The organism is Pseudomonas sp. ASL7 (genome assembly GCF_056680375.1).
On record NZ_CM155279.1, the window covers coordinates 6,202,718 to 6,260,388 of the forward strand.

Genomic DNA, 57,671 nt, shown 5'->3' on the forward strand with positions numbered 1-57,671 from the left:
ATGCGCTCAATCCTGCCACGCAACCATTCATATTGCCGACTATCTCCCACAATCCACTTGAGGAGGTCATCCCGCACCATAAGCCGGTCTGTATCCTGATTGATTCTCTCAAATAGGTTGGGATTTCTTTTCAGGTAGCGAGCAATGACATCCGTCATGGTAATGCCATTGCAAGTGGCGGGATCCAGTTCGGCATTTTCGTAACGGTCCAGGCAAAGCCAAAGCCAAATGTCATGGCGGTGGCTGTGCTTGGGCTCCCTCGCTGCTCGGCCAGATTGTCGGCCAGCCGTCAAGACAAAATCCTCATTTCTATTCATAGTCAACATCTATCGATTAGTTATCGGACTAATATTTGCGCTATTTTATGAGAGCTAATCTAGCACTACTCTATGTTTTGTCTATATGGATTCTATGGCTACTCAAGGCGATTTCTATGCTCATTCTAGGAATGATCTATGATTATTATTTTTGTATTCATCCCGTAGATAAAGGCCGAAACGCCTTTGTTATCGGTGTTTTAGCGGTTTGCATCGGATTCTCAGCATGAATCGCTAGTGCTTATAGATGGGGCGTGCGAAAGGAATATTTTGCCACGCCCTAGCTGACCATTGAGGCCCTTCGGCAACTGCCGCCAATTTGCGGCCACACCTTCAACGCGATCTCTGCCGCTGAGGGTGTTAGCTATCCGCGAGCCCTCGGGCTTCTTACGCCGTGGCGGGCGTGGGCGTATTTTTCTACAAGCCCCCCCAATCCTCTGAACGGAATACAGAGGAGCCAGTTCATGAGGTTAATTCGCCTGAAAGACGTCATGCATTCCACCGGCCTGGGTCGGTCCACGATCTACAAGTACATCGAAGAGGGGATCTTTCCGAAGCCAGTGTCATTGGGCGGCAGGGCTGTTGGCTGGGTTGAAAGCGAAGTGATCGGCTGGGTCATGGCCAGGATCGAGGCGCGAGATTTGGCCGATGGGGTCGCTGCGTGATTCACTGATGTCTGGGGTGGGCAGCATGCCTGCTCCCGGCAATTTCAATACGCCATGACTGGGGCTTCCCCGGTCATGGCGCGTTATGCCGCATCAACTGGCTGGGGTGGTAATCTCAGACAACTCTTTCAATGCAGTCATGGCAAAAAGCTCCGATAGGCTGGGCCATGTCGCTTTCCATTGTGCCGTTTCCCTGGGCAGTGCCTTCCTGGGCGAAGCTGGTTTTATTGATATAGCCATAGGTACTCATAGCCAAGACCCATACCCACAATCATCTATAGCCATATCTAATCTACCTTTACCTTCCGATAGCCTCAGGCGCGGAACGTCTCCGCAGTAAAAAAATACTCAGTGGGTATCTGGTGTGCATCCAACCAACCAGGTACTCAACCATGCACACGTTCAGCAATACCACCTACACCGGCGTCTCCCAGTCTGAAGCCTCGATTCTGATCGAACGATTCGTTCAATCCATTGAGCGTACTGACAAGCCAGCGTTCGAGATCATCCAAGGTCACTCCGGATACGAACGGACACGACGGACCAGGCTCTCCAAATACATCGACGCCATGCAGCAGATGTTCGATCTCTTCGATGATCGTCACCCTTACGCGTATAGCGAGCACCTGCAAGCCTTCTGGGAAGCTTGTCAGGACATTGGCCTAGGGCGTGGTCCGGCTGGTCTGATCTGCCTGAATAAGCAGGGGACGGCCTTTCTAGATTTCCATCATTCCATGAACGTACTGGTCGCTCGGATTCGTCAGCTGATCAGCAGCAAGAAGTACAAGCGCAAGGCGGATGATCGTCGCTACGAAGCCAGTCGCAAGCAAGCTGCACTCAGCGAGTACGTCAGCCAGGTGCTTGATCGTTACGCCCGCACGGTGGTCATTCGTGTGGATCTGCATTATCGAGCGGTGGCCCGTCCACGCTTGCGTATTGAGGATGTGTTCAATGACCTGGAAAAGCTCATTCGTGCGCGGGAACGTAGTCCCATCTTCGAGCATGAGACCGGCTATGTCTGCTCAGTCGAGCACGGAGAGGATAAAGGCTTCCATATCCATACAGCCTTCTTCTTCAACGGTGCTGAGGTACGCAGCGATTTCGCTAAGGCGAGAAAGGTCGGCGAGTTGTGGGAGCAGATCACTCGTGGTCGGGGTTATTTCTTCAGCTGTAACGATGATAAGGACAGCTATGGTGATGAGCTCGGAATCGGGGTGATCAAGCGCGCTGACAGCGTGGCATGCCGAAAGTCCATCAAGGCCGTGAGTTACCTGACCAAGGACAACCAATATCTGCGCATGAAGCCAGCTGGGGCGAGAACCTACCGCACGGGTCGGGCTCTGATTTGCCTAAGCCGTTATCTGCCATCTAAATAAAGCGGCGTAATCAGTCATCTCTCGATTCGTCGATTCCTTGACCGAAAGGATTCAATCCGCACGGGAGCGCTCCAGGCGCCTGAATGGCATTGCTCATCAGACAGAGGTGCGCTGGTGCTGGATCAGGGAGATTGGGCAGGAGGGTCGACCGCATTACCACTTCGTCTTACTACTCAACCGGGATGCGTACCACACCGTGGGGCGCTATGACTCAGAAAGGGAGAATCTATACAGCCGCCTTCATGCGGCATGGGCCAGCGCACTGATCTGCCACCGTAAAAAGTTACACAGCTCCCTGAGGTTATGAACCTACTCAGCGGATCATTCCCATGGCACACCAGCCCAAGCGTCACCCCGACAACAGCAATCTCCACCTGCATTACGAGGACACCTATCACGGTCTATCCGTGATGGCGTCCCACGCTCCCTTCATTACCGAATACCTGAAGAGTCTGCTTGAAACGACTCAGTTGGCACTGAGCGCCCACCGTCGGGTGTTTGCGGTACGTTTCGATCTGCGCTTCCCAGATGACTATTTGCCACCTGCATCCAGCAACGCCGTCATCTCCAGGTTTGTCGCTTCCTTGTCCACAAAGATTGAAATTGCACGTGAGCGTGCCAAGCGTCTGAGTGGCTCTGCGCATCAGACAAGCGTTCGATGTTGCTGGGTGAGGGAGGTAGGACGAGAGGGGCGCCCGCACTTTCACTTCGTCCTGCTGCTCAACAGGGATGCGTTCCACACGGTGGGACGCTTTCAATCTGAGCGGCAGAACCTGTACAGCCGCATCCAGGCCGCTTGGGCCAGCGCGCTGAAAATATGCGTCGATGATACCGAGGGCTTGGTGCATATCCCGGCAAACGCCACATTCAACCTCTCTCAGGACGATCCAGCGCAGATGGATCGGTACTTCCATCGAGTGAGCTACATCTGTAAGGCCGCGACCAAGAATTACGGCAGTCGATGTCGGGCATTTGGTTGCAGTAGAGGCTGAGTGACGGCATCGCCGCTACAGCCAGAACATCCCTTCCAGCAGCGACGTCATCTTTGATACCGATCCAGATCGGCTGGGTGCTCACCCGGCTCGTCATCGTGCGGGTATTCACCCTCGACTACCGAACGCCAACCTCACGTTCCGTGTGGGGGCTGGCCATGCATGAGCAATGGCGTTGTATAGCCACGGCCATGCTCGTGGGCATGAGCTATTTCGCTAATTCCATTCTCAGTCCATCAATTATTTAGCAGGAGCGATAATGAATTTTCCCATCAGTGATTCACGCATTGATCTATCCCATTCAAGCGCTTCATTCCTAATCAACCGGATGGTTGAGGCTGTCACTTACACGGACGAGCCGGCCTACCATGTCACCTTGGATGCTGAGGGCGATGAGCAGATAGTAATGACATCGCTGTCCGAGCTATTCGACTGCGTGCCGCAAATAAGCAAGGCATGCGCGGACCGGTGCTACGACGAACATCAAGATCTGTTTTGGGCGGCGTACGGAGAGATTGGGCTCGAAGACAGTCTGTGTGGGCTGACCTGCATGAACAGTGCGGAAACAGGCTATCTAAGCACCGCGCAAGCAATGAATGCGCTGGTCGATAGAATCCGACTGCTGATCAGCTATTGGGAGATGGACCTGACTACTGCATGAGGAGATGAGCCCCAGTCCGAAGACCAAGGCGTCGAAGGCTGGGCTTGCAGCATGGCACCGGTACCAATTGGCAGCCTGTTCAACTGATGTCGCGGCTCTATAAGACCAGCATGACTACCTATCGAGCTCAGGGAGCCGCACACTGGAGAGTGTTCTCAATACATGGCGGATCGCGTTGGAGCGGTAAGCGCGCCAGTGCCGCTCCGTCAGTTTAGGACGGGTCTTATAGGACACAGATGGCAATGTCATTAACCTACAGATAACCATCGGCTTGAAGCTGCTAGGACCCAAGAGGCAATAATCGTGCGCGCACTTAATGTTCTGATCCTTGAGGATAACGCTTTTCAATTGCTGATGTTGCATCAGATGCTCAACAGCATTCAGGTCTTCAATGTTCGGACCGCCAGCAGTGTAGAGGCTGCTCAACAAGCGCTGGCCAATCGAGGTAGCGTCGATATTGCCATCTGTGATTTGCAGATGGAAGGTCCTGACGGCCTCGATATGATTCGTTTTTTGGCCGTGAACCGACTGGCTCGTGCGTTGATCATCCTCAGCTGTAATGACCAAAGTGTACTCGATGGCGCGGCCCATTTCGCCCGATCGCAGGGTATCCAGGTGCTCGGCAGCTTGCAGAAACCTGCGTCGACCGAGGTACTGCTTGAGTTGCTTGAGGCTTATCGGGATCGTAGTCAGGACGCTGTTGAGCCATTGCCACTGGCGCAGGTATCGGAGCTGTTCTCGCTGGAGGAGCTGCACCAACTGGCTCCTGGTCAGTGTATCGGTGACACTTCGGAGTTTGAGCAATGGATCGCTTACTACCAGCCCAAAGTCAGTCTTGAGGGCGAATTGCTGGGCGTAGAGGCGTTAGTCCGCTGGCAGCATCCTCGCCATGGTTTGATGTCGCCTGGTAGTTTCATCGACGCGGTGGAATATGCCGGACTCATTGAACCGTTGACCTGGCGCATGCTGGAGCTGGCGTTGACGTTGTCCGCTCGTGTGCAGCGCGAGCGCGGTGAGTTTCTGCCTGTCTCGGTCAATATTCCTCCTTCGATGATAGAGCAGGATGATTTTGCACCTCAGGTAATGGCGCTGTTGGCGCGCTTTGGGCTACCCGCCAAAGTGCTGACCCTAGAGGTCGTCGAAAGCCCGGCATTGCACGCCACAACGATGCCGCTGGAAGGTCTGTTGCGCTTGCGTATGCAGGGCTGCCATTTGTCGATCGATGACTTTGGCACCGGTGCATCGAATATTGAGCGTCTGCTGCAATTGCCGTTTTCCGAGTTGAAAATTCCTGCCGAGTTCGTGCGTGGTATGGCAGGCGATGGGCGTAAGGCGGCAGTGGTTGCCGGGGCCATGATCATGGCGCAAAAAATGTCATTGAGCGTGGTGGTCGAAGGGGTGGAAGAGGTGTCTGACTATCAAGTCTTGCAGGCGCTGGGCAGACTGAGTGTACAGGGTTACCTCATTGCTCGGCCGATGAGCGAGACCGACCTGATACGCTGGATCGACGAGCGTGGAGGTTTCGATCTCAGGTCAGGCCATGTTCTTGCAGATAGATAAACAAGGTGGATTCGTGGGCCAGATCCAACTGGCCCATGGTGCCGTCACCCAATAGTAAAAGAGCTCGGCGTGAGTCTTTCCAGCGTTGTCTGCACCAGGTGTTCGAAGCCAGTGAGCGCCTGGTGCAAGGCCGTCTGATCATTCGCCTTAGCCATCGTTTCCAGTACGACGCAGCTTGCCGCGACATCGGGCTCTCGTACCATCATGAAAGCGCCTTTCATCGAGTGCAGTTGCGCCAGAATCGGCCTCATTTCGCCACATGAAAGTGCATTGCGAATGATTGACAGAGACTGCGTGGAGGTTGTCATCATCGCCTCATACAGGTCAGCCGGTAGAGGGTTCTTTGCTGGAGTGTCGCGCCCGGTGGTGATATTCGAGCTTGGGGCGGCTTTCGATTTGTTACCCAGATGCTTGCGTAGCGCGGCATCCAGCTTAGTCAAAGATAAGGGCTTCAGTATGACGTCGTCGATACCTGCCAGCGCACAGCGATGATGATCATCGGCTGTCGTACTGGCTGTGATTGCCAGGATAGGTACGCTCTCGCCTCGTCTGCGAAGATGGGTTGCGAAGTCGTATCCATCGAGTTCCGGCATTGACAGGTCAGTCAGTACAATATCGAAATGTTGTTCGCTAAATCTTTTGAGGGCGACCATGCCGTTCTCGGCGAAGTCCGCTTCGTAGCCCAGCAGCTCTAGCTGATCGCGGATCAGTATTCGGTTTGCCGGATGATCTTCGGCTACGAGCACGCGGATGCGTTGTTTGTCAGTGCTATGTTCAGGAGTTATCGCCAGGGCAGGTGACAGTCTATCGGTCAGACCGCCCATCGTATCGGCAATGGCTGATCTGATTCCGGCGAGTGAATAGCAGGACACCAAGATTTGATTGTCCGTTGCAATGGGGGTGCGCGGACCCTCGCTGGCCGCGTGGATCACCCAAGGTGCATGCGTGGCCGCTGCCGCCTCGTCTTCCGTATTCCACGGGGTCGGTGCGCCAAGAATCAACATCGGAATTCGGGTCACAGCCAATTCTTCCGGTGATGCTGTCGTCAATACGTCGAGTCCCCATTTGACCAAGTGAGGCTCGATAGACGAGCGCCATCCCGGCGACGCGACAAGTGCTATACGTGTTCCGCGCGTAAAGGATGGGTGTTCAACGCTTTCGTCGTTGATCATCGGTATTGGCAAACTCACTGAGAACGTACTTCCCAGACCTGGGGTGCTTTCAAGCGACATGACGCCGCCCATCAACTCTGTCAGTCGCTTGCACAAAGCAAGGCCGAGACCTGTGCCGCCGAAACGCCGTGTGATCGACGAGTCTGCCTGAGCGAACGCCTGAAACACTTCGTGCTGAAGGGCGGCGGGTATGCCAATCCCGGTATCGCTTACGCTAATGACGAGGGGCGATCCATGCACGGCACCTTGCGCAAGCCGCAGGACGATGGTCACCCTGCCCACTTTGGTGAATTTGATCGCATTACTGACAAGGTTCACGGCGATCTGTCGAATGCGCGTCGGGTCACCCCTGTAAAGGCGTTTGATCTCTGGGTCGACAGATACGCAGAGCTCGAGCCCTTTCGTGTTCGCGAGCGGGGCGAACATCGCTGCCACCTGTTCGGTCGTCTCGACGACATCGAGCGTGATGTCCTCCAGGTTCAACTGACCCGACTCCACCTTGGAAAGATCCAGAATGTCGTTAATGATGTCGAGCAGCGAACACGACGATGCCGTGATGGTGTGCAGTCGATCGCGCTGTAGATCAGACAGGCTGGAGCGCTCGAGTAATTCGAGGTTGCCCAGTATGGCGTTTAGTGGGGTGCGGATTTCGTGACTCATTGTGGCGAGGAAGCTGGATTTCATTTGTGTGGCTTCCTCGGCGACTTCCTTGGCTGCCCGGATCGCCTCCTCAGCACGTTTACGCAGGGTAATGTCGTCGAGGCTGCCCAACAGCAGTTGCTCACCGCTATGATTGAAGGTCGTCAAATGGACCGTGGCGTCCCAGATCTCGCCGTTCGGGCGCTGGAAGCGCCACTCGAACACATTGGAACCCTTCTCAAGGGCGATGGCCTGCTGGCTTGTCGCCGCGGTCCATGTATCAGCTCCGTCATACTGAAACGGTGTCGAGACATCAAGTGTCGACTTGCCAATGACCTCGTCCTTGTTACTGTATCCATAGACTTTGACAGCGGCTCTGTTGCAGTCGAGGGTGCGACCGTCTTTCGGTGCCAGTACCACTATCGGGACATGGGACTCCTGAAACAGCACCTTATTGTAGGCCTCACTTTCTCGCAGGGCATTTTCCATGGCGCGGCGCTGGGTGATGTCACTCGCAATCGCGCATAAGGCATAGGGTCTTCCATCGTCATCAAGCAGTGGGAATTTGCTGGTCAGGGACACGAAATATCCGTCCGGCCCCGGAATATCCTCCTCAAACTGCCGGCCAGTGACATTCGTGAGCACGTCGACATCCATGGCCCTTATTTGTCTCGCCACGTCATCTGGAAAAAAATCGAAATCTGTCTTGCCCACCGCATCACCGGCTGCCAGTTTGAATAATTGATCAAAGGCTCGATTGGTCAGCAGGTGTCGACCGTGCAGATCCTTGATCAAAACGACGGCGGGATATTCGTCGACCACATCCTGCAGCAGTTTTTGTGCCTGGTGCTGCTCGGTGATGTCCTGATAGTAACCGTTCATGATCACGGAACCATCGGGCGACACAGCCTCTGCAGAGGCGGTCGACAGCACCCAGCGCGTCTCGCCTTCGAGCAACACTCGGCTAACTATCTCGACGCAAGCCCCTGCCTCGCCTGATAGCCCCCTCTGCAGCAGGTCTGTCAGAGCGCTTTGTGCCTGCGCCACATCCTCTGAATGCACATGGCGCCAGCGTGCGTCAGAATCGGCCATCAACTCGTCCGCCGACACACCTAAAACCTGCAGGGCGCGGTTGGCTATGAAGTTGTAAATGAACTGTCCGTCGGTGGATACGCGTATCTGGAAGACAGCCAGTGGCAACGCGTTCGACATCGCTTCCAGTTGTGTCACCTGGGCTCTGATCTCCTCCGCCATATTGCGCAGACTAGACTGCATTCGAGCAAGGGCCTGCAGTAACTGGGCAGCTTCGTCTTTGCCGCTAGTGGGCAACTCGCCCGCCAGGTTCCCGTCTGCAATACGGTTGGCGACGGCAATCGCAATATGCAGTGGGCGGGTAATCGAGCGAACCAACAACAAGGACGCCAGAGCCCCAAGCAGGAGACCACCCAGGATAGCGCCGACGGCAAGCGCGTGAAGCAGTGCGTACTCTCGCTGCGCTTCGTCGTATTTCTCGCGGGCGATGCGAGCCTGCAGGTCGATCAGCAGGTTCATGTCGGCGTGAAAGGTGTCGAATAGGATATCTAGGTGGGTGTTCTGTACCGCAGGCATACCTGCTGCCCGGCCGCCGCTGCGGTAATCGGCGATGACCTGGTTACGAGCGATTGCAAGCGCATTTTTGTCGGTGTCAGTCCGATTCGCCAAAGCCCTTTCTTCATCGGTCATGTAGGTGCGAAGATACTGTTGCCAGTTTTTTTCGCGCGAACCGTCGAGTTCGACAACCGTATCGAGCAAGCCGGCGATACCAGCCGGCGAGTCGTGTTCCGTTGCCTGGTCGAACAGGCGGCGTATTGCCAGAGTGTCATACATGACTCTGCTTAGCTGTACCAGTGCAACAGTCCGATCCTCATAGACCGTTTGTAGTCGCGCCTTCCCGTCGGCCATGCCAATGAGCCCTACCAGCCCAACCGCCGTTATAGTGGTGGACAGTAGCCCCGCCAGCATGAACAGCTTGGTGCCAATCTTGATCCTGTTCAAACACGCTCCCCCTCTTTTGTCGCTGGCATGATCTAACCGAAAGATGTGTGACGCGTTTTCTAAACGAAATGGCCCAAACGGATCGAACTCTCGCAGCAGGCTCTTGTGTCGGCGTTAAGTACGGATCAGTCCGATCTCCATCGCATACTTGATCAAATCAGGTTCGCGTACGACCCCAAGCTTTTCCATGGCTCGTTGCTTTTGTGTGCTGATGGTTTTTTTGCTGCGATTTAACTGCTCTGCGATTTGGTTGACTGTGAGCCCTGAGACGTATAGCCGTATCACTTCCGATTCGCGCTTTGTCAGCTCCTGCAAGCGGCCAATTTCATTTGGGTCAATCTCCAATCGCTGGACGATTTCATTGGCCGTCGGCGAAAAGTAACTCTTGTCAGCATAGGCCGCCTGGATAGCTTGCACGATATGTTGCGTGGGGTCCGCCTTGCTGAGGATGCAACGGATGCCATGCCGTAGAAGGTCTCGGATGATCGCCGGATTATCAAGCATCGTGAACACCACAATTTGAAGCTTCGGATACCGGCGCCGAATGAAGGCGAGGAGGGTGGTACCGTCGCCGAACTGCCCCCCTGGCATTACATAGTCTGTGACTAACACGTCGCAAGGGTACTGATCGAGAATCGAGATCAGCTGGGTCGAGTTTGACGCAGAACCGACCAGTTCAAGCATTGGGCTCGTGGCGAGTTCAAGCTTAATCCCAATGAGCAGTGCTGGATGATCATCCGCTATTGCCACTCGAATGGTGGAGTTGGACGTCTGGATTTTTCCGACGTTGTCAGTAGGGCTGGACATTCTCTGTCTTTGTTCTCCGCCTGGGATGGAATTAACAGCGATTTCCGGTTTGTGATTACTCTGCCTTTTTTGTCGTGAATTCACAAAAAAAGCAAATTTTTGAGGCTTGTGCTTTTTTTTCGATCAGCGAGCGGTGGGGCTGATAGCCAGTTCGGCAAATAATGGGAGATGAGCGTTGGCATTGGAAACGAGAGAAGCTCGCCACTATTCAGAGGCGCTCCTTGCAAGGAGGCCTCCAGTGGACAGGTAGCCAATCTAGCAGGCATCACCCTAGTCGATCAGTTGCTTCGCAGTGACGAGCGTTACGTCACTGAAAATTCTGATTATAGGACCAGTCCGATGGTGTGGGGGCGCCGACTCGATGAAAATATGTCCTGCAAACTCAACTCTACGTCAGGGTATTGACCGAGAAACTGCAAGTCCACCCGCACTTCGCCAGCGTGCTCATCGCGCAAAAATATGTAGTAACTGTACAAGTCCGTATCGCTGCAGCACATCGGCAGGCGATTCAGAGTCCTCGGCGGGGTTACATGGCTTGCGTAACAGCTTTTCAGTGTTTTTCATTGACTTGGTCAGAGTGAGTCAGGTGTTTTCACAGCGCCGGCGAAGGTGGGCGGTTTATTACTCACACAAGCTTCCGGCGCGGGGCGGGCCTGTTCCCGCTGGAGAGCACATGCGCCTGGAACGTTTGAGCAAACTTATTTAGGTAGGGCCCGGTATGTCGTCGGTTGTCCGCCCGCTGACCTTGGCGCTGGATAAGTACTACGGGCCGCTATTGACGGCGTCCGGAGTTTTGCCAGGGCGTGAATGACTCAAACAAGCTGCTGATAACGCCAAAATCAAAGAATAAGCCCAATCAGGGTAGGAAAATTTCCAGTATGAAGAAGCCACTCAATCATCGTCCTAAACTGAACGCGCTGACGCTCGCCCTGGCGGCGGTCATGGCTGGCAGGGCGCAGGCGGTAATGGCCCAGGTGAGCGTCAACGGCGGCATCAGCGGCACCGACTACACCCTGGATGGCAGCACGCCTCCTAACCTGAATGTCATGGGAACTCTGGGTTACATCAGCGGTGATGCAATCGTGCTCTCCGGGACTGATGCCATCGGCACGCTGACCAACAGCGGCACTATCAACAGCAGCAAAAGTCATAACGGCATAACGAATCAAGGCGGAATCGGCACATTGAGCAACTCCGGCGCCATCACCTCCGGCAACGGAGCTAGTAGTGCGATCTACAACTTCGGCACTATCGGTATGCTTGTTAACAACGCCGGTGGGACCATCGGGACCATCAACAACGGTCTGGCCGGCAGTATCATCACGAGCCCCGCGATCGGTACGATCCACTCGCTGACCAACAACGGCACCATCGACGGCGGGGCAGCAGGCAATGGCATCTACAACCGCGGTACCATCGATGCGCTGACCAACAACGATGTCATCACTGGCCAATACGGCATCCTCAGCGTTGTCGGCAGCATCACTACGCTGACCAACAACCAGACCGTTAGCGGCACGGGTTTCGGCATTGTCAACTCTGGCGACATTACTGCGCTGACCAACAACAGCAATGGCATCATCAGCGGTGGCCACACCGGTCTCGTCAACGTCTCTAACAGCGGCCGCATCGGCAGCATCGGCACGCTGACCAACAGCGGCACCATCAGCGGTGATACGGGCGTCTGGAACACTTCCAAAATTGGCACGCTGACCAACAGCGGCACCATCAGCGGTGGCAAAAACGGTCTCGTCAACGTCATTAACGTGGTCACCGACCGCGTCACTCAAATCCCCACCACCACCACTGTGGGTAACATCGACACGCTGACCAACAGCGGTACCATCAATGGTAGCGTTACCGGCATTTACAACAACGGCGGCAGCATCAACACGCTGACCAACAGCGGCACGGGTACCATCAGCGGGGGCAGCACTGGCCTCGCCAACGTCACTAAGGCCGGCAGCATCGGCAGCATCGGCGCGCTGACCAATAGCGGTACCATCACGGGTAATCAATACGCCCTTTATAACTCTTCAAATGCGGCCCTGGGCACTGTTACCAACTCCGGAACCATCGCTGGCACGATCCAGAATGACTCTGCGCAGGACCTGACAATCAATGGCGGTACCGGATCCGTGTTCGGCACCTTGACCGGCGCAGGCGCTGATGGCGTTAGCGCCAGCAACATCGGTCTGATCACCAATACCAATTCGAACGTGGTCTTCGGGCCCGGCAACCAGTTGCTCAATGACCACATCAACGTCGGCACTCATACCGTCACCAATGACTCGACCGGCACGCTGTTGGTCAACAATACGATCAATATCACTGGCAATTACCACCAGGGCAGCTACGCCAGCCTGATCCTCGGCGTGGGCAATAACCCCGTAGCCAACGGTAATAGCAACACCGACAGCGGCTATGGGCGTCTGGTGGTGTCCGGTAGCGCGAACATCGCTGCGGGTTCCACCGTAGGCCTGCAACAAAATGGCAACTATGGCTTTGCCCCAGGCCAGCGCTACCTCGTGGTTCAAGCCAACTCCACGGGGACGAACTACAACGCCGAGAGCCTTCACTATACGGCTGCGGGTTATAACGTGGCAGGCGCCACTGTCGTCAATGGCGCCAATACCGGCTTACTGCTGACCTTGGGGGGGGGGGCGCCTGTCACAGCACCGGAGACTCCACCGGAAACCACACCGGAAACTCCACCCGCCACCCTGCCGGAGCCTCCTGCTCCTTCATTCGCCCCCATCAATCAAGCCAGCACTCCCGGCGGGACTGCGGTGCTGGCCGGACTGTTCAATTACACCGGTTACGATGCCGGCATGATGAACCTGTTCAACGCCGCCGCCGCACTTCCTTCTCCGGCCGCGGCGAATCATGCAGCCGCACAATTGAGTCCAGCCTCCACCGCTGCGGCGGCTACTCAGGCTTCGACCGGTTCCACCGGGCAAGTACTCAATGTGGTGTCGGCGCACATCGATGGGCAGCGCACGGCACAGATCGACAATAGCGGGAGCGGTATCGCCACCGGTGAGAGCGCCAGCAGCACAGGCCTGTGGGGCCAGGCCTTTGGCGGCACTTCGCAGATGGGTGAACGTGATGGTCTCTCCGGTTACCACTCCCGTTACAGCGGCTTGCTGCTCGGTGCGGACGGCCAGGTTAACGACAGCTGGCGCGCGGGTGGTCTATTCAGCTATGCCAATACCACGGTGAACGACGACGGCGACAACCAGGGCAGCTCCACCGATGTGAAGTCTTATGGTCTGTTTGGCTACGCCAGCTACCTCAACGACGTCGGCACGCCGTGGTACGTGGACCTGTCGGCCGGTGCTGTTCAGCAGCAGTACAACACCCTGCGGTCCATTGACTTCAGCGGTTTCAGCGGTGGGGCCACCGGCCAGCACAATGGCATGCAATACATTACCTCCGCCCAGGCGGGTTACCCGATTGAACTCGGTTCACGGATGGCCAACACCGTCCTGACACCGATTACCGGCCTGACCTACAGCACCCTGCGTCAGGACGGCTACACAGAGCAAGGCAGCAGCGCCGCGCTGCACGTTGACGGCGTTACCAGTGACTCGATCAAGAGCGACCTGGGGGCCAAGCTGGAGCGCACCTTCCCGACTTCTTACGGTGCCTTGGTGCCTTCGGCGCAGTTGACCTGGCGTCATGAGTACCTGGATTCAGGTGTGCAATCGGTCGCCAACTATGCCGCCGACACCACGGGGGCTACCAGCTTCACCACCACGGGCGCGACACCGATCAAGGACACCGGGGTGTTGGCCGTTGGTCTGACGCTGCTGGGCAACAAGGATCTGAGCCTGTCGACGACCTACACCCTGGAGACGGGGGGCGGTTACCACTCCAACACCGGTAGCGTACAGGCGCGCTGGAACTTCTGATCCGCTAGATTCCGTGCAGCCTCGCAATGCCCATTGCTCGTCATGAGCAATGGGCATTTTGCTAACAATCGGCAGTGGATATGAGCGAAAATTCCAGGCACACCAGTCTCCACTCTCTAATTAGCAGGCCCGGTATGAGCGACACACCGACAACTTCCGGCACCCCACAACTGACGCTTTCCGAAGCCATGACCCTGGCCCATCAACACTGGAGCGCGGGTCAGGCACAACAGGCCGAGCAGCTGTGTCAGCGCATTTTGGCGCAATGGCCACAACAGACCGATGCCCTGCATTTACTCGGGCTGATGGCCCACGCTTTTGGTCGGCTGGAGTTGGCCGTGACCTACCTGCGTCAGGCGTGCCAAACGCTGAGCGCACCGGCGATTTACTTCAGTAACTTTGCCGAGATGTGCCGGCAGCAAGGCCTGCTGGCCGAGGCCGAACAGGCGGGTCGACAGGCCGTTGCGCTGGATCCTGCGCTGGTGGATGCCTGGAGCAACCTGGGGATCATCCTGCAGGAAAGCGGCAAACTGGACGATAGCCTTGAGTGTTTGACACGCGTCGTGACCCTGCGCCCCGAAGCGGCACACGCACACAACAATCTGGCCAATACCTATCGTCGCCTGGATCGACAAGACCGCGCCGAGTGGCATTACAAACAGGCGTTGATCCTCGACCCGAATTACGCCGAGGCCTACAGCAACCTGTCGTTCCTGCTGAGTTCACAAGGGCATTTCGACGAGGCGGTGGCTGCCGGTCGACGGGCCATCGAACTCAACCCACGGCTGGTCGATGCGTACCTGAATATCGCCGAAGCCGAAACGCAACGCTTGAATCATGGCGAGGCGTTGCGTTGGCTGGATGCACTGCACACCTTTGCCCCCCAGCATGTCGGCGGACTTACGGCACGCGCCCTGGTCTTGAAAAAGGCCGGGCTCATCGACGAGGCCCTGCGCTGCGCGCGGCAAGCGCTGGCCTTGGCCCCCCATGACGCCAGTGTCCACAACGCCCTGGGCAATGCGCTTCAGGCTGCCGATCTGCACGATGAAGCACTGGAGCATTTCAATCAGGCGGTCGCATTGCCTGGCTCGGTGACTGAAGAAGCGATGATCGCGCGCGCCGTACTGTTCCTGGAAAGTGGCCGCAAGGAAGAGGCCGCTGTGGCCTTCGAACAGGCGGTGACCGCGTTCCCGGGGTCGATCCGGGCGCTGACGGGGCGTTCAGACAGCAAAACCTTTAAACCCGGTGATGCCGATATCGCCGCCATGGAGGCGGGGTTGCTGCGTGAGGAAGGTCTGTTGTTGGCCGACAAACTGGCGACCCACTTCGCCTTGGGCAAGGCGTATCTCGACACGGGTGATTCCGTGTGGGCCTTCCAGCACCTGGATAAGGGCAACCGGCTCAAGCGTTCCACCTTTACCTTTGATTCTCACGCGACGCAGCAATGGATGCAGCGCATCGCCGAGGTCTTCAGCCAAACAATGCAATCCGCGCATCAAGGGCTGGGCGCTGCCTCGTCGCTGCCAGTCTTCATCGTTGGCATGCCTCGTTCCGGCACCACCTTGGTCGAGCAAATTCTGGCCTCCCATCCACAGGTACAAGGTGCTGGCGAGCTGTCGTCGTTGCGCCTGGCGGTGGAAAGCCAGGGCGTTTTCCCGCAAAGCCTGGTCAACTGCTCCGCGCAGGACCTGGCCCGCATCGGTCATGACTATTTGGCGCGAATTCAGCCACTGGTCGACGGTCGGGATCGCCTGGTCGACAAGATGCCGGGCAATTTTGTCTATGCCGCCCTGATTCCGTTGATCCTGCCCGGCGCCCGCATCATTCACTGCCGCCGCGATCCGGTCGATACCTGCCTGTCCTGCTACAGCAAGCAATTTGGTGGCGAGCAACTGTTCACCTACGATCAGGCCGAGCTGGGGCAGTTCCATCGCGATTACCAGGTGTTGATGGCCCATTGGCGCGAGTTGCTACCCGCCGAATCCTTTATTGAAGTGGACTACGAATCAGTGCTGGACGATCTTGAAGGGCAGGCGAAGCGCTTGATCGACTTCATTGACCTGCCTTGGAACGAGGCCTGCCTGGATTTCCACAAGACCCAACGCGTGGTGCGCACCGCGAGCGTCAATCAAGTACGCCAGCCCCTCTACAAAACCTCGAAAGGTCGCTGGCGCGCGCATGCCGAACAGCTCGGACCGCTGTTGGCGGCGCTGGGACTTGCCAAGGCATGAACGACTTGAGCACAGCGCTGGCGCAGCGCCTGCTGACGGCGCTCGCCTGCGTATGCGCACTGCTGGGATTGCTCACAGGTTGCGCCGATCCGAACCGACACGCCGAAACCCTGGCGCACACAAGTAATTTGCAGCGAGACCAGGTCGATACCGACAGCTTTGTACTGACCAGTTTTTACCGGATAACCCGTCCAGACCTGCCGTTGACCGTCTATATCGAGGGCGACGGCTTGGCCTGGCGTTCGCGTTCTGTCCCGTCCGAAAACCCGACACCGCATCAGGCCCTGGGCCTGGCGTTGGCGGTGATGGATCCGGGACCCAACGTCGTGTACCTGGCACGCCCCTGCCAATTCACGCCGCTGGCGGTCAATCCACGCTGTGAAAAAGCCTACTGGACCCATAAGCGATTTTCAGAGGAAGTGGTCGCCACAATGGATCAGGCGGTCACGCATTACGCCGCACGGGTACCCGGTCAGAGCATCCATCTGGTCGGCTATTCGGGCGGCGGTGCGCTGGCGGTATTGATCGCCGCCCGGCGTAGCGATGTCGCTTCGCTGCGTACGGTGGCCGGCAACCTTGATCATGCCGAAGTCAATCGCCTGCATCACGTGTCGGCGATGCCGGAGTCACTCAATGCCATCGATGTTGCGCGTCAGGTCGCGTCTATCCCGCAGCTACATTTCAGCGGTGCCGATGACAGCGTCGTACCACCGCTGATCGCGCAACGTTTTGTCAGCGCCACTGCCAGTCGATGCGCGCATAGCCAAATCGTGCCGGGCATGAGCCATGAAAGCGACTGGGCTCGCCGCTGGCCGGAATTACTTCTCACCCCTCTGCCATGTTCCACGAGTCCTTGAAAATGAATAACAACCTGACTGCCGTACCGCACGCCCTGAGCGCGTTGGACCGCAAAACGCATTATGGCCACTGCGGCGCGGTACTGTGGCTAACCGGGCTGTCCGCTTCGGGCAAGTCCTCCTTGGCCATGGCGTTGGAACTCGCGCTGACGACGCGGGGGTATTCTTGTTACGTCCTCGACGGTGACAACGTGCGCAGAGGCCTGAATGCGAATCTCGGCTTCAGTGCCGAAGACCGGACCGAGAACATCCGTCGAGTGGGCGAGGTGGCGGCCTTGTTTGCCGATGCGGGTCTGATCTGCATCACTGCGTTCATTTCACCCTACCGCGAGGATCGTGCGCGTGCACGTGACGCGGTCGGGCGGATGTTCCATGAAATTCACATCGCAGCGGATCTTGCGACCTGCCAGGCCCGTGATCCCAAGGGCTTATACAAGAAGGCTCGTGCTGGTGAGCTACTGGAATTCACCGGTGTCAGCGCTCCGTACGAAGTGCCGGAGTGTCCTGAGCTGACGATCGACACAGGCAATACTTCCATCGCCGACAGCCTGCAGACACTGTTGAGTTATGTGTTGGGCATTATCCCTTTAGGGAAACATTGAAAAGACTTCCAGCTTTTGCGCTGATCGCCCCATCTCCTGCTGCAACGTATCTACTGCCTCAACCAGATCAAAGGAGTCTCGAGCAATGCATGACGCGAAGCGATCCTCAGGATACGGGTGTGCATTCTTTGGGCTCGGTATGTAGTGATCTGTGAGCAACCCGAAGCGAGACCATTGCAGCCGATTTCGCTGGCTGCGTCGCCCGAGAGCCTGACGCCCATATCGGCATATGGCCTTCCTGAAGCCACTCAACAGATGACGAACACCAAGAGGTGTTCTGGATGGCGTACCAAAATATTAGGCTCGCACGTAGCCCATTGGGTCTGGTCTGCTTGAGCGGTACGGAAACAGGCTACTCAAGCACTGCTCAAGCGATGAATGCGCTTATCGATAGAATCCGGCTGCTGATCAGTTGTCAGCAGATGGACCGGGGCGCTGCCTGAGGTGCTCCTCGCAGAGCAGCCGCTATTGTCGAAGGGCTGGCTGGGTGCAGTGCTAGTAGGGCGTAGAGTTCCTTACCCGCATTTTCCTGGAGACCGAATCTCGCTCGCACGCTGCGCAGGTAAAGCCGATTCGACAAAGACCACTGTTTTGGCTGTAAAGACCTGTCGCAGCGTTTTGTCATATATACCTTATCTGGCAATAAGGGCTCCTCTCTTCTACGTAGCTCGAAGTCACAGTGACCTTCCTTGCGTCAACTTACGCACCGATTCGAACCAGGGGGGGGCATGAGCAACAATCTCGATGTTACCGCTAAGGCCGTTGTGCTAGTGGTGGACGATGCGCCGCTCAACCTCAGGCTGATGAATGACGTGTTGGAACACGCCTATGTTGTCAGGGCCGCATCGAACGGCGCGCGCGCCATCGCCATCGCGCAGTCGAGCGCACCGCCCGATCTGATTTTGCTCGACATCATGATGCCTGACATGGATGGCTATGAAGTCTGCCGTCAACTCAAGGCCGATCCACGAAGTTGCAACATCCCGGTGATCTTTCTCACGGCAAAAACCGATACGGGCAGTGAGCAAATCGGATTTGAATTGGGCGCGGTCGATTACATCACCAAACCCATCAGCCCGCCGATCCTGCTGGCACGCCTCAAGACCCACCTGACCCTGAAGGTTGCAGCCGACTTTTTGCGCGAGCAAAACGACTTCCTGGAACAGGAAGTGGCGCTGCGCACCGCAGAGATGCAGGTGGTCCAGGATGTCGCCATTCTGGTCGTGACTTCGTTGGCGGGAACCCGCGACAACGAAACCGCAAACCATATCCTGCGCACCCAACTCTACGTCAAGGCACTGGCCGAGAAACTGCAAATCCATCCACGCTTCGCCACCGTGCTCACCGCGCAAAACATCGAGCAATTGTACAAATCCGCCCCGCTGCACGACATCGGCAAGGTCGGAATCCCGGACTATATCCTGCTCAATGCGGATCAGCTCTCCCCGGATGAATTCGAGGTGATGAAAACGCATACCACGCTCGGCCGGGATGCGATCGAACAAGCCGAACGCCGGCTCGGGGCGACGGTGCCGTTTTTGCAATTTGCCAAGGAAATCGCCTATTCGCATCAAGAGAAATGGGACGGCAGCGGTTACCCAGAAGGGTTGCAAGGCGACGCCATCCCGGTATCCGCGCGGCTGATGGCGGTGGCAGATGCTTACGACGGATTAATCAGTCGTCGCGACCTCTACACGCCAGCAATGACGCACGAGCAAGCGATGGCGCAACTACAGGAAGGCCACGGCACCCATTTCGATCCTGACATGTTAGAGGCCTTTGTCGACATTCAGGATACGTGTTGTGCCATTGCCGAGCGCTATGCCGACACCGACGACGATCTGCAACGGGAGCGCATACGACTCCAACCCTTCCTCTCACACTCAACGATTATCGAATAGGCGCAAAATGGAACTCAAAGACATGCATGTCCTGGTGGTCGATGACATGGCGGTTATGCGAATTGCTAACGTCGGCCAATTGCGCTCGCTGGGCATTACTAATGTCGATACGGTCAACAACGGCAAGGAGGCTCTGGACTATATACGCAGCCGGAGCATGAAAGGCTCGCGTCTCGATCTGGTGTTGTCGGATTGGAACATGCCGGTCATGGATGGACTGGAATTGCTGCAGGCCGTGCGCGGCGACGCAAGACTGGCGCATCTACCGATCGTTATGGTGACAGGGGAGTCCGACCGCGAGCAGATTGAGCGGGCTATTGCCGCTGGCGTTTCCGAGTTACTGCTCAAGCCTTACAGCCCGCAGAAACTGCGCGAAAAAATCATCAGGGCCTTATTGCGTGCGCGGCGCCTTCGCGAATCGGCCGATGCGCCGACGCTGGATGCCGTGCCGGCGGTTACGCCCGTTGTATCCCCCACGCCGCTCAAGCGCCCAATTGGTAGTGCAAGGCAACCCACCATTCTGGTGGTGGACGACACGCCGGACAATCTGCGCTTGATGGCCGGGTTGTTCGACGATCAGTACCGGGTGCGGATTGCACATAACGGCCAAAAGGCTTTGACGATCTGCACCTCGGACGACCCGCCGGACCTGGTACTGCTGGACGTGATGATGCCGGACATGGATGGCTTCGAGGTGGCGCAGCGCATGCGCGAGCATCCGACCAGTGAAACGATCCCCATCATATTTGTCACCGCACTCGAGGACCTCGAGTCCCGGCATCGCGGCCTCGATTTGGGCGCGATGGATTTCGTGCGCAAACCGATAGACCCGCATGAACTGCTATTGCGGGTGCGCAATTTCATGCGTTACATCGAACTGCATAAGCAGCGCCAGGCCCACTACGATGAAATGTTAGACGCCGCACGCCTGCGTGAAGACATCGACCGCATGCTGCGCCATGACATCAAAGGGCCGCTGGCAGGCGTCATCGGCCTGACGCGCCAAGTACTCGAAGACCCACTGCTGACCCTCTCGCAAAAACACACGTTGACCCTGGTCGAGGAAACCGTTGCGCAAATCCTCGACACCATCGATCTTTCGGCAGAAATGTTCAAGATCGAAACCGGTCGTTACCAGGCGCAACCGCAACCGGTACCGCTGGGCAATCTGCTGCATCAAGTCGCCGACCTGGCTCGGGCTACCTTCGCCTCCAGGAAAGTCACGCTGTCGGTCGATACTGACATCGGACCAGGCACCGAGCAGCCGATGGCCCAAGGCGACCCAAAGCTGTGCCTTTCCGTCTTTCACAACCTGATAAAAAACGCCTGCGAGGCGGCACCGACCGGCAGCAGAGTCGACGTGACGCTACACGATCGCAACCCGTTGGTGGTGACGATCGAGAACAAAGGAACAGTGCCACCGGCCATGCGCGAACTGCTATTCACCAAGGGCGCCACCAGCAAGCGCGGCGGCAGCGGACTGGGGACCTATTCGGCCAAGCTGCTGATCGAGGCGCAAGGCGGAACCATTACCTTGGAGACCTTCGACGCCGACAATCGCACGGTCGTCAGTGTGGCTATACCGCGCTAAACGCTGCTCAAGACCGCAAGCGTTTCCCACAGCGTGGTGCAGTGATAGCAACAGGGGAATAACACTATGTTCAAACAGTTCACGGTTGGTACACGTCTGGGGGTGATGGTGGCGCTACTGTCTGCCATCACATTGGCGGTCGGTTTAACCGGCATGCACGGTATGAACTTCAGCAACGAAAAGCTCAGGACCGTCTACCAGGACCGCACCGTTAGCCTGGTGCAACTGGGGAACGTAATGGAATCGGCTCAGCGCTTGCGCTTTCGCCTGGCGCAAGGGGTCAAGGGTAGCGGCGCTGCGAACCTTGAGGAGGCTATGCAGAAGTCGGCCGAGCTTGACGCCGAGCTAAAACAGCACTGGGAGATCTACCATGAGACATTTTTTACTCCCGACGAAAGACGCATGTCTGAGGAATTCGTATCTTTGTGGGACGTGTATGACGACAAACGCAATCAATTACTGGAAATGGTCAAGTCCGGCAATGTCACCGCCGCGCGTGAGCAATACGAAGCGGTCAGTGCACTGTTTAACGCGCCGCACGACCTACTGGTGAAATTAAGCGATTTGCAGGCCACTGTCGCTAAAGAGGAATATGCAACGGCACAGGAACATACTGCTTTCGATTTAAAACTCAATGCCGGCCTGATCATCGGCGGACTGCTGTTCGGTATTCTCCTGTCTTACCTGTTGATCCGAAACCTGCTTCGGGAACTGGGCCTGCAGATCGTCGCCGACATTTCTGCGCGCAAGAAGCAGGAGCAGCAGATCCAGCGGCTGATGAACGATTTCGGGACGATTTTCCGCAATGCGCCCAACGGCATCCTGTACACCGCCGACGAGGTCATCATCCGCGCCAACCAACGCATTGCCGACCTGCTCGGTTATCCGTTGGACGAGCTGGTCGGCCAGCCAGAATCCTGCATCTACGCGCATATGGCCGACTACCTGGAGTTCGCCCGGATGGCGGGCCCCGTGCTGGCGTCGGGCAAAGTGTTCAATGCCGAATGGCACTACGTGCGCAAGAATGGCGTACCGTTCGTTGCGGCGGTGTCGATTCAATCGGTCAGCGTGGCCGGCTATCAGCGCGCGGCGATCTGGTGCATCGAGAACATTAGCGGGCGCAAGGCCGATGAGCAGGCCCTCGCAGATGAAAGTAAACGGTTGCAGAGCATTCTCGACCAAAGTCCGCTGGGCATCGCGTTCACCGCCGGCGGGACATTCCGCTATATCAATCCTGAGTTCCGAGCCCAGTTCGACGCCAAGGTCGGCGACCAGGCCTCGACCATCTACCACCGGCCTGAAAATCGCGACAGCCTGGTGCCGCTGTTGGAGAGCAATAGCGTGGTGCACAACCAAGAGTTGCAGATGATCGGCGCCGGCGGGAAATTGCGCGATTTCCTGGTGACGTTTGTGCCGTTTAAACGGGGCGGGGAAGAGGGGACGATGGGCTGGCTGCTGGATATCACCGAGCGCAAGCGCATGGAAGCGGAAATTCAGCGTACCAACTTCTTCACCGACATCGCGCTGGAATTGACCGACAGCGGCTATTGGTATGTGGACTACAGCGACCCAGAATATTACTTTCAGTCCGAGCGTGCGGCCCGCATCTTGGGCGAGCCGATTAAGCCGGATGGTCGCTACCACCTAGAGCACGAATGGTTTGCGCGCCTGGAGGCGGCCAATCCGGAAGTGGCCGCCGCGGCCGCCGAGCGCTATCAGGGCGCCATCGATGGCAAGTACGACAAGTACGATGTGATCTACGCCTACCAGCGGCCGATTGATGGTCTGGTGGTGTGGATTCATGCGGCTGGCAAATTGGTGCGCGACGCCTCGACCAACAAGATCTTGTTCATGTATGGCGCTTACCAGGACATCACGCTGCAGAAGCAGACCGAGGATGAGATCCGTCTGGCGCGTGCGCTGGCCATGGAGGCGACCCAGGCCAAGAGCGACTTCCTGGCCAACATGAGCCATGAGATTCGCACGCCAATGAATGCCATCATCGGCATGAGCTACCTGGCGCTGAAAACCGAATTGAACCCGCGCCAGCGAGACTACATCGAGAAGATCCAACAATCGGGTAACCATTTGCTGGGCATCATCAACGACGTGCTCGATTTTTCTAAGATCGAAGCCGGCATGCTGCTCGTCGAACAGAGTGAGTTCACCCTCGAGGAGCTGCTCGACAACGTGGTGAACCTGGTCGGTACACGGGCTGTGCAACGCGACCTGGAACTGATCCTCGACGTGGCCAGCGACGTCCCGGCCACGCTGGTGGGCGATGCGCTGCGCCTGGGGCAAGTCCTGGTCAATTTTGCCGGCAACGCGGTGAAGTTCACCGAGCAGGGCGAGATCGCGATCGTGGTTCGTCTGCATGAGCGCAGCGAGTCCGATGCGTTGCTGTATTTTGCGGTCCGGGACACCGGCATTGGCCTGTCCGAAGAGCAGATGGGTCGCCTGTTCCAGAGCTTCCAGCAAGCGGATAGCTCGACAACCCGCCAATATGGCGGTACCGGCCTGGGTCTGGCAATTGCCAAGAACCTGGCCGAATTGATGGGCGGCGCAGTCGGTGTGGACAGCGTCGTCGGTCAAGGCTCGACCTTCTGGTTCACGGCTCGAGTCGGCACCGTGCCAATCGCGCGCAGAAAACTGCAGCGCCCGGACCTGCAAGGCCGTCGGGTGATGGTGGTGGATGACAACTACAGCGCCCGTCACACCCTTTCGGAAATGCTGACCGAGATGGGATTCACCGTGCTCAGTATGGAGTCGGGAGTGGCGGCCCTCGAAGCACTGCGCGACGCCGATGCTGCGGGTGCGCCGTTCGACGTCGTCTTGCTGGATTGGAGGATGCCCGGCATGGACGGCATCGAGACGGCGAAGCGTATCAGGCGGGGCGATGCCGGCAAGGTGCCGGGCATGGCACTGGTAACGGCTTACGGGCATGACCATCTGCTGGCCGACGCGAGCGAGACCGGCCTGGAGGCGGTACTGGTCAAACCGGTCAGCCCGTCCACGCTGTTCGATACCATGAGCAGACTGCTTTGCAACACATTGGGGGAGTTCGAGACACCCCAAACGCTTCAGGACAGTCCGATGGAGGACGCCATGGCGGCGATTTTCGGCGCGCGGATCCTCCTGGCCGAAGACAATGCACTGAACCAGCAGGTGGCGAGCGAATTGCTGACCGACGCCGGGTTGCTGGTCGATATCGCCGACAATGGTCAAATTGCCGTCGCCAGGGTGCAAACGGGCGATTACGACCTGGTGCTGATGGATATGCAGATGCCGGTACTCGATGGCGTGAGCGCGACGCGTGCCATTCGCGCCTTGCCTGGCAAGGGCGATCTGCCCATCGTCGCCATGACCGCCAACGCCATGCAGGCTGACCGCGAACGCTGCCTGGAGGCGGGCATGGTGGATTTTGTCGCCAAGCCAATCGACCCGGACGCGCTGTTCCGCACTCTGTTGCGCTGGATCAAACCGACCGGCGTAACACCCTCTGCGCACACGCATGAGGCTGTCGGTGCCTGCGCCGATACGACGCTGCCTGCCGCCATCCCCGGTCTCGACATCGAAAGGGGCTTGCGCGCGGTGCTGGGCAAGCCGGCGCGCTATATCGCGATGTTGCGCAGCTTTGCGAAGAGCCAATCGCGCACGTTACAGGACATACGCGAAGCGCTGGCGCACGACGATGCCCCGACAGCGGAACGCCTGGCACATACGTTAAAGGGCCTGGCCGGCACGATCGGCGCGCCCGAGTTGCAGCAACACGCCGGCTACCTCGAAAAGGAATTGCAGCAGGATGCCAGCGGGCGCCATGGCACGGTATCAATGGACACACTGTGGGCACTGCAGACCTTGTTGGCGCAGCAAATCGCCAGCATCACGACGGCGTTGCCCGAACCGGTGGCGACGCTGGGCGGCCCGATCGACTTGACGTTGTGCGACACGGTGATTCCTCAGTTGGACACCCTGCTGCGCGAGGACAACCCGAAAGCGGAGCAACTGCTGCACGAACACAAAGCGCTGCTGGCCGCTGTTTTCCCTGGACACTTCCATCAGCTGAACCAAGCCATAGAACAGTATGACTTTGAACAGGCGCTGCTGGTGCTGACCGAAGCAACGACTGCAGCCACATGAACATCGACAAGAAACCACAGCGAATCGCGCTATGAATGGCAATGACAATCCGAACCGTAAATCGACGATCCTGGTGGTCGACGATACGCCGCAAAATCTTAGCCTGATCTGCGATTTACTGGAAAACGACTACCACCTGCAGGTCGCGTCGAACGGCGCTCGAGCGTTGAAAATCGCCTTTTCCGATCTGCCGCCGGATCTGATCTTGCTCGATATCATGATGCCGGACATGGACGGCTATGAAGTCTGCCGGCAACTCAAGGCCTGTTCCGAAACGGCGGACATTCCGGTGATCTTCCTCACGGCGAAAACCGATACGCACAGTGAGCACATCGGCCTTGAACTGGGGGCCGTCGATTACATTAGCAGGCCAATCAGCCCGCCGATCCTGCTGGCGCGGGTAAAAAACCATCTTCTCCTGAAGACATCAAGCGATATGTTGCGCGATAAGGTCCGTTTCCTTGAGCGAGAAATCGTGCAGCGCACACTGGAAATCCATCGCGCTCAGGATGCAACTGTCCTTGCGGTCGCCTCGTTGGCCGAAACGCGTGACAACGAAACCGGCAACCACATCCTGCGTACCCAGTGCTACGTGAGGGCCGTCGCCGTCAAACTGCAACAACATCCGCGATTTTCCGATTATCTCAGTGATGCGGCGATTGAATGTCTCTACAAGTCGGCGCCGCTGCACGACATCGGCAAGGTCGGCATTCCCGATCGGATCTTGCTCAAGCCAGGCAAGCTGGACGCCGATGAATTCGAAATCATGAAGACACATACCACCCTGGGACGCGATGCCATCGCGAGTGCAGAGCAACGTCTGGATAAAAACATTGCCTTTTTGCAATGCGCGAAGGAAATTGCCTACGCCCATCATGAGAAATGGGATGGCAGCGGTTATCCGTTGGGTCTGAAGGGCGATGCGATTCCAATTTCCGCACGTCTTATGGCCGTTGCCGACGTTTACGATGCGTTAATCAGCCGGCGGGTCTACAAACCGGCCTTTCCCCACGAAAAAGCGCTTGCCATCATCATCGAAGGACGCGGAAAGCATTTCGATCCGGATATTGTCGATACATTTATGGCCATACAGGAGCAATGCCGGGCAATTGCCGAATGCTATACGGATACCGACGACGATCTGGCCGAGCAGGCAGCTCGGGTAAGCACGGTAGGCTTCTAAAACAGCCACGCTGTTAAGCCAGGCAAGCGGGCCGTCATTGGGTTTTCGCAGGCCCTGAAAACGGAACGAGGCCGTTGCGAAAACCAATCCCATGTATGAACTGAGTCAATATGCACGATTACGATATTTTGAGTGACGCCGAGCGCGAAGCAATCAATGCCGTCATGCAGGAGCGAGAGCTACCACCTCAAAAAGCCTTGGTAGTCGAGGATGACGACGTTACGCGTGAGATGCTGGCCGACATTCTTCAGGTCAATGGTATCCAGTGCCTGATGGCTAAAAGTGCAACCGAAGCCTTGGGTTCACTGGTCACCGACAAGTCCATCGGGCTGGTTATTACTGACCTGCGTATGCAGCCGCTCAATGGCCTGGCATTGATTCGCCAAATCCGAAAATCAGAGTGGGCAGACTTGCCCGTTGTGATCATTTCCGGTGATGCGGGGATTCGGGATGCCATCGCGGCCATGCATTTGAATGTCGTCGATTTCCTGCTCAAACCAATCGATCCAGACCAACTGGTTGCATTGGTTTACCGAGAGCTGGGCCTCAAGGCCTAAGGGCATTCAGTGCCGACGTTGCGAAGCGTCAACAGCCCCTAGGCTTGGCTGTTCTGACGTTGACTCTGGTTGATCACATAGGCTGGTTATTTTCTAGGAGCTTGGCGGCGTAAATTTGAGGCCCGTTACTCAATCAGTCCATTGTCTAGGAGGGACGATTATGCTTCCTCCATTCATCAATCCTCGATTTCCTTTATCTGAATCACACACTGCAATCGCCATCAGTCGTCTGATGCAGGCCGTCACTTGCACGGACGAGCCGGCCTACCATGTCACCTTGGATGCAGAGGGTGATGAGCAGATCACCTCGACATCGCTGACCGAGCTATTTGATTGCGTGCCACAGATTTGGCGAGACATACGCGGACCGCTGCGACGACGAATATCAAGACGTGTTCTGGATGGCCTACCGGGAGATTGGGCTCGAAGTCAGCCCATTGGGGCTGATCTGCCTGAACGGCACCGAAACCGCCTACCTGAGCACTGCTCAATCGATGAATGCGCTGGCAGATAGAATCCGGCTACTGATCTGCTGCCAGGAGCTGAATCAGACTCATGCATGAGATGAGTTCGCCGTTCTAGCGAACCAGGAAAGTTTGGGCATGCTCTCCAAAGCAATCAACTACGTCCGTCGCCTGGAAGCGGATGCGCCGCAGGATCAGCGCCTGCCCGATCTGAGGCGTCAACTAGGGTTGCGCTAGGGCGTTGGGGCGTTGGGGGCAACGCCTGTAGGGGCCATGGTGACGGTCGACATAGTCGTGAATTTCGTTGCTGGGCTATAGCTCTGGTCAGACACATAGCCGGGAGTCGTGCTTGCTGCCCCCGGATTGATTACCGCAATAAAAACTGACAGCTTGATAACGCGACAACCCGCTTGAAAGCTGCCATTTGTCGGTCTTGAGCTGATTGTGAACACAGCTTTATTGACCTTGACTACGCTCCACGAGGGGGATGAAGGGGAATTCGGGAATTCGGGAGAGTTTCAATGAAGCGTTCAGCGCCGGTATTAGCACTCGCTGTGAAATTCACATCAGGGCCATCGAAATCCGGACCCTTCGTCTTGGGGATCCTGGCATGTATGTTGTCAGCCATATTGACGACACCAGCCTTGGCCCAGCAAACCACAGGTGAGCCGGGTTCGCCCGGAGCGACCACCACGATTGATGGTAACTACCTGCCACCGCCACCTCCACCGTTCCAAGGCCAGATCAATCTGAATGCCCTGCAGTCGACGCCGGCGTGGCCGGCGCGCGTGGTGCCACCGAAGGGTGCACCGAATATCCTGGTCATCATGACCGATGATGTCGGCTTCGGCGCGCCATCGACCTTCGGTGGCGTCATCCCGACGCCGACCATGGACCGCATTGCCCAAAACGGCCTTCGCTACACCAACTTCCATACAACCTCGCTGTGCTCGCCGACGCGAGCGGCGTTGATCACCGGGCGCAACCACCACTCTGTAGGCTTCGGTGTGATCTCCGAAATTGCAACCGGCTTTCCAGGTTACAACAGCATCATGGGGCCTGAAAACGCAACCATAGGCAAAGTCCTGCAAGAGAACGGCTACCGCACTTCCTGGTTCGGCAAGAACCACAACACACCCGCTTTCGAGACCAGCCAGGCCGGGCCATTCAATCAATGGCCGACCGGTATGGGTTTCGATTACTTTTACGGGTTCAACGCTGGTGATACCTCTCAGTGGGAACCGATGCTCACCCGCAACACCACGCCAATCACGCCCTTCGACGGGCATCCCGGATGGAATCTCATTACGGCCATGGCCGACGATGCCATCGGCTGGATGAATCAGATCAACGACGTCGACCCGTCGATCCCATTCATGATCTATTACGCGCCGGGGGGCACACACTCTCCGCACCATCCGACGCCGGAGTGGATCGAGAAAATCAGCGCCATGCACCTCTTTGACAAGGGCTACCAGTCCGTGCGGGAGCAGATATTTGCCAATCAGAAAAAGCTTGGGGTTATCCCGGCGGATGCCCAGCTGACACCTTGGCCGAAGGAAATGCTCAAGGAGTGGGACCAATACACTCCCGAAGAAAAGAAATTGTTGATTAAGGAGGCAGATGTATACGCGGCCTATCTCGCCTACACCGACCACGAGATCGGTCGTGTGGTCCAGGCAGTGGACGACATGGGTAAGCTCGACAACACGATCATCATTTACATCAGCGGCGACAACGGCGCTTCGGCTGAGGGCTCGCCAATGGGTACCTGGAACGAGATTCTTCCCTTCAACGGTATCAATCCGACAGCGGCCGAACAAATGCCCATGTACGACGCCTGGGGCAGCAAGCTGACTTATCCGCACTACTCCATTGGTTGGGCCTGGACGTTCGACACGCCGTACAAGTGGACCAAGCAGATCGCATCCTACTTCGGCGGCACCAAGAACGGCATGGCGATTTCATGGCCAGGTCATATCAAGGACGTTGGCGGTATCCGCTGGCAGTTCCACCACGTCATTGACATCATGCCAACACTACTGGAAGCCGCCGGTATTCCCGCACCGGTCCAGGTTGACGGCATCGCGCAAAAGCCGCTGGAGGGGGTGAGCATGGACTATACGTTCGACGCCAACGCCGGCGGGCGTGATGTCAAGTCGCATCACACCACCCAGTATTTCGAGATGTTGGGTAATCAGGGTCTGTACAGCGATGGCTGGATACTGAGCGCGGTGCCAATTCGCGCACCGTGGGAGCTTACCGGGGCAGCGGTCACCGATCCCGCATCAGCGTTCAAATTCGAGCTCTACGATCTCAGTAAAGACTGGACACAATACACAGACCTCGCCGCACAGAATCCGGTGAAAGTTCAGGAAATGAAGGACCTGATGTTCGGCGAGTTCGCCAAATATCAAGTACTGCCGCTGGACGCCTCGGCAGCCACGCGGTTCGTAACGCCCCGTCCCAGCCTTGCAGCGGGCAGGACGGTGTTCAACTATTCGGGCGCGACTGTCACCAATATCCCGGCAGGGAACATGCCAAACCTGCTCAACAGCTCCTACAGCATCACAGCCGAGGTTGACATACCCAAGGCAGGTGCCGATGGCATGATCGTGAACGAAGGTGGGCGGTTTTGGGGCTACGCGCTCTATCTGATGAAAGGAGCCCCAACGTTCACCTATAACTTTCTCGGCCTCAAGCGAACAAAATGGCAGGGGCCTGAACTGACACCGGGCAAGCACACGATCGAGTTCGCCTTCAAGTATGACGGACTTGGCGCAGGCACCCTGGCATACAACAACGTGAGCGGTATCGGTGGTGGCGGGACCGGGACGCTGAAGGTGGATGGCAAACCTGTGTCCACCGAGAGGATCGAGCACACCCTTCCTCTCACCAAGCCTCTGGACGTTGTATTCAACATCGGCGCAGCCTCTGGTACGCCCGTGGATGACAAGGACTATCAGATCCCGTTTGCATTCACCGGCACGATCAACAAGCTGAATATTGCGCTCGACCGGCCGAAGCTGTCACCCGAGGACGAAAAGAGGCTGCAGGAAGCTGAAGCGAAGGTGGAAAGCGACAAATAATCTCGGGAGAGAGCTGGATTGTTGCCGAGATCCAACCTCTAATTTCACTGGCCTGCGTGGTAATCCACACAGGCCAGTGATTGGCAAACGTTCAGGGCAAACAGCAGATCGTGTTGAAAAATCGAACCGAGTTGATGCCCCAAGGCGCGATCGACGCGAACTGTGAGTAACCGTCATGCTCCAGCTGAACCTGCATCGCGTCGATTTTCGCTTCATTTACCCAGCGAGGACATCAGCGAAGGGTGATTGGCTATGGTGGATTGGGCGCGTGAAAAAAATGCTACCTAGTTGTCATTATTCCATTAACAGAGGATTTAATAATGCAGCGCAAATTGATTGTTATAGCAGCCTTGATACTAGCCGCCAGCTCAATGGCCATGGCCGCTGGCAGTACCGGAAAAAAACCTGTTTCAAAGTGGACCTGTGAAGACTTTCTTGCCGTAACTGAAACTGACCGGCCAGTCGCAGTGGGTGTTGGAGAGGTGGTGAGCCGCAAGGGTAAGGTGGAAGATGAGGTAGTGGATGTTGAAAGTATCGCTACCGTTACCCCCGCGTTGGTTCAGGTTTGTGGCCAGGAACCAAAGGCATCCTTTATCACCAAGCTCAAATCTGAATGGGCAAAAGTTAAAAAGGCTATGTAAGTTCAATGGCTTCCACTGGTGAAAAACATTACTAACAGGCAGTGTCAAAACATGAAATCAAACAAGGACGCTGCAGCGCCCTTGTTTGAATAGCTGTGCGCCTGGGAGAGTTTTCCGGCAGTCCACTCCTAACCTGCTGCACTACAAACAGGAAGCCTCCACGCCACAACTGCACTGGAGACAGCGGGCCCAAATAGTAGCGATTGAATTGTCTATCGAGCAGCCGCTGAACGTGTAAACCTCCCAAGTGACTGGGCGTTTATTTCGTAGATAAGGCCGGACTTACTACACGACTCCAGTTATGCCCGAGACATTCTGCAAATCTGCAGAGTTTGGAGACGTATCATGGCGCAACTACTCGGCTTTGAGCTCGACATTTGGGACTACGTCACGTTTATTTCGTTGTTCATCATCGGTATTAGTGCAGTCGTGTGCTGATAGTCATAGCCGGGCTGCCTGGGCGCATCGCTATCGCGCGCAAGCATCCGGATGCGGAAGCCGTGAATATCATGGGCTGGGCGGGCTTTCTCGCGGTGGTACCCTGGATTCAGGCATTTATCTGGGCCTTCAAGCCCACGGACATCGTCGACATCCGCCGCTTCCCGACTCAGGAACAGCGTGAAATCGAAAAAGAAATCTCCCGACTCAAAGGCGAATCCGCGAGCTTGGATAAATCAGGCAAAGGGGCCGAGAAAGGAGACGCCTGATGGTCGCCGGCCGAGCGTATCGCGACCTTCGACCAGGACGGTACTTTGTGGGTCTCCTGCCAAGGAGTTTTGGTCGTTTACGGTGTACGACAGCCAGACACGCTCCATGCTCCAGACCGATCAAGAATACCCGGCCGTCGACAGCCTGACCAACGGATTGCTGGTCAATACGGATGGTTCAGTCGATGTTTACTTTGGGCCAAATGCACTGGCTGGCAAGCATGACAACTGGGTGCAGACCCTCCCCGGCAGGGCTGGAACACCGTTCTGCGTCTCTACGGCCCCCTCGAACCGTGGTTCGACAAGACTTGGCGTCCGGGAGAGATTGAGCCGATGTAGGGGGCGTGCCGCTGCCGACTAATCTAAGCACGCACCTTTGCTGGGCTTGGTCGTCGAGTCTGTTGATGGTCCCGGTTTTGATCCTTTTGGTCCACGGTGCAACTCCGTGTGGGGCCTACCAAAAAAATTAACAACTTAGGCCAATCATTGCGATTGGCTTTTTTTTTGACGGCTGTGTAAGCATCCAGCGTAAAAAAGCCCAGCTCAGTAGCCAGGCTTGATGGTTCTGCGCGATCAAATCAGAATTTCGGTCATATGCTTTGGCCGTTCAATATTTGCCCATGTCTGGTAGTGATGGACCGCTTTTGGCCGATTCTTGCGTATCGTGGGGACATAAAGCGACCTAGGCTATGTGAAGACGTTTTAGAGCAGGTTGCAGTCGAGACTGTTACGAAAGTCGCGTTCCTATGCATATTTCCGGCCTGGCTGATTAACCAAACTCTGGCAGGTTTTACGTAGCAACGCAGACTTCAAGACGGCGCATGCGTTTTCAGTCTGGATCCACAGTAACCAGAGACCCTAGGGAAACTCTGAAGAAGACTTCCAAATCTGGTGAAATACCCGCCTGACACGATCACGACGGATGAGCCCCATGAAACAGATGTCCTTCGCCGATGCCAAGAACGCCGGCAAACGTAAGCAGACCCGCCGCGAGCGCTTCCTGATCCAGATGGATCAGGTCGTGCCCTGGAAGGTCAGCTGGAAAAACATGAGTTGGGCGGTGGAATTTTGCAGGTCATCAACGGTTATCTGAGGGATCTAGGCTTGATGCTACGTCAGGGCACCGTGGTCGATGCGACGATCATTCATGCGCCCAGTTCGACCAAGAACAAGGACGGCAAACGCGATCGCGAAATGCATCAGACGAAGAAACGAAACCAATATTTCTTCGGGATGAAAGCGCAAATCGGTGTCGACGCTAAGTCAGGTTTAGTCCATAGCCTGGTGGGTACTGCGGCGAATGTGGCGGACGTTACTCAGGTCGATCAACTGCTGCACGGTGAGGAAACCTATGTCTGTGGCGATGCTGGTTACACCGGCGTGGACAAGCGCGCGGAGCATCAGGATCGCCAGCTGATCTGGTCAATTGCGGTACGCCCGAGCAGTTATAAAAAACACGCGAAAAAGACTTTGAGTGGGCGCATGCGTCGCAAGATCGAGTACGCGAAAACCCAGGTACGAGCGAAGGTTGAACACCCGTTTCGCGTGATCAAGCGTCAGTTTGGTTATACGAAAGTGCGTTTTCGCGGGCTGATGAAAAACACCGCGCAACAGGCCACGCTATTTGCCCTGTCGATCCTGTGGATGATGCGAAAACGGCTTCTGGCTATGGGAGAGGTGCGCCTGTAATGCGGGTCAATCGCCCTGAAACAGCGCCATCAGAGGAAAGAACCGTGAATTAAGGACGAGATGGTCTGCTTTTCGACCGAGTCATGATTTTTTGAACCTTATGCAGCGAGGGCATCAAAAATCGGTGCGTACTTCAGACCTTCCCTAGTGGCTTGCACCCTCCCGACATCGTCGCTTAAGGCGATAGGGTTAGCATATTGTAAACGGACTGACGGTGGATCAGATGCAGCAAGCAACTTACAAATGCACTATCTCAATTGACATAGAAGTCAGCAACAAACCGAAAATGAAGTTGGGTAGGCGGGTGTCGGAAGATGCCTTAGAGGAGGCTTGAGCCGTGTGCGTTGAAAGGTGCATGCACGGCTCTTAGGAGGCTACCCGCCACCGGGGACAACGTCCAGCGTCAAAAAATGGACTACGCTTTTAACGTTGTTTGATCCAGATCAGACCCTTGTGGAGATGATCCGACCGATCAATGGTCAGACTCCCTATGTTGTGATGCCTGTAAAAAAGAATGAATTCAAATTCGCCACATTCCATATCCGTGGAAACAGTGGGTGCAGGCCACGAGCCTTCAGCCGGTATCACCTGACAGAGGAAGACTTATGTTCGGTTTGGAGGCACTTGATCTCGCCCGGATGCAGTTCGCGTTTACCGTCTCGTTCCACATCCTATTCCCGGCCATCACCATTGGCCTGGCGAGTTACCTGGTGATGCTCGAAGGCCTTTGGCTGAAAACCCATAACGACACGTTCCGCGATCTTTACCACTTCTGGTCGAAGATTTTTGCCGTCAACTTCGGTATGGGCGTGGTTTCCGGGCTGGTCATGGCCTATCAGTTCGGCACCAACTGGAGCCGCTTTTCGGACTTCGCCGGTGCCGTGACCGGGCCGTTGCTGACGTACGAAGTCCTCACGGCCTTCTTCCTCGAAGCGGGTTTCCTGGGTGTCATGCTGTTCGGCTGGAACAAGGTCGGACGCAAGCTACACTTCTTCGCCACGGTCATGGTCGCTATCGGCACGTTGATTTCGACCATCTGGATTCTCGCTTCCAACAGCTGGATGCAGACGCCGCAAGGCTACGAAATCGTCAATGGCCAAGTCATTCCGGTGGACTGGCTCGCGGTAATCTTCAATCCGTCGTTTCCCTACCGCTTGCTGCACATGGCCACAGCCGCGTTCCTCGCCACCGCGTTCTTCGTCGGCTCCTCGGCAGCCTGGCATTTACTGCGCGGCAAGGACAATCCGGCGATCCGCACCATGCTCTCGATGGCCATGTGGATGGCCCTGATCGTGGCGCCGATTCAGGCCTATATCGGTGATGCCCACGGTCTCAACACGCTCAAGTACCAGCCAGTGAAAATCGCCGCGATCGAAGGCCACTGGGAAAACATCGGTAATGATCCAACCCCGCTGATCCTGGTTGGCTGGCCGGACATGACGGCCGAGAAGACCAAGTTCGCGGTCCAGATTCCGTACTTGGGCAGCCTGATCCTGACGCACTCCCTGAGTAAACAGGTGCCGGCGCTCAAGGACTTTCCACCGGAGGACCGGCCGAATTCGACCATCGTGTTCTGGTCGTTCCGAATCATGGTTGGCCTCGCGATGCTGATGATCCTCACCGGTTTGTGGAGCCTGTGGCTGCGCAAGGGCGACAAGCTGTATACCTCGCGGCCGTTCCTGTACCTGGCGCTGTGGATGGGGCCGTCGGGCCTGATGGCGATTCTCGCCGGTTGGTTCACCACTGAAATCGGTCGTCAGCCGTGGGTGGTGTACGGATTGCTGCGCACGGCGGATGCATCTTCCCACCACAGCTTCACGCAGATGAGCATCACGCTGATCATGTTCGTCGTGGTGTATTTCACGCTGTTCGGTACCGGTCTGGGCTACATGATGCGCCTGGTGCGCAAAGGGCCGGAGATCGACGAAGGCAAGGAAACCAATGACGGTGGTCCGGGCCAGAAGCGCACACCAGCGCGTCCACTGTCCGCTGCTGACGCCCACGGTGACAGCGATCACAGCCAGACCAAGGAGATTTGAGTCATGGGTATTGATCTTCCGCTGATCTGGGCCGTGATCATCATCTTCGGCATCATGATGTATGTGGTCATGGATGGCTTCGATCTGGGCATCGGGATTCTTTTCCCGTTCATCAAGGGCAAGACCGACCGCGATGTGATGATGAACACCGTTGCGCCGGTCTGGGATGGTAATGAAACCTGGCTGGTACTGGGGGGCGCGGCGTTGTTCGGCGCCTTCCCGTTGGCCTATTCGGTGGTGCTCTCGGCGTTGTACCTGCCGCTGATTTTTATGCTGATCGGGCTGATCTTCCGCGGTGTCGCATTTGAGTTCCGCTTCAAGGCCAAGGACGACAAGCGTCACCTCTGGGACAAGGCATTCATCGGGGGTTCAGTCGCCGCAACGTTCTTCCAGGGCGTGGCGTTGGGAGCGTTCATCGACGGAATACCGGTGGTCAACCGTCAGTTTGCCGGTGGCTCACTGGATTGGTTGACGTCGTTCACCCTGTTCTGCGGTGTGGCGCTGGTGGTGGCTTATGCGTTGCTCGGTTGCACTTGGCTGATCATGAAAACCGAAGGCAAGTTGCAGGAACAGATGCATGACCTGGCGAGGCCATTGGCGTTCGTAGTATTGGCGGTAATCGGGATTGTCAGCCTCTGGACCCCGTTAACCCATCCCGAGATCGCGGCGCGTTGGTTCACCCTGCCGAACCTCTACTGGTTCCTGCCGGTGCCGATCCTGGTGATGGTGACTATGTACGGTCTGATCCGTGCCGTGGCGCGCAATGCGAACTACACGCCATTCCTGTTGACCCTGGTGCTGATTTTCCTCGGCTACAGCGGTTTGGGTATCAGCCTGTGGCCGAACATCGTGCCGCCGTCGATCTCGATCTGGGACGCCGCCTCACCGCCGCAAAGTCAAGGCTTCATATTGGTGGGCACGCTCTTTATCATCCCGTTCATTCTGGGGTACACCTTCTGGAGCTATTACGTATTTCGCGGCAAGGTGACCCACGAAGACGGTTATCACTAGGTGGTGAAGGGGGAAGTCGTGGACTATCCTTTCTGGCAGTTCCCCCGAGGGAAGTACAAGGGCAAGCCTCATTCAAATATAGGTCTTTCAGAACAGGGAAGTAAAGCTGCAGATCAGTACAGTAGTGACGCCGAGATCGTGGTAGCTGACAGCGCTATTTGTACATGTACAGAGGCGTGCGACCACCGCCTATGATGGCAAATTCAGATGATGCCGGGTTTCGTCAAATCAGGACGGCATTTCCAAACACTGGCAAGAAGCTCAACCGAGGAGTGCATCTATGTACGACTATGTCATCGTAGGAGCCGGTTCGGCCGGCTGTGTTCTTGCCAACCGCCTGTCGGAAGATCCCGACATTAGCGTTTGCGTGATTGAGGCCGGGCCTTCAGATGCACTGACGTTCATTCACACACCGGGCGCGTTCGGGCTTTTTATGTTCACCAAAAAATACGATTGGTCGTACGAAGCGAAGTCGGATCCGGCCCTTCGTCACGGCGAACCGCTCTTTTGTCCTCGCGGCAAGACCCTTGGCGGCTCCAGCTCTATAAACGGCATGGTCTATACCCGCGGCCATCGGTCCGATTACGACGGTTGGGCTTCGCTGGGTTCCCCAGGCTGGAGCTATGACGAAGTGCTGCCCTATTTCCGCAAGGCGGAACACAATCAGCGCGGAGCCGACAAGTATCACGGCGACCAAGGCCCCTTGGCCGTGTCGGACAGCGAGCTCAACTACACGATATCGAAGGTCTTCATCGAGGCGGCCGAGCAGGCTGGCATGCCGATGAGCAATGACTTCAACGGCGAGCAATATGAAGGTTTCGGGGCATTCCAGTTCACCATCGCCAATGGTCGGCGTTGTAGCACCGCAGTGGCCTATCTGCATCCGGCCATGAGCCGACACAATCTGACGGTGATGACTGGCGCCGACGTTGTGCGTATCGAGTGCGAAGGCAAACGGGCGGTCGGCGTCACTGTTGAGCACAGGGGCGGGCAGGCTTCAATCAAGGCCAACCGCGAGGTTATCATTTCGGCGGGTGCCTTCAATTCCCCGCAACTATTGATGCTGTCGGGCATCGGGCATCCGGACGAGCTCAAGATGCACGGCATCCCTCTCGTCCATCCCTTGCCAGGGGTCGGCAAAAATTTGCAGGAGCACCCCGATACCGCGGTGCTCACCACCAGTCACCCCCACGGCGGCGTACAGCTCTCCCTGGGCGGTGTGCTACAGATGGTCGGTGAAGGTATCGAGTATTATGGCGCCCATCTCGGCAAGCTCCGATCTTCGTTCACGGAGGTAGGAGCCTTTTTGAAAACTGATCCGTCCCTTGCAGTGCCGGACATCGAACTCTGCACCTTGCCGCTGCTGTTCGACGACTCGGGGCGCGATTTAAAGCTGATGACACACGATGGTTACTCCTGCCATGTGGGCTGCATACGCCCAAAAAGCCGTGGCACAGTCAGCCTGGCCAGCGCTGATCCGAGCCACCAACCGATCATCGACTTCAACTTCCTCAGCCATCCGGACGATATGAAAACACTGATCGGCGGGGTACGGCTGGTGCGTAAGATCTTGGCTGCCCCAGCCTTCGATCCCTATCGCAAGGAAGAGCTGTTTCCTGGTAAGGACGTACAGTCCGACGAAGACCTCGCCCAAGCGATCAAGGACAAGTTTGGCCTTGAATATCACCCAGTGGGTACCTGCAAGATGGGGCAGGACGATATGGCCGTAGTGGACGCCGAACTGCGCGTTCATGGCATGCAGGGGCTGCGCGTTGTTGACGCTTCGATCATGCCGACTCTGGTGGGAAGCAACACCAATGCTCCGACAATCATGATCGCGGAAAAAGCCGCTGACATGATTCGCAATAAGGCACCGTTAAAACCTGCTGCGACATAGCCCTCAGAAACTCTTCAGGGCCAAAGCCTGCATCGCCCCGAGGTGAAGGCGATCATTGGGGCGAAGGCGAGCAAACAGCTGAGCCCACCCAGGTCGGCGGCGCGGTAGCCATAACGAGTGGAAAGAATTTTTCCCGCTTTGAACGCCCGCTTTTGGCCGATCTCTGCCAACATGGGTCGGCTATTGGGTTACTTTCTTACGATAAAAGTTGCTAAGCGTGCTGGACAAGTCGAATGCAAATGGGGAGCCAAGTCGAATGCAATTTCACAAAAAATAGCAGACAGAGCTCTTCAACTACCGCTGTCTGCTTTGTGCCGTTTACCCGATTCTGGGTATGCGTGCGGACATCCCCTTTGTAAACGTCTGGCAAACTTGCCGTCCTGACGCCATGCGTCGTACGCATTGGATTATAGCGGTGGGCCGGCTGGATGGTGACCTTTAGCTCAATCATGGATGTTTGCCTGCTTTACACCAATTCTCCCACTCGTCGAGCATGTCGGCGATAACCATAGCGTCTTCGCCATTTTCCTTGTGGAACGCAGCACCCCATTGATCGACACAGCTGTCTATATTGGCTTTATTAGAAGAGTTCGTAGAGGCTTTCTGAATGGCTGGAGCTGCTCGTCCACCAGCTTCTGGGCCGGTGCCTTTTAGGTACGCTACGATACGACCATCCTCAGCATTTCCTAAGTAGTATCCACGCAATAGAACTATGGGGGTTTTTGGAGTTTGCTGGATTTGTCCTGCATACTCGTTAGTTGAGTCCCATAGACCGCTGGCGCGCTGGTATTGATACTCGCAGGTACCTTGGTCGCAGAATACCGCACCGCGAGTCTCTAGCACCTTTACGCTACCATCCTGCATCTGATCCGGGAGTTTTGCCGGGGTATCTTCAGGTACGCAGTCCAACCAAGCTGCGTTGCGTTTGTTAGTGGGGCACTCTTGTATTTCGTTTGCTTGCCAAGCAGCTGCGCCTAAAGAATATGCACTCGAAATAAAACTAAGTAGTGCAATCAATAGAAATTTCTTGTTCATGCACATGTTTCCTTCTGTTAAGTAAGTGGTTGTGCGATGCTTAGAACGGACGTCTGGAAAATCAACCTGTCGAGCTGACTTTCAACGCCCTGGGACTAGGACCTGGATGATCCAGATGAATTTGCAACGTAGGTAGGGCACCAGGCGAGGATTACGTTAAGGATTGGGATGTCGCTACGATGATCAAGAAATAGGTGCTTACCGATCACCGACCGTTCAGCATAGTTAATGGAACCACACACAAAGACTACATCATGTGTTTGAAGTCATTTTTTCTTATATGTGACTATCAATGTGCTTACTACGAAATACTTTGCTATTTCGTAGTCTGGGTCGTACGTGGCGATATTGTGAGCTGCTATCGCCAACCCTGCGGCTAAGCCACCCATTACAGTCCATGCACTTGCCGCCACTGCGGCGATGCGGCCTGCAACGTATACTCGACAGCTTAAGCCTTCTGCTTCGATGAGCTTTTCAATTGTTTCGACAGTGTTTCCAAAGGAATAAGTGGGGATGTCTTTTATCGTGAATGTTTTTTTCTGCGAAATTAGTTTCGAAATTTCTTCGTTCGTTATGCTGGAAGCCGAGTAAACACCAGTATCCATTGTAAAACTCCTTGTTTTTCCTGTGGGCACAAATAGTCGAAAAACAACCTTAAAGGTTGATTTTCAACCTGAATAGCTCTTCATGTCAATGAGGCGTTACCCAACCATCTAGGTGGATATTGGGAGGTGCCGTGATAGAGACTGATCAGAAGTATTTGGCGGGTGTGGTGGGGCGTGCGATTGCCAAGCAACGCACTCGCGGTGGCTTGACGCAGGAGGAAGTGGCCGAGCGTCTGGGTATTGGCAACGAAGCCGTTTCCCGCATTGAGCGTGGCGTCGTGATTCCTAATATTGCGCGGTTGCTGGAGTTCGCCGGCATCTTTGGTTGCGAGGCGGCCGAGTTGTTGACCGAGGCCAGTTCACGCCCGGATGACCAGGCCAGCAGGATCAGTCGATTATTGATGCAGCTGGGGCATGATGATCGGAAACTGGTCGTGGAACTGGTTGAGCGCCTGGCCGAACGCCTAAGTAAGGGATGATTGCGGGACTACCTGGTTTGGTTATGGTGCTATCAGGCATTGGCGTTCTGATCGAACTTGGCTCCGCAGCGTAAACAGAGACAGTCATAGTCGCCGAACTGATATTTCTGCACGTCCTTGGCAAAGGCCGTCAGGGCGGTATAGCCAGAGGTCGTACTGGACACGCTCTCGCCGATCAGATCGAGGAGTTGCACCAGCAGGCTTTCCTGTCGAATTTCTGCGCCCGTTTCCCGACCCTGGGTATGGGCCTGGTGAACCCCGAGTAGAAAATTATCAATGGTGCCAATGAGCATGACGGCCGCGTTGGTCGCCTCCTTGGACAGTACAGCCTGGGAATCGCAGATCAGGCAGCGTGTGGGCATGGTGGAGCTCCGTGAAGGGATTAAACCACTGAGAGAAAGTCTATGGATGTGGGAGGCGTCGGCCTCCCTTTATGCGGCGAGTGCTTCAAACCAACAGTTGCAGGGCGGTATTGAGCGCTCGTTGTTTGATGACTGCACCTTGGCCGAACCAGGCGGTGTCCATGCGGTACTCGTTGCTGCGCGCCCGGCGTTCGTGGTCCACGTATTCGGTGACGGCATTGAGCAGTCCCCACGCGGTGCCCTTGGCCGCTTCGAGCTCTGCCCTCGGCCATGACCGTCGTACATGCTCAGCACCTTGGTTAAGGCGCGCTCATTCGACAGCCCGCTGCGCGGATTGCCCGTTTGTACCTCACACAGCACGCTGCGCAGGTAGTCCTTGGCTTCATGGTCTTTGGCCGGGCGTGCCGCGAGCGTGCGCATGCGGTACATGAAGTCGTCCCATTGCGACACGGTGATGCCTAGTTGTTGCTTCACGGCTCTTGGATCGAAACGGGTGCTGTGTGGGACTTTGATCGCCTGGCTGGCGCCATTGATGGCAATACTCAGAGTGTTATTGCAGACCACCCGGATGGTGGTCGGGGTCGCCGTGGTGGCCAGCGTGCCGTCACAGGAAGTGGCCAACAGCAAATACCCATTGACCACGTCATTGCCCTTGAGCGTGGTCGACTGCCCGGTCCTCGCCAGGGCCCAGAGCTTGCGCCCGCCCTTCAGCACGCCTGCGGTTTCCAACTCGTAACAGAGCGTTCGGTCAGATCCCGGTAAAACTCCAGCACCTCACGCGGCTGCACCACCTGGTAGCGCTGTGAGACCACCGACAGTGGAGCTTTGGTATCGGAGCGAAAGAGTACCTTCTCTTCGGGAAACGTATGGATGGTGCCGAGATGGCCGACGGCATCAGCCATGAAATGTACCGGCGATTCCTGGATCTGCCAGTTCATGCCGGCTTCTTGTTGCCAGACTTCCAGCGGTTGTTTGGGCGAGAGCTGACTGCCCAGGCCATGCCAGGGCGTAGCGCCAACGTAAGCCATTTGTTCGATGAGATGTGCCATGGAGATCTTCCTTTTCATAGGCGCACGGCGAAGCCGCTGAGCATTCAGCAGGGATCAGTCGTCGTGCGGGATGTTGATAGAGAGAGGGGAGCGATGGATCAGATGGGGAGCAGCAATTGCGTCAAGCGGGGGATGAGCGGTTCAAGCGGAATGACGGTTGCTAAACGACAGTCCGCAGTCGAGGCAACTATAGTTGTCCAAAACCCGCTCATCGATGACTTCACCGAGTTTGGCGCCGGCGATACAGCCGGTCGCCGCTCCGGCTAATCCGCCGAGAATGGCCCCGGCAATACCGCCAGCAACGACACCAGCGGGGCCGGCGACAACGCCGATGACAGCGCCCACCTCGGCGCCAGCCATGGCGCCGGTGATTCCTTGGGCGGCGCCACCGACGGTGCCGATCAGGGCGCCGATTTTCCTGGCTATATCCTTGGTGATGACAGCAGTGGAGTGACAGCGTGGGCATTGAGTGGTCATGTACAGGGTTCCTATCGAGAGAGTCGGGACTGAAGTCAGTGCACGGGCATAGCGCCCATCAAGCAGGTCGCCTGGGCGATCTGCCTGAGTGGTGAGCTACTGAGTCTGGGGATGTGATTCTTAATGCGGATGAATGCAGGGTCGTGATGTACGACTGAGATTTTTTTGCTTGCGATTTTTCGAAGGGCGTCGAATTTCATAGCGAAATGAGCAGCCAGAGCTGAATCGCCCCAAGCTTTTTAGACCCGCCAACGGCCTTGTGACCGGCAGAGAACGGCCGATTCTGTTGAAAAAGTCGGCTTCGGTTTCCACGGCAGAAAAGTGCGCGTCTGAGATTGAGATCCGTGTTTTACACAGAAGGTTCAATGCTCAGATTTGACGTAGCAGCGTGCAAAAAAAGGCATCTTCACCTCTCAATGTATGGGGAGCCAGACCGGGTCCTTTTTCAACCCAATCGGCCGTTTTTTGCCTGTCGCCACCGGCGACAGCCGGCCAGAAGCAGTCGGTCAATTTTCGCTCTGAAACCTCATGCGCCTACGAGGCGGCAGCCGAATAGTAGTCAGTGGCGCATTCAGAAGATGACTCATCGTTCGTCGCAAAATCCCGCTCCTTTGTACATGGCGGTCACAGGTGTTTCACCAGCAACGGCACGAATGGTGTGGAGCACCAACATGGCTGCCGGGGACAATGTTCGTCCGCTCAAATGTACGATGCCTATTTCAGTAAACAGCGATTCCGTTTCGGGAAAAGGCAAGTGAACCAGGGCTCCCGCGGACAGGTCTCGCTGCACTGCGGCGTGTGTGGCACCCAGAATCAAGTCGTCGTTAATCGCGAGGTCTTTCAACACAGAGAGGTTGTCGCACTTCAGCGCCACCGGCAGTGGCTGATCGGGAGCCAACTCAAGTAGGTGTCTAAGTTGAACCAGCGCCCCATTGGGGAATGAACTCAAGGCAAAGCCATAGGACAAACAATCTTTCAGTTTGCGCGTCGGATCGACAATCAGCGGATGACCAGGGCGGCAGAAGAATGCTCCACGTTGACGACAAAGGGGTGTGATGGCGAGATCAGGCTCATGTGAAATGTCCTGCGTGTCGGCCACAAAAAACTCGATTTCCTCGGCCCGCAGATGGAGTAGCAGGTAGCGCCAGTTGTTTGTGTCCACGGTGAAGCAAATGCCGGGGCTCTGTTGCCTGACTTCCCTGAGCACCTGACGCACCAACCCATAGGTCGGCGAAGGTCCGACCCCGAACGCGACGTGCCCTGCATCAGCGTCGCGTATCTGCATCATGTCCAACTCAAACGTGCGCATCTGGTAAGCGATACGCTTGGCGTGTTCCAGAAATACTTCACCTACTTTGGTTATTGAAACTGCCCGGTTGTCGCGGTCGAATAAAGACAGCCCCAGCTCTTCCTCCAATGCCTGAATGCCACGACTGAGCGCGGGTTGGCTCAGATGCAGCTTTTCGGCTGCACGGGCAAAGTTCAGTTCCTGCGCCAGCGCGAGGGCATAGCGGATGCGCTTCAGGTCCATCTAGCACCTCATCATGTTCATGGTTTATTGCTTCAATGTTTACAATGCATTGGACGCATTACTCTAGCAAAAATTACAGTTCGCCCGTACCCAATAAGGCAACTGTTCCCATGTCGACTACTGCTTGCGCGCCCGCATCGCTCAATAGTTATCAACTGATCATCGAAGGCACCGAGCTGCAAGCGTGCGTGGCACCGGGAGAGACTGTCCTCAAGGCCGGTCTGCGCAGCGGCGTCAAAATTGCGCATTTGTGCATGGTCGGCGAATGTGGCTCCTGCCGATGTCGTCTGCTGCGGGGAAAAGTCAGGCTCAAGAAGGACATCTCCCATCATGTGGACCACGATGCAATGCGCAACGGCTATCTATTGGCGTGCCAGTCCGAACTCTTGAGCGATGTACTGCTTGCCGTTCCGGGCTTGTCGCCGGATTTCCAGGGCCCGGCACTGGTCACGCGCTCCGGACGGATCAAATCTGCCATTTCTCTGAACCACAATATTCGCCATCTGGTACTGGAGCTTGATGCACCGCTGTCCTACGAGTCTGGACAGTACGCCCAATTGAGCATTCCAGGGCATCCAGCGCTGGCCCAGGAACCGCGCTGTTACTCCTTCTGCTCAGCGCCATTGGGTCATCCGCAAATCGAGGTGGAATTTCATGTCCGCCTGGTCCCGGGCGGACAATTTACCGAATGGTTGTTTGCCGAGGATCGCATCGGCGAGAGCATAGAGTTAACTGGCCCGCTCGGTGATTTCACTGTCCATAATGCTCAGCGCCCGATGGTTCTTATCGCTGGCGGAAGTGGCCTTGCACCCATCAAATCAATTCTCGAACATTTGAGCGCACAGCCAAGCGCACCGGATGTGACGCTGTTTTTTGCCGCCCGCACCCAGGACGATCTGTACTGCCTTAGCGAAATCGCGAAATTACAAGCCAACTGGCCTGCCCGCAGTCGGATGCTGTTCGAGCCCGTCCTGTCACATGAGCCCGGTGATTCTGACTGGCGTGGCCTGGCTGGATATTGCGGGGAACATATTTCCAGTTTCTGTAGCCCGGCCGACAGTAGTTTTTACCTCTGTGGCCCGCCCCCGATGATCGATTCGATTCTTCGCCAATTAGGTGGCGTCGTTGAGCCTCATTACATCCACTACGACCGTTTTATTGATCGCAGCAATATGGCGCAGCAATAAGTTTTTACCGGCATTCATTGACTTTGGATAATAAAAAATGAAATCGAAATTGATCCCAGCCTTAATCCTGTGTGCAACCTTTTCGCAGGCGCAAGCGGCTGACACGCCCATCACGCTTGAGTTTGGTGCCGCCGTAAAAAACGTATCCGAAGTTAATATTGCTGCGGGCACGTCAAGCTTGAATATGATTGCCGAAGGTGCGGGAAAGCTGGTTTCACAAGGTGAGTCGGTGCGTTTCTATGCCCTTTGTGCCATTACCGACACGTTGAAGGGAAAGGCAGTCATTGCGGGATCTGGCGACTGTGAATTCAAAACGACTGACGGCGGCGTGTTGTATGCACATTTTCAGACAACGCCAGGACATGGAGATCAGGGTCAAATTACGCTGAGTGGCGGCAGCCAGAATCTTGAGCGTTTCAACGGCATCGTTCCCGTCGAAATCACAGTCAATCCAGCCAAGGTTGGCAAGCTGGTTTTCTTTGCTGAAAATCTGAAATGAACAGTGCTCAAGGCTCGCAACTCAGCAAAAGGAAACCGCGATGGGAATGACTATTGGGCTCAGTGTCTTTGCCCTGCTGCTTGTGCTTGACATTGTGATGGGGGAATTCAGGAAACCTCGCGCATTGAGCATGAATGAATTGGGTGTGAACCTGATGTGTATGGTGATCGCGTTCTCCATTCGTGCTCTTCCTTTTGCGTTGATTACCTATTTACTTGTCACATTTCTCCCCGAGTGGAGAAACGCTCTCGCTCACGCCAATTTCGCACTCTTGTTCCTCGCGGTACTGTTGCTTGACGATTATGGGAATTACTGGTTTCACCGCCAGGCACACCAAATACCCTGGTTGTGGCGCCTGCACAAACCTCACCATATTCCGACGCGCATGAACGTGCTGATGGGTGTGCGCGAAAGCACGTTTTACTACCTACTCATTCCCGTCAATGTGATGGCTCCGCTACTGGTTTTTGTCGGTGCCGAGGAGGCTGGCGCAGCAATGCTGGGCCTCAAGCTGACAGTAGGTTATCTCCAGCATGTAGGCTATCGCTGGGATCTGTGGTTGCGCCGTTTCGCGCCTGGCCGTCTGTTTCTTGATCTGGCAGAAAAGCTGTTCTCGCTCCAGGATTTTCATCATGTGCATCATGGTATCGGCCGCTACGGCAATGCTTCATCCAACTATGGCAATGTGCTCAATATCTGGGACAAGCTTCACAAAACCAGCAGCGGCCATCCGCACTGCGCTCAGGATGCTTACGGCGTGCCCACAGGTGCAAAGGTAGAGTCCTGGGCAGTTCAATTATTCTGGCCGCTTTGCCGCGAACGGAAGGTCAAACCCCAAGCATCCTCGATCATCGTCCAGAGTACGCCCGATGAATTGGAAGCAGCCCAAGCCATCATTTTCACCGCTGACGGTCTGGCAATTGCAGTGAGATGACGGTCCGTTTTAGATCAAGACGTGGGGCCGCAATGGGTCGGCTGCCATCCTTCGCGACAGGCAAAAAACGGCCAAAAGCAGGCGTAGGCAGCTTTCGACCACCGCATGGTCGCCCTCATGCGGCAAGGTGTCCCGCATCCTGTAAGCGAAGTTTTGTAATGGGAACTTATTAGCAGGCTGTCCGACATTTGTAATGTTGCTCTCTAACCACCGCACCGCCGGGCGTACCCGTTATCACCCGGACCCTAATCAATGCCTGGGATGACCCGAATGTGCAGGCGGCAATCAAGAAAACCGGTCGCGAGTAGATCCTGATCGCCGGCGTGTCGCTGGAGGTGTGCGCGATGCTCCCGCGTTGTCGGCCAAGGCGGCGGGCTATGACGCTCGCGTCTGGATGCGTCTGGCACCTTCAAGGATGCGAAGCGCACCGTGGGGCTGCAGCGTCTGCAAGGTGCCGCCGTGCCAGTCACCGACTATGCGTCGGCAGGGGCTGAATGGCTGCGGGACAACTCTAATACGAAGGCGCAGGAAGTCTATGGTGATCTCGATATTCCGTTTGCGACCCTGGTGTGGCAGCTCAAGAGCGCCAACAGCAAGTAATCAGGCAAACAAGTCTATGATCACGATCGGGGTGCGTTGCTGCGCACCGATGTCAGCCTTACGAACGTTCAATGAATGGCTCAGGAGTCGCATCATGCGCAATCAAGTTCGCGTTTCAGCCCCGATCGCCGGTCACGATATGGTGATCAGCGACGTGTTTCAAGCCAAGCACTTTGGCGAGCAGGAGTTTGGCGGCTTGATCGATCCGGTCGTAATGCTTGATCATTTCCATATGACTGGCCCGACCTTTGAGCCGCATCCGCACGCGGGCATTTCTGCCGTGACCTATATGTTTGAGGACGCGATCGGCGCCCACGTCAATTACGATTCGCTGGGCAACCATGGTCCAATCCATCCTGGTTCACTGCACTGGCTTGCTGCCGGACGTGGCGCGGTTCATACCGAGCAACCGGAAGGTGATGGCCGGCACGTGCATGCGTTGCAGATATTTGTGAACCTGCCAGCCAGCAAAAAGTTCGATGCACCGTATGCTGTGCACGTCGAGGCGAGCGACATTCCAGAATTTAAAACGCCCGGCGTGCGCGTCCGCGTGGTCACCGGCCACAGCAACGGCGTGCAGGCTGAATACACGTCGCAATTACCGAAGCCGTTCACGCTGTTGGATGGCTTTCTCAGCGATGCAACACCATTCATGCACGCACTGCCGCGCGGCTGGAATGCGATGATCTACGTCGTCAGCGGTAAGCTACGGCTGGAAGTCGATGGTGAAGAGAGAGCGCTGGCGACATCAACTGCAGTAGGAGTTTCAGTTGCGGGGGATGCGGCGGCGAACGAGGCGGTGATCCGGCTTGCGCCGGACACAGAAACCCATTTCGTGATGCTGTCCGGTCCGGCGCTCAATGAACCCTTGGTCAAGCACGGACCTCTGGTGATGAACACATCAGAGCAGATCAGCGATCGGATTCGCGCTTATCAGCGCGGGGAGTTCGGGCGGCTGGAACTGCCAAATCGACCTGGCGGCGAAGCGGCTTAAGGGGTGGTAGCGATAAGTTGAGCCCAACAAGGTCGTTGGCTCGCGACCTCTCATGTCAGATTGGGATATACCTTGGCGTCGCAATTTTTGGGCTGACCTTTGGTGGTACGCCGACGTTGTTACAGAAGGCTTCAGCTGATACGGCTAGAGAGGGTTCTGTTGCTGTGCAGTCGATGGTAGTGACAGCTTGGAACTTGGCTATCGCCGGTGGCGGTTTGGTTGGCGGACTGTTGCTGGAAACGAACGGCATTGCATCTTTTCTATGGATATTGCTGGCCTTGCTGCTGTTCGGCCTTGTAGTTGTCTGGCTTATCAAAGAGCACGGATTTAGATCAGGACAGCGAGACTCAGCGCGATGAATTTCTACATATCCACACCGGCAGATTGTTACCCGGCATATTTCAAAAAAACGTGACGACATAGGAGTTCATATGAACGCAGGTTCTCTCAATGGAAAAAATGCCCTGGTCACTGGAGCCGGCTCTGGTATCGGTCGACAGGTTGCTATTGCTTTAGCAGCGGAAGGCGCCCGCGTGGTACTGGTCGGCCGGGGTGTAGCCGAGCTTAAGCAAACCGGCGCGGAGATCGAGCGCAAGGGTGGAAGCTATTTGGCGGTAGAAGCTGACATCACGAATGAAGCGAGCGTGCGGGCACTTCTGGAGCAGGCGCTCGCTGGCCGGGATAGGCTGGACATCGCGATCAACGGCGCAGGGATATTTCGTGTCGGCGCCATCGACGAGACAGAGCTCGATAGCTTCAAGGAAATCCTGACAACCAACACTGTCGGTACATGGTTATGCCTGAAGCATGAAATCCTCGCCATGAAGCGACAAGGTGGTAACAGCGTCATCGTCAACATTGCCTCCAATGTCGGCTATCACCTCACTCGACCTGGAACAAGTGCCTATGCCGCCTCCAAAGCGGCAGTGACCGTCCTCACGCGAACCGCAGCGTTGGAAGTCATTAGTCACGGTATCCGTATTAACAGTGTCAGCCCAGGCCCCGTTGACACATCGATGTCCTTCCGCGTGGGAGAAGACAGAGCGGCACGCGATGCGCGCATCGCAGCGACCAATCCGTCCAAGCGCGTCGCAAGCCTGGACGAAATATCTGCTGCCGTACTTTGGTTGTGCTCCGACGGAGCCGCGTACACGGTCGGCCAAGATCTGGTCGTGGACGGTGGCGCCTCGGTTTAAGGAAGTCTGAAGTACTCATCGATCTTTGATACCCTTTCTGCTTGACCCTCCATGTCAGGCTACCTGTCGCCCTTGTTGATTGACTCAGTCGTTCAAGAGGGCGAAGGTGCATAACAATGTCCAAAATGGGCAAGCGATACGAAAGCGACTTCAAAGACTGGGTCGTTCTGCAAATGATGCCCCCCCCTCAATCGATCAGTGGCAGAACTTGCCGTTGCACTCAATCTCACACCACAGGCACCCGGGTGCTCAACCTTCGTCCTGACTTGAGCCTTGGATTTTTCGATCTTGCGCTTGGCTTTGTACAGAACGCTACGCTTGCCCAGTTTCTGGTAGGTGGCGCCGGGCGACAATCTGCCAGATGACCTGACGACCTTCATGCTCGGAGCGTTTTTCCACGCCGGTATAGCCAGCATCGGCACAGACCACGTTTTCGTCGTCGTGCAGCAGCTTATTGACCCGAGTGATATCGGCCACATTGGCTGCCGTGGCCACAACGCTATGCACCAGGCCCGATACGTCATCCATACCGATATGGGCCTTCATGCCGAAGTACCCTGAGATCAAGCTAAGGATGTTGCGCAGAAGCCATCATTCAAACTACCGACTTTATGGGATCTGGACTTTTTCAATTGAGGCTCTGAGCGCCGCAACCTTGCAGGTTTGCATTACCGCGATTGATGCTCGGTGACGAGCTTTGTTCGAAGCTGGAGAGTCCGCTCCTAGCCATTTTTTTTGCCCTTTCCCAGCGGCAATGGGTCGTTTACTGTCTGTCACGACCGACCGAAATCGATCCAGGCTGTGTGAAAACGTTTAAGAGCAAGTTTGACAGTCGGAATCGGAACGAAAATCGCGTTCCTACGTAAAATTTACGTCGGCGGACTAACCAATCGCCGACAGATTTTACGTAATAACGCAGACTTCAAAACGGCGCATGCGTTCTCACACAGCCTGGACCCAAAGCTGACGGTGGAGATAGACAGAAAACGTCCGAGACTGTGTAAAAACGTTTTTGAGTGCAGTAACAGATATCGGCTCGAAAACTGCGTTTCTGCTTGAGTTACGGGTCTGTTCAGCCACCGTGCAAGAGCAGATTTAACGGAGAAGCGCGGACCTTAAAAACGTGCATGTGTTTTTACACAGCCTCGGCCGATTGCTGCCCGTGAACGATTACTCCGGTGCCATGAGTACAGCAAGGCATATTTTGATGAACTCCTCATTTTTGTCGACCGTTTGTAGGGCTGCGCGTACATTGCCGCCGACCTCCTCCGATCCGCGACGCTCAACCCAGAGCGTCAGCTCCATGATGGCAGCCTCCAGGGCGAGTTGATTTTCGTTGATCTTGAATAACAATGCAGGGAGTAGGTCTGAATTAAGCATCGTGATTCCTCCGTGAAGCGGAAAGCGTACCCGTTAATAACCGGGCGCGGAAGGAATGTCGTTCGGGCGTGAACGCCGGGATGCAAGGACGTTCTCATCGAAAGCGTAAAGGGATCTTTGGGGGGAGAGTGAAACAAGGTTACGAACCTCTCGTGCATCGATAAACGATGCACGAGAGGGCAACTCATTCACCTGCAGGCTGAGTCACGTATACAGCCCAGTCAGCCATCATGGCTTGCCGCTTCTCAAACAGGTCGCCGCGAAAATACGCTGCTTCCACCTTGTCTTGGCGCGAATGTGCCAACGCCAGCTCACAGACCTCTCTCGGATATTGCGTCGATTCCGCTGCCCAGTCACGAAACGTGGAGCGAAAGCCGTGCATGGTCAGATCAGTACGGTTCATGCGTCGGAGCGACATCAGCATCGACATATTCGAAAGAGGCTTGCCTTCCCTTGCCCCAGGAAACAAATGGGCATTGCCCTTAAGTTGTCCTAACCCGTTGATCAGGTCCAGCGCCGCTTGACTTAGGGGAACGCGATGCTCCTTTGCAGCCTTCATCCGATGAGGCGGAATTTTCCAGACCTTCTTCTCTAAATCCAGCTCATCCCAGGTAGCTCCGAGTACCTCACTGGTTCTGCACGCGGTCAAAATGGTCAGTTGCATGGCTTTGTAGCTGAGGTCATCGTGCTTGGCGATTTCTTTCATAAAGGCCGGCATCTCAACCCAAGGCAGAGCTGGGTGGTGGACCACGCTTTTCACCTTCGAGCGTGCAGGTAACAGTTTGTCGAGGTGTCCACGCCACCGGGCTGGATTCTCGCCTTCACGCAATCCTAGAACTTTTGCGGCATCCAGCACCATTTCCATCCGATTACGGACACGGGATGCTGTTTCTGGCTTTAACTGCCATATGGGAGTGAGCACTTTCAGGATGTGCTCCGTCGTCACGTCCTTGGCGTTTAAGTTTTCCAGTACGGGGTAGGCATAGGTCGTTAACGTATTTGCCCACTGCTGGGCGTGCTTCGCGTTTTTCCAGCCTGAACGATGAGCCGCAATGTAGTCCAGAGTAACGGATTTGAAGGTGATGGCTTTGGCTTGCTCGGCGAGCACTGCTTTGGCCGCAGCCAAACGTGTAGCTTCGCGTTCAGCGAGAGGGTCGATCTTCTTTTGAAGGAGCTGACGTTGAGTGAGTGCCTCGGAACGTGCGTCCTTCAGTTTCACATCAGGGAATCCCCCCAGCCCCATCTCACGACGCTTTCCCGCCAACTGAAACCGTAAGACCCAAGACTTCTTACCGCTCGCCTTTACGACCAGCCGCAGTCCATCCCCGTCCTCGTAGGTCCCTGGCTCGGTCAGGTTTTCGATCTGTTTTGCATTTAGTTTTCCCACGGTTTTTCACTCACCAGAAATTGTCTAGCCTGAGAGATTGTTCCCCCACGTATTCCCCCACTGATCGTGGGATTCAGTGGATGCTCTCAGGACGCTAATGGATGGATACTAGGCTGTAGCCCTTGTATTATCTAGGGTCTCGGTATTTTGTTGGACATTGCCGGACACTACGTAGGCGGTCTATCTCTCCGCCATTATTGAATAAGACTAAGCCCCTGTAATCGTTAAAGATTACAGGGGCTTTTTCGTTTCTGATGGTTTGATTAGGGCATTTTTAGGGCAAAGAATGTCGCTAAAAGACCGCCCTAGGCTCTTCTGCGCCCGGCTCCGCAGTTACTCCTTCCACTTTTAGCAAACTGAGGCCCTTGAGGCGCCCTGATGGCTTCTGTCCAGGTGCTTGAGTGTCGGCCTGTGCGCCGCCGCCGTGCAACGCTCGTAAAATGACCTCGGCCAACTGCCTGGGCGTAACGGGCTTGGTGATAAACCCGGCAAAAGACGCTTCGCGCAGTCGCACTCCGCTCCGATGCCGGTTTCAGTGAAACCATCCTGCGCGAACTGTGCGGCGTAATCGTTGTAGGCAACGATGTGAGACTCTGGAACAAGATCTCTTACACTCCGCCCGACTATCTCTTGCGGGCTGTAGCCGAACGTCCTTTGGCCCGCCCGGTTGAGTGATCGCACTTTGTAGTCACCATCGACCGTGATAATTGGGGTCACCGCTGTGTCCAGGATCGCCTGCGTCGTTTCCAGGCTGGCCGCAAGCGCCTTCTTTGTATTGGTTTGCAGGGTAATTTGGTGAATGAGGCGAAAACCGAATACGGCTAATACGCACACCAGTAAGCCAATACCTGCGGCATGCGACAGCGTATCGGACCACCAGGCGGCCAGAAATTCGTCTCGCGAGAGCGCTGCTGCGACGAACAGCGGATAGTCATGCAGATTTCGGAAACTATTGAGGCGAAGCACACCGTCCTGAGAAGACGCATTGGAAAATGTACCGGACTGCCCCTGTACGGTGTGCTCATGAAAGAGCCTGGTGTCTAAAATGTTTGCTCCGATGAAGCGATTTTTCGAATGGACGCCGGACGGCCATTATTCCACTGTCAAAAGCCAGTACAACGGCATCTTCTCGCCCGATGTCGAGACCACTATAAAATTGCGAAAAAAAATCGATATCGATAGAGGCAGCGGCGACACCGGCAAAGGTGCCGTCTGGATCGTCAATCCGACGCGACACCGAAATAACCCATTTCCCTGTAGTCCGGCTCCGGAGCGGAGACCCAATATGTACTCCTCGATCCGGGTGATCTCGATGAAAAATGAAATATTCGCGATCAGAGTTGTTATGGCGCGTCATCGGTTCAGGTAACGCATTGGTGATCAACACGCCATCGCGGTCGAGCAGATAGAGACCATTCAGTTGCGCAAGTTCGGCGAGCCGCTAGGTGAAGACCCGGTGTAACCGCTCCAACACGGCTGGGGCGGTGCCGTCACGTTCAACACGCTCAACAATCCCGGTCAGCGCAGTGTCAGCTTCTTTGATCGTGTCGTTCGCATGTTGAGACATTGCACGCGCGAGATTCGAGGAGGCTGTCGTCATCTCGTTCAGTTTAACCGTACGAGCGGCCAAACTAAGCCAAATATCGGTGCCGATGAGAATCGCGCACATGATGCAAATCAACAGTGTCATTCGGGAAGTAAGCGAAAACCGGTATGCCACGTTTGCATTCCCGAGAGGTGGATCAGTTATTGATGGGGTAGTTTGTGTTAAACGTAATAGTGCAGCAACTTGGCGTCAGGAGAAACTTTTACATCCCGCCTCCAGTTGTCCCAGGCGTCTCTCTATAGTAACTGAGGAGCAAATCGCGATGGTCAATGAGATTAACGGGAACGTTTACTGTTTCAAGGACGGTGCCAGCGAAGTAGGCGAGTGTGCATATGTCGTGAATACCAATAAAGCGCTATAGGGAAATTTACCTGGTTCATTCCCGTCATTGGCTTGCAGTCGAATGCTTCCCGATACCTGGAGATAGGTGGCTAGTTACCGCTTGTCGTAAATGTTGGTTTAAATATAAAAATGTTTGAATTTTTACTGAATAAAATCAGAAATCCTGCCGATATACGTTTTGAGCCCAGTGACCCGCCGCGTCACGCTTACATTAACCGGTGAAGCATTTCCGTTAATGCCCACTGCATGGACGCTCCTGATTTTATCTAATCCATGAGAGCCTCCCCGTGTCGCTACGAAATATGAATATTGCCCCACGCGCCTTTCTCGGCTTTGCGTTCATTGCGGTGCTGGTTGTTGGCCTGGGCGTCTTTGCCCTGAACCGTATGGTCTTGATCCGCCAGGCCACCATCGATATAGAAACCAACATGCTCCCAAGCATCAGCCTGCTGGGAGGGGTGAGCCGGAATGTCCTGCGTTTGCGCAACTTGTCTCTCCAAATAGAGATCGATCGCGACCCTGCTTCGTTGCAGGACAGCGATGAGCGCATTCGTGAGACGGTCGGTAAGCTGCAACAGGCCAAAGACAGCTATGCCGCGCTACCGTTCAACACGGCGGAAGAGGAAGCAACGTATAAAGCATTCAGTGCGACGCTGGAGAGTTACCTGAGTGCGCAAACACAGATGCTAGAGCTGTCGCGCCAGAATAAAACCGAAGAAATGCATAGCTTGATCAACACCCGGCTGAAGCTCGACTCGGACCGGATGGGTGAACAACTCAAACGGATAATCGAGATTAATCAACAAGTCGCGGCCGAGGCGTCAAAGGCGGCTGCGGAGCATTATGACAGTGCCAATATAATGATCATTGTCGTTTCAGTAAGTGCCGCATTGCTCACGGTTCTACTCGCCTGGTTACTCACCCGCAGTATTGTCACGCCACTGACTCGAGCGCTGCGCGCCGCTGAAGAAATTGCCGGTGGCAATCTGACCAAACACATCCTGGTTGATGGCAACGACGAACCGACCCGCCTGCTCGAGGCGCTGGTGGTCATGCAGCAGAACTTGCGCAAAACCATCGAACAGATTTCCGGTTCGGCCACTCAGTTGGCTTCCGCAGCCGAAGAGCTGAATGTGGTCACCGAGGAAGCGTCGCGGGGCCTACAGCAACAGAATAATGAAATCGAACAGGCGGCCACCGCAGTCAATGAAATGACCGCCGCCGTTGAAGAAGTGGCGCGTAACGCGGTGTCGACCTCGCAAGCCTCGCAGCAGTCCAGTGAAACCGCCCGTGGAGGGCGTGATCGAGTGGTCGAGACCGTGTCCGCGATTCAGGCTATGACCAAGGACGTTCAGACCACTTCGCAACTGGTGGAAGGCTTGGCTGAACAAGGGCGTGACATTGGCAAGGTGTTGGACGTAATTCGCTCTATTGCCGAGCAGACCAACTTGTTGGCATTGAACGCAGCAATCGAAGCGGCGCGTGCTGGTGAAGCGGGCAGGGGCTTCGCGGTGGTGGCCGACGAAGTGCGCGCGCTGGCCCATCGCACAGCGCAGTCGACGCGTGAGATCGAGCAAATGGTCGCGGGCATTCAGAGTGGCACAGGGGAGGCAGTGCAATCCATGACATTGAACACCCATCGTACCCAAACAACGCTAGAGCTGGCTCGCGCCGCAGGTGAAGCTCTGGAGCAGATTACCGAATCCATTTCTCAAATCAACGAGCGCAACCTGGTCATTGCCAGCGCGTCCGAAGAGCAGGCCCAAGTATCGCGGGAGGTGGATCGTAATCTCGTCAACATCCGTGACTTGGCGATCCAGTCCGCCGCCGGAGCCAATCAGACCAGCGCAGCCAGCAATGAGCTGTCACGCCTGGCTGTGGACCTGAATGGGATGGTGGCGCGGTTTGTGATTTAACACACATAGCCTCGCTCCCTCGCATGTTGTGCGAAAAACCACCGATGCCATAAAAGCAAATGGCCTGACTTGTTCGGGGCGTTTGCTCTTATGTGGAGGGCGACTGATGAAAGACGAAAAGGGCCTTTCAGCCCAGCCTTATCCTCGCGCCTGATGGATGTGAGCTGCCGAGTCTGGGGATGTGGTGGTCAATGCGGATTGGTGCAGGTTCGTGATGTATGACTGAAATTTTGTTGACTGCGATTCGATGGGGGTCGAATTTCATAGCGAAATGAGCGGTCAGAGCTGAATCGCCCCAAGCTTTTTACCCTTGGCTAGATTGTAAGGATCGAGTGGTCGATCAATCAGGATCTCAAGCAAAAGACCCCTCACCTTCGCGATGAGTTCTGCCCATTAAGCTTTCCGAGACGGCCCTTGCTCTGCAACCACAGGCGGACACTGGCAAACGCTTCTGGAAATTTAGTATCCGAAAGCTAAAGCTCCAGTTTTTCGGTTCTCAGCCAGTTGGCGCTAATGAGAAGTTAATGGTTGACCAACGGTAACGTCACCACGAACTCACTTCCCTTCCCATTACCCTCGCTCATACCGATGACCTTGCCGCCGTGTGCTTCCACAAGCTCCCGAACTACGGTCAACCCAATGCCCAAGCCGGCTCCGTTGAAACCTATGGCGTGTTCGTCCTGGACGTAAGGATCAAAAATAAAAGGCAGTGCTTTAGCCGAAACACCGATTCCATTGTCGGAAATACTTATCTTCAAAACGTCGGTCTCTACCGTTACAGACAGCTTGATACTACCGTCGGCCGGAGTGTACTTGGCCGCATTCGCCAGTAGATTATGGAGGATTTGAGCCAGGCGTCCTGGGTCACCACTCACCATCAAGATGCCATCAGGAAGATGGGCGTCGAAATGTTGCTTTTGCGCGGTCATCACAGGGCCACACGCATCAACAGCGTCACGCAGAATTTGCAGCATGTCGACATCACGACGATCAATTCGCAACTTGCCCGTGCTGGCGCGGGAGACGTCAAGCAGATCGTCGACCAGCTGTGAAATATGCTGTACTTGGCTCTCGATCAACTCACGCATCCGCGGTAGCTGATCGCTAGGCAGCCGGACCATACGCTCTGCAATCATGCTGATGGGGGTTAATGGATTTCGCAGCTCATGGGCCACCATTGCAAGTACGCTTTTCTGCTGACTCAGTGCGCGCTCGGCTGCCGCCTGAAGGTCTTGAGCGCTGAGCGCAGCTATAACCAGCTGCGCGTTAGCCTCGCGCAGCTCCTGGTACAAACGCTGCTCCTCCAAGCGAGGGGGGGCTACAGCATCTGATTGTGCCAGCAGAATCGCCAGCACC

The 57,671-nt window shown here is 55.9% G+C and carries 45 protein-coding genes and 4 pseudogenes (2 of these 49 running past the window's edge); 33 read left to right on the forward strand and 16 right to left on the reverse strand.

Annotated elements, in window-relative coordinates; translation table 11 throughout:
- Positions 1-317: the 5' end (the start) of a hypothetical protein gene (locus AC1MDT_RS28685; protein ID WP_480420023.1), read on the reverse strand. Its footprint begins 868 nt before the window's first position; the window shows 317 of its 1,185 coding nt (coding positions 1-317); the start codon lies at positions 315-317; the stop codon falls past the left edge of the window.
- A gap of 464 nt (positions 318-781) precedes the next feature.
- Here AC1MDT_RS28685 and AC1MDT_RS28690 point away from each other — a divergent pair, with 464 nt between their 5' ends.
- From AC1MDT_RS28690 to AC1MDT_RS28715, 6 genes are all read left to right on the forward strand, one after another.
- Positions 782-982 (forward strand): helix-turn-helix transcriptional regulator, encoded by a 201-nt coding sequence (locus AC1MDT_RS28690; protein WP_480420025.1) that lies wholly within the window; start codon positions 782-784, stop codon positions 980-982.
- A 392-nt stretch (positions 983-1,374) separates the two neighbouring features.
- Positions 1,375-2,358 carry a YagK/YfjJ domain-containing protein gene (locus AC1MDT_RS28695; protein WP_480420026.1) on the forward strand — a complete coding sequence of 328 codons (984 nt, stop codon included), beginning with the start codon at positions 1,375-1,377 and terminating at the stop codon, positions 2,356-2,358.
- Positions 2,359-2,374: 16 nt separating this feature from the next.
- A complete protein-coding gene (locus tag AC1MDT_RS28700; protein WP_480422881.1) occupies positions 2,375-2,665 on the forward strand; it encodes a YagK/YfjJ domain-containing protein in 291 nt (96 codons plus the stop codon).
- Positions 2,666-2,687: 22 nt separating this feature from the next.
- Positions 2,688-3,350 (forward strand): inovirus Gp2 family protein, encoded by a 663-nt coding sequence (locus tag AC1MDT_RS28705; RefSeq protein WP_480420027.1) that lies wholly within the window; start codon positions 2,688-2,690, stop codon positions 3,348-3,350.
- Positions 3,351-3,609: 259 nt separating this feature from the next.
- Positions 3,610-4,011: a hypothetical protein gene (locus AC1MDT_RS28710; RefSeq protein WP_480420028.1), complete on the forward strand. Its 402-nt coding sequence runs from the start codon at positions 3,610-3,612 to the stop codon at positions 4,009-4,011.
- Positions 4,012-4,314: 303 nt separating this feature from the next.
- Positions 4,315-5,571 carry an EAL domain-containing response regulator gene (locus AC1MDT_RS28715; protein ID WP_480420029.1) on the forward strand — a complete coding sequence of 419 codons (1,257 nt, stop codon included), beginning with the start codon at positions 4,315-4,317 and terminating at the stop codon, positions 5,569-5,571.
- A 44-nt stretch (positions 5,572-5,615) separates the two neighbouring features.
- On the opposite strand, the gene AC1MDT_RS28720 is transcribed toward AC1MDT_RS28715, so the two are convergent.
- Positions 5,616-9,416, reverse strand: a complete 3,801-nt coding sequence (locus AC1MDT_RS28720) for an ATP-binding protein (protein WP_480420030.1) — start codon at positions 9,414-9,416, stop codon at positions 5,616-5,618.
- Positions 9,417-9,530: 114 nt separating this feature from the next.
- A complete protein-coding gene (locus AC1MDT_RS28725) occupies positions 9,531-10,223 on the reverse strand; it encodes a response regulator (protein WP_480420031.1) in 693 nt (230 codons plus the stop codon).
- 878 nt (positions 10,224-11,101) lie between these two features.
- Here AC1MDT_RS28725 and AC1MDT_RS28730 point away from each other — a divergent pair.
- The 18 genes and pseudogenes from AC1MDT_RS28730 (at position 11,102) to AC1MDT_RS28815 (ending at position 38,736) form a co-directional block, all read left to right on the forward strand.
- Positions 11,102-14,137 carry an autotransporter outer membrane beta-barrel domain-containing protein gene (locus AC1MDT_RS28730; protein ID WP_480420032.1) on the forward strand — a complete coding sequence of 1,012 codons (3,036 nt, stop codon included), beginning with the start codon at positions 11,102-11,104 and terminating at the stop codon, positions 14,135-14,137.
- A gap of 134 nt (positions 14,138-14,271) precedes the next feature.
- Positions 14,272-16,368: a tetratricopeptide repeat-containing sulfotransferase family protein gene (locus AC1MDT_RS28735; protein ID WP_480420033.1), complete on the forward strand. Its 2,097-nt coding sequence runs from the start codon at positions 14,272-14,274 to the stop codon at positions 16,366-16,368.
- The gene (locus tag AC1MDT_RS28740; protein WP_480420034.1) at positions 16,365-17,225 is read left to right on the forward strand and encodes an alpha/beta hydrolase family protein; all 861 of its coding nucleotides are present in this window, start codon (positions 16,365-16,367) and stop codon (positions 17,223-17,225) included. The genes AC1MDT_RS28735 and AC1MDT_RS28740 overlap by 4 nt, the downstream gene beginning before the upstream one ends.
- Positions 17,226-17,227: 2 nt before the next feature.
- Positions 17,228-17,827: an adenylyl-sulfate kinase gene (gene cysC / locus AC1MDT_RS28745; protein WP_480420035.1), complete on the forward strand. Its 600-nt coding sequence runs from the start codon at positions 17,228-17,230 to the stop codon at positions 17,825-17,827.
- Positions 17,828-18,555: 728 nt separating this feature from the next.
- On the forward strand, positions 18,556-19,728 hold the full coding sequence (locus AC1MDT_RS28750; RefSeq protein WP_480420036.1) for a response regulator: 1,173 nt from the start codon (positions 18,556-18,558) through the stop codon (positions 19,726-19,728).
- Positions 19,729-19,735: 7 nt separating this feature from the next.
- Positions 19,736-21,319: an ATP-binding response regulator gene (locus AC1MDT_RS28755; RefSeq protein WP_480420037.1), complete on the forward strand. Its 1,584-nt coding sequence runs from the start codon at positions 19,736-19,738 to the stop codon at positions 21,317-21,319.
- A 66-nt stretch (positions 21,320-21,385) separates the two neighbouring features.
- A complete protein-coding gene (locus AC1MDT_RS28760) occupies positions 21,386-25,459 on the forward strand; it encodes a response regulator (RefSeq protein WP_480420038.1) in 4,074 nt (1,357 codons plus the stop codon).
- Between the two features lie 31 nt (positions 25,460-25,490).
- Positions 25,491-26,642: a response regulator gene (locus AC1MDT_RS28765; RefSeq protein WP_480420039.1), complete on the forward strand. Its 1,152-nt coding sequence runs from the start codon at positions 25,491-25,493 to the stop codon at positions 26,640-26,642.
- A 110-nt stretch (positions 26,643-26,752) separates the two neighbouring features.
- Positions 26,753-27,199, forward strand: a complete 447-nt coding sequence (locus tag AC1MDT_RS28770) for a response regulator (protein ID WP_480420040.1) — start codon at positions 26,753-26,755, stop codon at positions 27,197-27,199.
- 392 nt (positions 27,200-27,591) lie between these two features.
- Positions 27,592-27,762: a hypothetical protein gene (locus tag AC1MDT_RS28775; protein WP_480420041.1), complete on the forward strand. Its 171-nt coding sequence runs from the start codon at positions 27,592-27,594 to the stop codon at positions 27,760-27,762.
- A gap of 545 nt (positions 27,763-28,307) precedes the next feature.
- A complete protein-coding gene (locus AC1MDT_RS28780; RefSeq protein ID WP_480420042.1) occupies positions 28,308-30,752 on the forward strand; it encodes an arylsulfatase in 2,445 nt (814 codons plus the stop codon).
- A gap of 320 nt (positions 30,753-31,072) precedes the next feature.
- The gene (gene hdeA / locus AC1MDT_RS28785) at positions 31,073-31,393 is read left to right on the forward strand and encodes an acid-activated periplasmic chaperone HdeA (protein WP_480420043.1); all 321 of its coding nucleotides are present in this window, start codon (positions 31,073-31,075) and stop codon (positions 31,391-31,393) included.
- A 431-nt stretch (positions 31,394-31,824) separates the two neighbouring features.
- Entirely contained in the window at positions 31,825-32,100 is a 276-nt protein-coding gene (locus AC1MDT_RS28790) for a DUF3302 domain-containing protein (protein WP_480420044.1), read from the forward strand.
- Positions 32,012-32,461: a DUF1214 domain-containing protein gene (locus AC1MDT_RS28795; RefSeq protein WP_480420045.1), complete on the forward strand. Its 450-nt coding sequence runs from the start codon at positions 32,012-32,014 to the stop codon at positions 32,459-32,461. The genes AC1MDT_RS28790 and AC1MDT_RS28795 overlap by 89 nt, the downstream gene beginning before the upstream one ends.
- A gap of 570 nt (positions 32,462-33,031) precedes the next feature.
- Positions 33,032-33,789, forward strand: a pseudogene (locus AC1MDT_RS28800) (IS5 family transposase).
- Between the two features lie 605 nt (positions 33,790-34,394).
- Positions 34,395-35,828 carry a cytochrome ubiquinol oxidase subunit I gene (locus AC1MDT_RS28805; RefSeq protein WP_480420046.1) on the forward strand — a complete coding sequence of 478 codons (1,434 nt, stop codon included), beginning with the start codon at positions 34,395-34,397 and terminating at the stop codon, positions 35,826-35,828.
- Positions 35,829-35,831: 3 nt separating this feature from the next.
- Positions 35,832-36,839, forward strand: a complete 1,008-nt coding sequence (gene cydB / locus AC1MDT_RS28810) for a cytochrome d ubiquinol oxidase subunit II (RefSeq protein WP_480420047.1) — start codon at positions 35,832-35,834, stop codon at positions 36,837-36,839.
- 280 nt (positions 36,840-37,119) lie between these two features.
- Positions 37,120-38,736, forward strand: a complete 1,617-nt coding sequence (locus AC1MDT_RS28815; RefSeq protein WP_480420048.1) for a GMC family oxidoreductase — start codon at positions 37,120-37,122, stop codon at positions 38,734-38,736.
- Between the two features lie 447 nt (positions 38,737-39,183).
- Here the strand turns inward: AC1MDT_RS28815 and AC1MDT_RS28820 are convergent, their stop codons facing one another.
- Both AC1MDT_RS28820 and AC1MDT_RS28825 read right to left on the reverse strand, forming a co-directional pair.
- Positions 39,184-39,771 (reverse strand): hypothetical protein, encoded by a 588-nt coding sequence (locus AC1MDT_RS28820; protein ID WP_480420049.1) that lies wholly within the window; start codon positions 39,769-39,771, stop codon positions 39,184-39,186.
- A 266-nt stretch (positions 39,772-40,037) separates the two neighbouring features.
- The gene (locus AC1MDT_RS28825; protein ID WP_462045245.1) at positions 40,038-40,376 is read right to left on the reverse strand and encodes a hypothetical protein; all 339 of its coding nucleotides are present in this window, start codon (positions 40,374-40,376) and stop codon (positions 40,038-40,040) included.
- Positions 40,377-40,507: 131 nt separating this feature from the next.
- Between AC1MDT_RS28825 and AC1MDT_RS28830 the strand changes: the two genes are divergently transcribed.
- Positions 40,508-40,855, forward strand: a complete 348-nt coding sequence (locus AC1MDT_RS28830; RefSeq protein ID WP_480420050.1) for a helix-turn-helix domain-containing protein — start codon at positions 40,508-40,510, stop codon at positions 40,853-40,855.
- Positions 40,856-40,887: 32 nt separating this feature from the next.
- Here the strand turns inward: AC1MDT_RS28830 and AC1MDT_RS28835 are convergent, their stop codons facing one another.
- The 4 genes and pseudogenes from AC1MDT_RS28835 to AC1MDT_RS28850 form a co-directional block, all read right to left on the reverse strand.
- Positions 40,888-41,217 carry a hypothetical protein gene (locus AC1MDT_RS28835; protein ID WP_480420051.1) on the reverse strand — a complete coding sequence of 110 codons (330 nt, stop codon included), beginning with the start codon at positions 41,215-41,217 and terminating at the stop codon, positions 40,888-40,890.
- 85 nt (positions 41,218-41,302) lie between these two features.
- Positions 41,303-42,266 (reverse strand): annotated as a pseudogene (locus AC1MDT_RS28840) (DUF932 domain-containing protein).
- A gap of 141 nt (positions 42,267-42,407) precedes the next feature.
- On the reverse strand, positions 42,408-42,743 hold the full coding sequence (locus AC1MDT_RS28845; RefSeq protein WP_480420052.1) for a hypothetical protein: 336 nt from the start codon (positions 42,741-42,743) through the stop codon (positions 42,408-42,410).
- 583 nt (positions 42,744-43,326) lie between these two features.
- Positions 43,327-44,274 (reverse strand): LysR family transcriptional regulator, encoded by a 948-nt coding sequence (locus AC1MDT_RS28850; protein WP_480420053.1) that lies wholly within the window; start codon positions 44,272-44,274, stop codon positions 43,327-43,329.
- 110 nt (positions 44,275-44,384) lie between these two features.
- Here AC1MDT_RS28850 and AC1MDT_RS28855 point away from each other — a divergent pair, with 110 nt between their 5' ends.
- From AC1MDT_RS28855 to AC1MDT_RS28880, 6 genes are all read left to right on the forward strand, one after another.
- Positions 44,385-45,461, forward strand: a complete 1,077-nt coding sequence (locus AC1MDT_RS28855; protein ID WP_480420054.1) for a 2Fe-2S iron-sulfur cluster-binding protein — start codon at positions 44,385-44,387, stop codon at positions 45,459-45,461.
- Between the two features lie 37 nt (positions 45,462-45,498).
- Positions 45,499-45,960, forward strand: a complete 462-nt coding sequence (locus AC1MDT_RS28860) for a hypothetical protein (protein ID WP_480420055.1) — start codon at positions 45,499-45,501, stop codon at positions 45,958-45,960.
- A gap of 40 nt (positions 45,961-46,000) precedes the next feature.
- The gene (locus AC1MDT_RS28865; protein ID WP_480420056.1) at positions 46,001-46,894 is read left to right on the forward strand and encodes a sterol desaturase family protein; all 894 of its coding nucleotides are present in this window, start codon (positions 46,001-46,003) and stop codon (positions 46,892-46,894) included.
- A 429-nt stretch (positions 46,895-47,323) separates the two neighbouring features.
- The gene (locus tag AC1MDT_RS28870) at positions 47,324-47,494 is read left to right on the forward strand and encodes a hypothetical protein (RefSeq protein ID WP_480420057.1); all 171 of its coding nucleotides are present in this window, start codon (positions 47,324-47,326) and stop codon (positions 47,492-47,494) included.
- Positions 47,495-47,588: 94 nt separating this feature from the next.
- Entirely contained in the window at positions 47,589-48,488 is a 900-nt protein-coding gene (locus AC1MDT_RS28875) for a pirin family protein (protein WP_480420058.1), read from the forward strand.
- Between the two features lie 431 nt (positions 48,489-48,919).
- A complete protein-coding gene (locus AC1MDT_RS28880; RefSeq protein ID WP_480420059.1) occupies positions 48,920-49,684 on the forward strand; it encodes an SDR family NAD(P)-dependent oxidoreductase in 765 nt (254 codons plus the stop codon).
- A 242-nt stretch (positions 49,685-49,926) separates the two neighbouring features.
- Here AC1MDT_RS28880 and AC1MDT_RS28885 read toward each other — a convergent pair.
- The 5 genes and pseudogenes from AC1MDT_RS28885 to AC1MDT_RS28905 form a co-directional block, all read right to left on the reverse strand.
- A pseudogene (locus AC1MDT_RS28885) lies at positions 49,927-50,239 on the reverse strand (transposase); the annotation flags it as partial.
- A gap of 615 nt (positions 50,240-50,854) precedes the next feature.
- A complete protein-coding gene (locus tag AC1MDT_RS28890) occupies positions 50,855-51,064 on the reverse strand; it encodes a hypothetical protein (protein ID WP_480420060.1) in 210 nt (69 codons plus the stop codon).
- Positions 51,065-51,248: 184 nt separating this feature from the next.
- The gene (locus AC1MDT_RS28895; protein ID WP_480420061.1) at positions 51,249-52,451 is read right to left on the reverse strand and encodes a tyrosine-type recombinase/integrase; all 1,203 of its coding nucleotides are present in this window, start codon (positions 52,449-52,451) and stop codon (positions 51,249-51,251) included.
- A gap of 348 nt (positions 52,452-52,799) precedes the next feature.
- Entirely contained in the window at positions 52,800-53,417 is a 618-nt protein-coding gene (locus AC1MDT_RS28900; protein ID WP_480420062.1) for a PAS domain S-box protein, read from the reverse strand.
- Positions 53,418-53,510 (reverse strand): annotated as a pseudogene (locus AC1MDT_RS28905) (hypothetical protein); the annotation flags it as partial.
- Here AC1MDT_RS28905 and AC1MDT_RS28910 point away from each other — a divergent pair.
- On the forward strand, positions 53,497-53,820 hold the full coding sequence (locus AC1MDT_RS28910; protein ID WP_480420063.1) for a hypothetical protein: 324 nt from the start codon (positions 53,497-53,499) through the stop codon (positions 53,818-53,820). The pseudogene AC1MDT_RS28905 and the gene AC1MDT_RS28910 overlap by 14 nt on opposite strands.
- 72 nt (positions 53,821-53,892) lie before the next feature.
- Here AC1MDT_RS28910 and AC1MDT_RS28915 read toward each other — a convergent pair whose 3' ends face one another.
- Positions 53,893-54,141 carry a hypothetical protein gene (locus AC1MDT_RS28915; protein ID WP_480420064.1) on the reverse strand — a complete coding sequence of 83 codons (249 nt, stop codon included), beginning with the start codon at positions 54,139-54,141 and terminating at the stop codon, positions 53,893-53,895.
- A gap of 545 nt (positions 54,142-54,686) precedes the next feature.
- Here AC1MDT_RS28915 and AC1MDT_RS28920 point away from each other — a divergent pair.
- Positions 54,687-56,315, forward strand: coding sequence for a methyl-accepting chemotaxis protein (locus AC1MDT_RS28920; RefSeq protein ID WP_480420065.1), 1,629 nt, complete (start codon positions 54,687-54,689; stop codon positions 56,313-56,315).
- A gap of 521 nt (positions 56,316-56,836) precedes the next feature.
- On the opposite strand, the gene AC1MDT_RS28925 is transcribed toward AC1MDT_RS28920, so the two are convergent.
- Positions 56,837-57,671, reverse strand: partial view of a sensor histidine kinase gene (locus tag AC1MDT_RS28925; protein ID WP_480420066.1) — the 3' portion only. 188 nt of this gene lie beyond the right edge of the window; the window shows 835 of its 1,023 coding nt (coding positions 189-1,023); its start codon lies off the right edge, out of view; its stop codon occupies positions 56,837-56,839.

Bases quoted from the DNA above. Each gene is read 5' to 3' on its own strand.
- AC1MDT_RS28770 (WP_480420040.1), top strand. From the start codon at position 26,753: ATGCACGATTACGATATTTTGAGTGACGCCGAGCGCGAAGCAATCAAT.
- cydB (WP_480420047.1), top strand. From the start codon at position 35,832: ATGGGTATTGATCTTCCGCTGATCTGGGCCGTGATCATCATCTTCGGC.
- AC1MDT_RS28825 (WP_462045245.1), bottom strand. From the start codon at position 40,376: ATGGATACTGGTGTTTACTCGGCTTCCAGCATAACGAACGAAGAAATT.
- AC1MDT_RS28750 (WP_480420036.1), top strand. From the start codon at position 18,556: ATGAGCAACAATCTCGATGTTACCGCTAAGGCCGTTGTGCTAGTGGTG.
- AC1MDT_RS28845 (WP_480420052.1), bottom strand. From the start codon at position 42,743: ATGACCACTCAATGCCCACGCTGTCACTCCACTGCTGTCATCACCAAG.
- AC1MDT_RS28725 (WP_480420031.1), bottom strand. From the start codon at position 10,223: ATGTCCAGCCCTACTGACAACGTCGGAAAAATCCAGACGTCCAACTCC.
- AC1MDT_RS28805 (WP_480420046.1), top strand. From the start codon at position 34,395: ATGTTCGGTTTGGAGGCACTTGATCTCGCCCGGATGCAGTTCGCGTTT.
- AC1MDT_RS28880 (WP_480420059.1), top strand. From the start codon at position 48,920: ATGAACGCAGGTTCTCTCAATGGAAAAAATGCCCTGGTCACTGGAGCC.
- AC1MDT_RS28735 (WP_480420033.1), top strand. From the start codon at position 14,272: ATGAGCGACACACCGACAACTTCCGGCACCCCACAACTGACGCTTTCC.
- AC1MDT_RS28855 (WP_480420054.1), top strand. From the start codon at position 44,385: ATGTCGACTACTGCTTGCGCGCCCGCATCGCTCAATAGTTATCAACTG.
- AC1MDT_RS28860 (WP_480420055.1), top strand. From the start codon at position 45,499: ATGAAATCGAAATTGATCCCAGCCTTAATCCTGTGTGCAACCTTTTCG.
- AC1MDT_RS28740 (WP_480420034.1), top strand. From the start codon at position 16,365: ATGAACGACTTGAGCACAGCGCTGGCGCAGCGCCTGCTGACGGCGCTC.
- AC1MDT_RS28755 (WP_480420037.1), top strand. From the start codon at position 19,736: ATGGAACTCAAAGACATGCATGTCCTGGTGGTCGATGACATGGCGGTT.
- AC1MDT_RS28875 (WP_480420058.1), top strand. From the start codon at position 47,589: ATGCGCAATCAAGTTCGCGTTTCAGCCCCGATCGCCGGTCACGATATG.
- AC1MDT_RS28865 (WP_480420056.1), top strand. From the start codon at position 46,001: ATGGGAATGACTATTGGGCTCAGTGTCTTTGCCCTGCTGCTTGTGCTT.
- AC1MDT_RS28815 (WP_480420048.1), top strand. From the start codon at position 37,120: ATGTACGACTATGTCATCGTAGGAGCCGGTTCGGCCGGCTGTGTTCTT.
- AC1MDT_RS28910 (WP_480420063.1), top strand. From the start codon at position 53,497: ATGTTTGCTCCGATGAAGCGATTTTTCGAATGGACGCCGGACGGCCAT.
- AC1MDT_RS28710 (WP_480420028.1), top strand. From the start codon at position 3,610: ATGAATTTTCCCATCAGTGATTCACGCATTGATCTATCCCATTCAAGC.
- AC1MDT_RS28820 (WP_480420049.1), bottom strand. From the start codon at position 39,771: ATGAACAAGAAATTTCTATTGATTGCACTACTTAGTTTTATTTCGAGT.
- AC1MDT_RS28760 (WP_480420038.1), top strand. From the start codon at position 21,386: ATGTTCAAACAGTTCACGGTTGGTACACGTCTGGGGGTGATGGTGGCG.
- AC1MDT_RS28835 (WP_480420051.1), bottom strand. From the start codon at position 41,217: ATGCCCACACGCTGCCTGATCTGCGATTCCCAGGCTGTACTGTCCAAG.
- hdeA (WP_480420043.1), top strand. From the start codon at position 31,073: ATGCAGCGCAAATTGATTGTTATAGCAGCCTTGATACTAGCCGCCAGC.
- AC1MDT_RS28850 (WP_480420053.1), bottom strand. From the start codon at position 44,274: ATGGACCTGAAGCGCATCCGCTATGCCCTCGCGCTGGCGCAGGAACTG.
- AC1MDT_RS28890 (WP_480420060.1), bottom strand. From the start codon at position 51,064: ATGCTTAATTCAGACCTACTCCCTGCATTGTTATTCAAGATCAACGAA.
- cysC (WP_480420035.1), top strand. From the start codon at position 17,228: ATGAATAACAACCTGACTGCCGTACCGCACGCCCTGAGCGCGTTGGAC.
- AC1MDT_RS28915 (WP_480420064.1), bottom strand. From the start codon at position 54,141: ATGACACTGTTGATTTGCATCATGTGCGCGATTCTCATCGGCACCGAT.
- AC1MDT_RS28690 (WP_480420025.1), top strand. From the start codon at position 782: ATGAGGTTAATTCGCCTGAAAGACGTCATGCATTCCACCGGCCTGGGT.
- AC1MDT_RS28695 (WP_480420026.1), top strand. From the start codon at position 1,375: ATGCACACGTTCAGCAATACCACCTACACCGGCGTCTCCCAGTCTGAA.
- AC1MDT_RS28765 (WP_480420039.1), top strand. From the start codon at position 25,491: ATGAATGGCAATGACAATCCGAACCGTAAATCGACGATCCTGGTGGTC.
- AC1MDT_RS28730 (WP_480420032.1), top strand. From the start codon at position 11,102: ATGAAGAAGCCACTCAATCATCGTCCTAAACTGAACGCGCTGACGCTC.
- AC1MDT_RS28705 (WP_480420027.1), top strand. From the start codon at position 2,688: ATGGCACACCAGCCCAAGCGTCACCCCGACAACAGCAATCTCCACCTG.